The organism is Pseudomonas sp. WS 5078 (assembly GCF_012985745.1).
GTDB classification, from domain to species: domain Bacteria; phylum Pseudomonadota; class Gammaproteobacteria; order Pseudomonadales; family Pseudomonadaceae; genus Aquipseudomonas; species Aquipseudomonas lundensis_A.
The window spans coordinates 57672-115342 of the sequence record NZ_JAAQWX010000010.1; the positions used below are offsets into that span (position 1 = coordinate 57672).

Below are 57671 nucleotides of genomic sequence, written 5' to 3' on the forward strand. Positions count from 1 at the left end.
GCACGCGGATCATGGCTTGGGAAACTGCCGCTGATGCGGCGGTTGGCCAATTCGCTATTCAACAGCACGATCTGCCCCGGAAAATAACGCCGAAGGTCGGCCACCACGTCCGCTAACGGGGTTTTCGAATAAGTCAGCCAGCCCGACCGCCACCCCAGCCGAGCGTTGCTGTCGACGCCCTGGACAGCGCCTGACACCCCGGCGCCATAGGCCACCTGCTGATCGGCGCCGAGTATCTGCTGTGGCGCGTCTGGACTCGCCTTCACGCCCACGCGCCCGGACAACACGGTTACCTGCGCGCCTTCAGGTCGCAACCGCACCTCAAAGGCTGTGCCCAACACCCGCGCTTCGCCTTTATCGGCGTCCACGATAAAAGGCTCGCCCGTGTGGGTGACATGGAAAAACGCCACGCCTCGGCGCAATTGCACGTGGCGCTCACCCGCGCTGAAATTCACGGCAATGGCGCTGTCAGCATCCAGCGTGACCTGCGATTGGTCCGCCAGTGTGAGGGTACGAACCTGACCCGGCGCGCTGACATAATCAGCGCCCAGATCGTCCATCCAGCGCACAGGTTGCCATCCGGCGAATACCCCCACCATCAGCAGCAGGCAAGCGGCCACGGCCAGGCCACTGGACCATTGCCAGGCGCGACTGCGTTTGGATACGTTCATGGCCAACAAATAGCGCTGCATGGCCAGCGCCTCTTCCTCGGCCAACTGGCTGGCTGCCACTTCGCTCAACTCCCACACCACTTGCGCCTGCGCGTACGCCTCGGCATGGGCCGGGTCGGCGTGCAGCCAGCGGCTGAAGGTGGCCTGATCGCCACTGTCGGGCTGGTCGTGCAACACGCTCAACCATGCCAGCGCGGTGCGCTCTTGTTCGGGCGTCACCTCAATAGTGGAACGGTTCATCACGGCGCTGTCCCTGTCGGCGGCTCACGCAGGCTGGCCTTGCAGGCCTCAAGGGCGCGCATCATATGTTTTTCCACGGCGCTTTGGGACACACCCATGACCTTGGCGATCTCGGCATAGGTACGGCCATGGATGCGGTTGAGTAAAAAAATATGCCGCGTGCGCTCCGGCAAACTGCGCAAGGCGGCTTCTACCTGGCGCAAGTCATTGCCCGCCTCAAGCGCAGCCTGCGGTTCGCAGCCCGAGCTGTCCGGGTCTTGCTGCCATTGCTGGTTGATCCGCCCGCGTGAGCCTTCGCTGCGCAAATGGTCGATGGCGATATTGCTCGCGCAACGCAGCAAGTAAGTGCCCAATTCCTCGACCTGCACCAGCGGGCGACGCCAAAAACGCACAAACAAATCCTGCACCAAGTCCGCCGCCGTGGCCCGACATCCCACGCGGCGACTGACCAAAGCTTCCATTTGCGGGCGCTGGGTGAGAAACACCTGAAGGAAATGCACACGTCCATGGCGCGATTCGCTCTCGGGGCCTTCCTGATGTTGAGGAGGATTCATGGGCGTCGAAGGTGGGTTAAAAAGGAAAGCGATACTAATGATAAATATTCTCATATGCAAAAGCAGATGACTGATTTCATTCGGTTGCGCCACCGCCAGCGCCATTCAAAGGTGCGGTCTTGCAGGCAACTTCAGCACCGAACAAGCACGCGATGAGGGTAACGAGGCATTTAGCCTGCAACCGGCAAGCACGGCCGCTGCACCTGCAAGCATCGAGCTGGACGCCTCCACGGTCGTCGGCGGCGGGTTGGCCGAGGCAGCGCAAAGCGATGTGTTCGAACACCCCGGCAGCCACGACATGGCCATGAACGTCGCCATTCGTTGCGAAATGATTGAACAGCAGCAGACCAACCTGCTGACCAACGTCAAACACAAGGGCAAGTACGTGGGCGAACCGCGCACCCTGTACCTGCAGACATCTGTCGCATTTTGATATAAACCCGCAAAGGCCCGGCCAGCCGGGCCTTTGTTGCCGCCAAAGGCTGACGCCGATCACAAGGTGAGGTATTTGCTGAAAATAGTGCTTGAAATATTTGCTCATCGGCTCAAACACTGTAACTGAGCGATGACGATGAACCTTTGACCACTCGAGGCCGTCACAACTCACTCGAGCAAGCTGAAATAAGGGAAGCATTATGCAAATTAACGTCTTTTCCGATAAACACATCGACAGCGACAAACGCACTCAGGAATGGGTACAAGCAACTGTTGAGGCCACGCTCGAACGCCACGCGGAGGACCTGACTCGGGTCGAAGTGCACCTCAGTGACGAGAATGGCGGTAAGTCCGGTCCCAAAGACAAACGCTGCAAAATGGAAGCACGCCCAAAAGGTCATCAACCGATTTCCGTCTCCCAGGACGCTGATTCGCTGACGCAAGCAGTCGAAGGCGCTGCTGCAAAACTGGAGAACGCACTGGAACACCTGTTCGGCAAACTGCGTGGCAAGCATTCCCCAAAACTGGCCGTTGAAGGGTTTGAAGAAAAAGAACCCAAAGAAAGCGCTGACGATTTGCTTGAAGAAGAGTTTTTGGAGAAAGAAAAAGAACTCGACAAAATCAGCTGATCTAGCCAAAAGAACGCACTAAAAAAGGGCGGGCCTACTTCGGTAGGCCCGCCCTTTTTCGTGTGCCGCGTAGGGCGTTATAGCTCGCCTTTTTCGACTTCCGGGTGTTCACCGGAACCCGCACCGGTCTTGCGGTGCGGATTTTCGATCTTCACGGACGGGAACTGCGAAGAGGCGTACCTCACCACCAGAATCGCAAACGCCAGCAACAAGATCGCGCCCGTCAAATACACAACGCCCATGTCTGGCGGGTTGTGATGCGACACGTTGGAAATCAGCAATCGGGTCAACGCCGTGATCGCCACATAAATCAGAAACCGCACCGGCATGTGATTGGTCTTGAAGTAAATCCCGACCATTGCGCCCAGTTCGAGGTAGATAAACAGCAGCAGGATGTCATCAATGCTGATATTGCCCTTCTCCACCATCTGTAAAAATTCCATCACGGCTGCCCAGGCCGTCACCGCGCCAATAGCGAACAACGCCAGGTAATGGAAGGTTTCGACAAACAGGTTGCCCATCGACTCGGCCAGTTCATGGACCTGACGCCGTAGCTTTTCGGCTTTATTCACTCTCACGATGCAGCTCCTTGAAACGACTCGAACGGATAATCCGCGGTGCTTATGACATTTTCTGCATGCAGAAAAAAGGCCAGCACCGCGAATGAGAAGGTGGCCGGGCGCCATTAGGCACGTCCGGCCGGCGTATCACTCGCCAATTGCAGCTAGAGTAAAAAAGCCGCTATTCAAATGCTGGCGATTGGCTTATCCTTTTAGCTGTATATAAATACAGTAATCGCAAGACAACTTATCGTGAAGGCATATGAGGTGGTAAATGGCCGTCGAAGTGGTATACCGCAGCAGCCGAGATCTGGAGCGTTTGTTTATTGTTTTGCGGACTGACCTACTGCCCAGATAAGCCTCACCTCACGGCCGCTCCGATGTATTTTTCATTAATATCAGTGACATAATCATCAGAAAGGCTCTCGATCAGGCTTTAACAACCCAAAGTATCTGTCTAGATAATTTTTTCGAACCCTGCCTAGTTAGCTATGCACAGTCTCTAGGGCAAGCTTTTTGAATCACCTGCTGGCCTGCATGAGGCGTTGAGCGCATGCTCCTTTTTACACACTGGATAAGACGACGAGGCCAAAATGGCTGTTGAAACCCTTTACCGCAGTACCCGCGATTTGGAGACTACGTTTGTGGACCGCAAACTCGCTGATGCCCATGATCAAATGCTTGAGCTGGCAGAGCTCCTGACAGACGTTTTGATGAAAAACGTGCCTGGCCTTTCTGAGAAGCATGCTGAGGATGCGAGCATTTACATGGCGAAGAACCGAGCCGTTTTTGCGGCCGCTTTCAAAAACAACGCGAGCGCGTTGAGTGAACTATCTGCTACGCCTGAGAGCGAAGGTTAGCCTAGACCAGTATTGTAACGCCTCTAGGGATGGTCTGAAATAGCCGGATATTTCCGGCTATCGAGCCGTCAGCACTTTTCAAAAAACGACCCGCGTCGAAATTTGATCCATTTTCTTCATTTTTCAGCCCTTCCGGGCGCAGCAAGGCGCTTTTCAGCCGCCATTTGCTGTATTACATGCGCACCTCTCCTGTCCCCGCCAATAAATGTCGACGCGCCATCCACAAGTTTGACAGGGCGAACAACGTCACCATCTGAGCCGTGTTCTTGGCCAACCCTCGAAAGCGCACCTTTTCATAACCAAACTGGCGCTTGATCACCCGAAACGGATGCTCGACCTTGGCGCGAACCTGAGCCTTGGCCTTCTCTATCTTGCGCATCGCTTTGTACAAGGCACTCTGTTTCCCGTGTTTTTTGTAAGTGCTGCGTCGAGCTGCAATCTGCCAAATAACCTCACGTCCCGCGTGCTCTTCGCGCTTCTCGACCCCGGTATAACCGGCATCGGCGCAGACCACGTTTTCCTCGCCGTGCAGCAGTTTGTCGACCTGCGTGACGTCGGCAACATTGGCCGCCGTGACCACCACGCTGTGCACCAGGCCCGATTCGTCGTCGACGCCGATATGGGCTTTGGCACCGAAGTAGTATTGGTTGCCTTTCTTGGTCTGATGCATCTCAGGATCGCGCTTTCCATCTTTGTTCTTGGTAGAACTGGGCGCATGAATCAGCGTGGCATCGACGCTGGTCCCTTGACGCAACGACAGACCACGATCGCCCAGATAACCATTGATCACAGCGAGAATTCCAGCGGCCAGCTCGTGTTTTTCCAGCAGGCGACGGAAGTTGAGGATGGTGGTTTCATCCGGGATCCGCTCAAGGCTCAGACCCGAAAACTGGCGCAGGATGGTCGTTTCATACAGGGCTTCTTCCATCGCCGGATCGCTGTAGCCGAACCAGTTCTGCATCAGATGCACGCGCAGCATTGACATCAGTGGATAGGCCGGACGACCGCCTTCGCCCTTTGGATAGTGCGGCTCGATCAGGGCGATCAAGCCTTTCCAGGGCACTACCTGATCCATCTCGATCAGGAACAACTCCTTGCGGGTCTGCTTGCGCTTGCCGGCGTACTCGGCGTCGGCGAAGGTCATCTGTTTCATCATTGAAAAGCTCGGCGACTGGTGTCCGGTGATTTTGCCAAATCAGGAAGTCTTTTTCAGAGTTTCCCTAGCCACCGCACTGCCTGAGCCGGCCTCGGTGGCTACATGCTAGTTCAGTAGACCCAACGGTAAATCCGCTTTTATTTGATGAGTCGCTATAACGAGCAACGTGTCAGAGTAATGCATCAGTTTATTCATGGGGAGCGAGGATTGGATGTCGAATTCGCCAAGCGCCCACAGTTTCAGTTAATGCCTGAGGTGTATGAACTACTAGCGAAGTTTTCAAAAAAACAATCGCGAGTCACAACCTAGAGTCTGGAGGTCGAGTTGTATTCGCTCTGCTGCGCCAGAACCTATGCCACCTGCCGACCTATCCTCTCAAATACACTTAATCTGAAACGACTAAAGCTATCACCAGTTGTCACGGGATACCGATGGCTTCATTGGTTGGGGATGTGACGGATTTTGGATTTCAGCACTGCGACTTCACTTCAGCGGCCATTTTAACAGTGCCAACCAGAGCTTCATGTGCGGCCAACAGCCTCACGCTCGGTGTACTGGTCCCACAAGGGAAATATTTCTTTCCTTTAATGCTGTTCCGCACAAGCGTGCCAACTGGCGCATGGGCGTTATTTCGTAGAGCGCTTTTTCCATGACCGGGTCGCTCAGGGAGAACCAGTTCTGCAACAGATGGATGCGCAGCATGGTTTCCAGAGGATAGGGTTTCTACCACCGCCTACCTTGGGGTAAAACGGTTCGGTCAGCCCCAGCAGGTCTGCCCAAGGTACAACTTGACCCATCTCGGCGAGGAAGCGTTCTCGGCGGGTTTGCTTGCGCTTGCCAGCGTACTCAAAGTAGGAAAAGCTCATCTGGCTCATCTGGCTCATGTGCAGCTCGGATCAGGTGGTGTGGGGATTTTCGCATAACTGAGAGCTTGTTCGGAGTTTCCCTAAGCGCACAGCAAAGTGGCCAAGTGCCAGCTAGGTAGTGTTATCTTTAGATCAGGGTATTGGAGGCGCACGCGGATTACGTGGACGCGTCGGTCCCCGGTTTTTTAGGCGAAAATCACATACATATTCAAGGGGAGAGTGGCTTTGCTAGCTTCTAGAAATGGATTCGAAATACCTGAATCCGGCATAAATAATGCTCTATCAAAACTATCATGGAAATTACTAAAAAAAGAGCTTGATAAAGTAGCGTGGAAAAAGAACCCGCGTGGGCTGCTTGACATAATAATGCGAGCAGATAGCCTAATTAATAAACGTACGAACGCTGAGAAAGCAAAAAAACGTCAAGATTTGATCGCTGAACTGACTCTGTATATTTCGCCGAGCATCGACGAAGAATTATTAAAGCTTTTCAAACATAAGCTAGGTTTCTTTGAAATAGCCGACACCTGCTTCAGCGAAGTATTAAGTTTCGAAGGAGAGCTCGATGCGTTAAAAGACCTGAGTCCAGCCAAAAGGATGTGGTCTACGATGACCTGGTTCGTTGAAGATCAGAATCATCTGTATGAGAAAATTGCTGAACAGTTCACAACCGACAAGCCCGTTCTTATCAATAGCCTAACGGTGACTGGAGAATCTGGAGTTCCCGTAGACCCCTCGGCCTACCACACACAACAAGTAGATGCTTTAGGCTCTGCCATCCTGATGGAGGCCTATCGTAACAACTGGTTCTGTCCTAAGGGAAATGTAATCATTCCTGATCGTCTAGATATCAGCGACACCGAAGTATTTAAAGCCGGTTCAGTACTATACAACGCGAATATCTGGGCACTTGTAGACACCGTGCAAGAACAAGTGCGTTACCTCGGTAGAGCTCACACCCGTAGAGAACCAAACGAGTTTGAAAGCCCACCTGAAGGCTTTAAATTTGGATTAGAACTCGGAGGGCCTACCAGCGCTCAGATTTTTGACTTCATCGCCAGCCAAAGAAACACATCGCGTGAATCTTCGAATTTCTTCTCTTTCAAAAAAGATTCCAAACTTAACAAATTGCTGGATGCGGTATCTAAGGTAAGCGGATCCACGAGGGTCAAAGATCACTATCAAGCTGCATCGTCACTGTCCACTTTACTTAATTACGAAGTTCTGGAAGACGAGGCCCTCTACGAAGGCTTGACTATTGGCGACTGGATTGATGGTTTTTGTGCTGCGAGAGAGTACTGTGCATCCTTAATCTCGGCTAATTCTAGAAGTAAGCCTATGGTTTCGGAACTTCTAACTTTCACCCAGGCAGACATAGAGGCGCACGTACAATCCTGCGGACTTTCAAAAGAAAAATCCTCGATCTTCATCAACAACATAACATTCCATCGCAAGGCGAGAGACTTGTTCGATGCACCTCTGATAAGGACCTCCAGCGGATTTGCAGTAATTTCAGACATCCTCAGAGGCAGTGTAATAAGTAGAGCCGTTGCATCAAATATTCTGGGCAGGAAAGGTGAGTTCAAGCCTAAAGGTGATGGACTAGAGGCCGAGGTAAAAGAGATATTTCTTTCTCATGGGATTGAAGCGGCTACCTACGAGAAGAAGTATCCCGAACCAGAGGGGAAATACCAATATGATGTGCTAGTGCTATGGGAAGGAAGTTTATTTGTCCTGGAATGCAAAAACCGATGGCTTTGCGAGGGCAGGCCTGTCGCTATCTACAACTATCTGAAACAATGTCGAGAAGATCTCGATCAAGTTTCCCGACTTGTTAATGGATTAACACTTCATCCAGAGATGGTGCGAGAAGCTTTTGGTCGAGAGGTTTCATATAATGAGATTATCCCTTGCATCGTAGCAGGACTACCACACGCTATATCCGAGCAGATTTCAGGTGTATATTTCACGGACATATCTGTCATAACAAGATTTTTCTCTGACCGATTTTTTGGTGCGGAATATGCCGACCGCCCTAAAGAGAAAAAACATATTTTATACGATCAATGGGAGACAGATACTCCATCAGTTTCAGATTTTATCAAAGCACTTCGCAACCCTAGGCAAGTGGCGATTACTCGCGCTACATTAGACTCCAGAACAGTAGAGCATTCGGTTGGAAGAGCCGTTTATCTGAAATCAAGTTACTTGTACGCAAAGCCGCTTGACCTCGATGACTACCGAACAATTATGCAGAGCTTGTAATACTCATTGGTGGGAGTTGTGATTTATGGAAGATCCATGAAACGCATTCCCTGCCCTTACAACTCGCCACTTCGGCACATTCCGGGGTGACATTGACCTCATCCCGAAACCAGCTGCACGTAGACTTCCCATCATTGCCCTTAGCCGCGCTGGGCAATCAATGGAATGGCTCGCCGAAAATGCTGACGCTTGGATTTGGCACGGTGACCCGCTGCGCATGCCTGATGTGGTTGGTCACTGACGTGAGCTGACGGCCTCCCGCAGCTTCGTGCCATACGCTTAAGGGGATGCGGAGCCGCGGGCAATCCCGTCGTTTCACCGCTAACCATGCTCCTTCTGCGCTGCACTGGCGCGAAAAATAGTCTAGCTCACCCTGCCTCTCCGGCAAGTCTCCAACGCAAGCTCAGGATTTACATAGCGGCGTAATTAGCGCTGTAAGAGGACACCGCGCGTTCCGCTAAATTGTGGATAAAATACTCGCCAATGCGCATGACAAAATGCTTAAGCTCAGCGAGGTTTTGACCCAGTTCCTTATGAAAAATGTCCCTGGAATTTCGGAAAACATTGCCGAGGAAGCCAGTATTTTAATGGCTAAGAATCGCAGTCTTTTTGCTACTGCTTTTAAAAAGCAATATTGCAGCACTAGACGACTTGGTTAATGCGAATTAAGGTCTAAAGCAAGAAACATATTATAACCGGCTCTAGATATTTCGCAGAATTAAGAAACTAGATACCCTCATTACTGAAGCTATCTTGGTATTTTCTTCGGCATGATATAGACCACGGCTGTACGATGGACAGCGGAAGAAACCACTCTAATATGTGTAGCTGCTCTCATCAAGCGCTACAGTTCCAGGCTAATCCAGCTAGTCATCGCAGCTGCAGGGAACGAAAGCCGCTGGTCTATGAATCGTGACTACAAAATTGCAGCTTCGTTGCCAGCTGCGGCCGATAGAGTGACCTCCGTAGGAGCAGCGGGAATGTATGGCTCGCTGTACGACATTGCGGATTTCTCAAACAGCTTCCCACATGTCGCAGCTCCAGACGTCGATGTGCTCTCTGCCTGGCCCGGGGGGAAATCTTCATTCGATTGGCTGTACAAGTGGCTTGCTCTCACATAGCCGGAGTTGCGGCTTTTGCTGGGAGCGGCTTCGAGAGGCACGAGCCCCCAGCTTGCTCAAGCTGTCTTTGCTCATCTAACTACACAAGCGCGTCGAGAGTGCTTCACTATAGGTTTCGACCCGAGCGATTTCGGTCACAGAACGTCGACAGTGCTCGCACCTGCGTGCTTTTCAATGATGGCTGCGCTCTAATCGAGGTATATTGCCCTATCGAAGAACAAGAGTGAGGAAGGACCCGTGCTGTTGCTCCATATCGCCGATATCCATTTTAGGTCACCGGATTGTCTCAATCCCGACCTAGACCCAGACCGCCCGTACCGAACTCGGCTTATACAAGATGTCAGATCCCGTGTTTCTGAACTCGGACCAGTAGGCGCGATTCTCATAGGTGGAGATATCGCGTTTAAGGGAGCTCCTGAGGAATATCAAGCCGCAATGGCTTGGATTACCGAGCTGGCAGCCGTTGCCGGTTGCCCGTTGGAGCGTGTTTTTGTGGTGCCAGGAAACCATGATGTGGATCGTGGCCTAATTCTTAGAACGCTTTCCACTCGAAATGCTCAGGCTGCAATCAAGCGTGCACCGGATGACCGTCGAGAGCGCGAGTTGCGGAATCAGATCAGTGATAGTGACACTAGTCGGGCTTTGCTTGCCCCCCTTGCAGCCTATAACGACTTCGCAAAGCGCTTAAACTGCCAAGTTTATTTACCAGAACGACTCTATTGGAAGCAGGACCTGGAGCTTGAGAATAGCGTTGTGTTACGCGTTCATGGCCTGACATCTGTAATACTCTCAGGTGCTGAGGGCCGAGATGATACGCGTGATAGCCTATATCTCAGCCCGCTTCAGACCGTGCTCGACCCTGTGGACGATGTGGTGAACCTTGTGTTGTGCCACCATCCACCGGATTGGTTCATGGATCAAGACGATGCCAGCGATGCATTTTGCGGTCGAGCAACAATCCACATGTTTGGGCACAAACACCGACAACGACTTCAGCTTGATCGCCAGTACGTTCGTTTCAGCGCAGGGGCGGTTAATCCAGATAGACAAGAGCTCGGATGGCAACCAGGTTACAACTTGGTTGAAGTGCATATAACTGGCTCGGGCCGAGACCGTAAACTGACGGTGGAAGCACACCTACGCCAATGGCAGACCAATCCAGACAAGTTCCGTGCGGTACTCACACCTGAAGATGAGTCCATCTTTTGCCATACTATTAGGTTTCCTGGAGAGGAACGTAGGGTCTTACCTACCGTTGCTTCGGAGACACCTTTCCTCAATGCCGTCTCCTCCACCGCAGAACAGATTCCAGAGAAAAAAGACGCTCTGGATCGTGAGCACGAAACCAACGGAGAAGCTGCCATGGGGGACGCCAGCACACGCAACTTGGTATTCCGCTTCTGGAATCTGACCGCTAGCGACCGTCGTGAGATCACATTGCAACTTGAGCTGATCGTGGAAGCTGAACTACAGCTTCCTGAACCTGAACGCTATGGACGCGCGCTGATTCGTGCCAGCGAACGTGGCAAGTTGGAAGACCTAGCCCGTGCAGTCATGCAAAGGGAGACGCAATAATGGCTACTTCGGTGGAACCTATGCATCAAAATTTCGCTCACTGGTATGACTCTGTCAGCATGGGTGATAACACCGCTCGACGTCACTGCCGTTGGGAAGGCCTTTTGAACGTCGTTGCCAACGCAGACAACGAAATTGTAGAAGCATTGCTTCGGCTGGCCTACGGAACTCGCCAGACACCACCACAATCATCCATCCAAACAATCCGTCAGCATTTTAAGACTGCTGATGAAACGTTCGAAATGGATGGTAATAACCGGGAACTTCAGATACTTGCAGGTGCTTGTCTGGCCGTATTGATGGAAGACACAAGCTCAGATCAAGCCGAGCGTGCCGCACTTGCTGTTACTACTACGGCGCTGGGCAGGGGGCGAACGACCAATCTACCAATGGATCTTGCATCTCTAGGAGATAAGGCAATTGACCTGCTTAGCGAGGCGAACCGCAAACGTCCTTCATTGGCTACATCCAAGGAACTCCCCACGTTTAATTTTGCTAAGTCAGTTGCAAAGGTAAATGAGCAACCAGACTGGGCCGGTATAGCAGAAGCTTTCGAATTAGCAGCTGAAGCAACGCGAACAGCGTTCAGCAGCCTGGCTGAACAGCAAGAGCAAGCAATCAGCGCTACAGCACACTTTATTCAGGTTCAAGACGAAGAATTGCAAATGCTGTGGTGGCTTACAGGTCAGCGCAGCAAAGACTATGACTGTGCTTTCGACATTTTACCGGTTGATGCGCAGCCATTCGTGTTTGCGAGCGAATTGGCCAATGCGACAGAACTCCTTCCTGGCCCGCCTTCAGTGAACGCCATCCTGTCACGAGCAGGACTAAAGGAACGAAAGAAAATCACGCTCACGGCGGCAGTTAATGCTCCAACCCCTCAGTGGCTGCAAAGGATGGTTGAAGAAATTGATCCATCGCCAGTATCGACTCCAATCCACTATGCAATTAAACGACAGATAGAGATTGGTGCAGGTGATGCTTGGGTTGCGGCTTGGGCTTCAGCCACAGGAATTAATGCGGAACATGCACTTTCACGGCTGATGCTAGGTGAACTTTTTTATCGTGAGCGCTTGCTCATATTGTTCGGGTGAATCATGGCGGCTGAGGACATCGAAACCATCGTTTGCGCGAACCCTGAATGTCGAGTCGCAGAGACGGGGCGCTGTGTAGAAGGCCTTGAATTAGATTCCTGCCCTCACTACGGAGAGGAGCCAGAGCATAGCGAGGCAGAAGGTGAAGAGTTTGAGGAGGAAAATCTTGATCAGAGCATCACACTTCCTTCGGCAGAAACCCTGTCACCCGAGGATGCATCGGAAATCCTCCGTCGGGGTGAGAGCCGTGTAATTGCAGTTTTAGGGCCCAGCGACTCAGGTAAAACTAGCCTCATTGCTAGCCTCTACGATCTTTTTCAAGAGGGGCCTGTTGCTGGAGTCGAGTTTGCAAGATCGCTGAGTCTGCATGCGTTCGAGCATGCCTGTCACGACGCTCGTGCGGCTTCTCGGCGAAGTGTTCCACATATGAACCGCACGCCCATTGGTGAGGTGAATTTCTATCACCTTGAGATTGCAGGAGTGGCGGATCGTAAAAATCTAGTTCTCCTTCTCGGCGATAGGGCTGGAGAAGAGTATCGAGCAGCTGCAGACGATGTTAGCGTCGTAGCCGGCTTTATGGAGATCTCTCGTGCCGATATCCTTACCGTTCTCGTCGACGGAGAGCGCTTACTTGATGGCGGACGACATAATCTTAAAAGCGACATTATCATGATGCTTCAGGGACTTCACGAAGGCGGTGCATTACGGCCTCACTCGCGTCTGGCCCTTATTTTAACGAAGTATGATGCAGTCATCGCCTCAGACCACGCCGGGCGAGCGCTCAACGATTTCAACTTGTTGCTCGGTGATATCAAGCTTTTTTTCGGTAGCACGTTAGCTGAAATCGAATCTTTCCAACTAGCCGCATCACCAAAATCCAACGCTGTTTCGCGGGGAACAGGGGTGTCCGAATTATTGACATTCTGGCTTAAACCAATCGCTGCGCCACGAGCATTGACTTTCGGCCGCCCTGAATTTGGACGAGCCTTCGCAAGATTGATGCCGCTCGATGAGCCGGTGGAGGAGCCAAATGGCTGATCAGTCGGTTGTTATAATTGGACTTCCATCGTCTGGAAAAACTACGTTCTTAGCCGCGCTTTGGCATCTTGTGACCGCACGTGATATACCAACAGCGTTGCGATTTGGCGGTCTGGGTGCCGGTGAAGCTTCGCACTTAAACGCTATAGCGCGACGCTGGCGGGACGCCAAAGTCCAGGACCGCACGGCGGTTGCGGGCAATCGGCTCGTAAGCATAAACCTCCTAGATCAAACCAATAACGTCGTGCGCGCAACATTTCCAGATGTTCCCGGCGAAGCTTACAGGCGTATGTGGGAAGACCGGGATTGTGACCCAGAGATCGCTGATATCTTGCAGGCCGGGGGCGTTTTGTTGTTTATCCATTCGGATACAATTCGTGCGCCGAAGTGGGTGGTTGACGAGGTTGAACTCTCCAAAGAGCTCGGTCTAGACGTTTCTGATAATGATAATGCGCCTTGGCATCCGAGACTTGCACCAACTCAGGTTCAGTTGATTGATTTACTTCAAATGCTGCGGATGCCCCCTTTGGACACCGGTCCCCGCCGATTGGCGATCCTATTATCGGCATGGGATAAGGCTCGTGGCGAAGGTTTAACGCCTGAAGTGTATTTAAAGAGCAAACTCCCAATGCTCTCGCAGTATTTAGAACGGGGAGCTGATGGCTGGGTTTTTCAGACTTACGGATTGAGCGCACAGGGTGGTGATTACGACCCAGTCGAAGTGACCACAAGGCCAGCAGCACAAGCTGAAGAATTGCGTGCACTCGATAGTGCTTCAATGCGAATTCAGTTAGTTGGCCCAATTCCAGAAACACACGATCTTACGGAACCACTTAGATGGCTGATGGAGTGAAGGAATCGTCTAAGCCAATAGTCCATCAAGCTCTCCATGGTTATGCCGACGGGCACCAACAGCTCGCAATTTCGGTGACATTGAAGCCACGGGATCAGAAGACACTTCTCGCTTTGAGCGACATTTCTGGTCCAGGTGCTAGATTGGACGAGAATGGGTATCTGACAGGATATCCTTTGCCTGATTCGGGCTTTTTTGCGATAGGTCGTACTTGGCCTGCACCAGAGATGCCACGACCCGGATGTGTCTGGACTCACACACTACTCATTGACTTCAACGACCTAGCCGGTTTTGAGAGTCTTACTAGCTTATTGAAGTTTTTCAAGCGTCCCACCGGCTTTAGCTGCTTTCAGGAGTATGCAAAACCTACTCGAATAGACACTGCATCCTCACCTACTTTATCAGGTGTCGCCGAAGCATGGGCGAAACCTGTATTGGCAGCGCTGTATGGAAAACCAAAGAACAAAATCGTGGTCACTCGGTCGGGTCCTGAGGTCGATACGGCGATGCTAGCGATATGGTCACAGCAGTGGCCACGACTTCGTAGAAGCTTCAGATTCTGTACTTTCGCCGCTAGCGACAGGTCAGTGGAAGGGGCGAATTTTGATCTCCAAATTTTGCCTAACTCCGATCGAAGCGTGCGAAATCGATTTTCAGAAATCGTGGACGCGGGCAACGTAAAGCTGAACGTATCTCCTTGGGTGGAAGACGCGCTACTAGATTTAGCGCATCCCGATCAAAGCGGTCTTCGCTCTTTTTTCCGCCGATTAGGATCCGACGTCGCTGGGGGTCGTGAAGTTTTTCGACCGCTTTGCCGACTGCACCGAGCGGTTGAGATATCCCCAAAAAATCCAGTAGCAGTTCATGAAGCTATTAGCCTTCTACAAGGCGAACTAGGAACGAAACAGGCGAGATCGGCGCGAGCTGTCGTTGCCAAGTCGGCACTTGAGACGGTCGATATGCTAGATGAGATGTCCTTCGACTTCCTTTGGGCTAACCTTAACCTTATAGAGCCTGATGTTCTGAAAGCTCTAGCTACTCGACTCGGGTTAACAACTTGGCATCGCGATCCTCGAAGATTAGTTAAACTCCTGAATAGCGAAAGCACCGAAAAAGTTGTTCTTCATCGAGTGATTTCCAAGTTGGAAATCTCCAAACTAATTGAAGGTATAAAGATTGCACCCGAGCTATTATCTCTCGCACTAACCCTTCGCCCAGAACTTATTAAATATCCGAGTTTTTGGTTGACCATCAAGACGACAGATGAATCTTTTGGCGTGGTAGAGAACAAAGACCAGCAACTAGCTGCTATCGCAGCTATGCTTACGGCGGGAAGAAGCGACCTGGCGCCAGTAACAGTTAAAGCTTTCGGCCCGGCAATCGTTTTTGAAGGATTAAGTAAAGAAAAAAATATCGCGGATGAGGATCTCAGTCTCTGGGTTAAAGCAGCTTCAGTTGACATTGAGTCTGTCGCTGAGTTTCTCGGAAGCCGCATTAATATCCCTCGAAAAATCATATATGCACTTGCAAAAATACTACCGCCAGATTTAGTACCGAATGACTATGGCGAGGACCCATGGTTTGTAGCTTGGCGAAATTCTGTGGACTCCATAGATGACTCCCAAGTCACATACCTACTAGTCTACTTCCTAAATCGAGCTCTGGGTTGGATATCTAAGTCTCAGGCTGAACTTCTACAACTGAGCTTCGAGCCAATACATAATGCACTCGCCCGTAACAGCCTCCCAGATGATTACTGGCGCACATTTGAGTCACGGTTGCCTTGGTCGAAATTTTGGTTCACTTGGGATCGCTGCCAGAGGTTACGCGCGGGTGTCATAGACAAGTTCGTAGACCACAATTTATCACCTCAGTGCTTTGTCCGGCTTACGCACAGTGATGTTCTATTTCATGCACTAATCGGTGTAACAGCTCAAAGTAACCGTGGGAGACACTATCTCAAGCATATCTATTGGATTATGAAGAGCGAACAAGATACTACTCTTGCTGGTCGGATATTCGCTATTGAGGAATTGATAGGGGGGAAAGAGCTCTAGAAACTTCATATAGGTTCAATTAGCTTGGGGGACTTTTAACCGTTTTGGCAATAACCTTCCTGAAAACTTCTGAATCGCCTCGGGTTTTGTAGGCACCTCCAACCCCCATGATGGGACTTGGAGGTGCCATGAGTCGTGAATGTTACCCCGGAGAATTCCAGGTCGAAGCGTAACCGTCCGGGCAACACATCTTCCTGACACCTTCGCTTGAGGCAATGATGTCCACTTAAATTTAAGTGGAGACCATTTTTAGCCTTTTTAAAGCGGACGCCTATGCCACAAAAACGCCGTTCTTACTCCAAGTCTTTCAAGGCCCAACTCATCTCCGAGTGCGCGCAGGCTGACACCTCAATTGCCAACGTCGCCTTGACTCACAACCTCAACGCTAACCTCGTCCATAAATGGATTCGGGTACAGATGCTGACGCCTGGCGGGAAGAAAACTCACCGCGCTTACGTCTGGGCCTATGCCACAAGCGAGTTCTCCGATCTGGCGGCGGTCGTTTACGACTTCAGCCCGAGCCGCACTGGCGAACATGCCCGAAACCTCCTTGAAAACTGGAAGGGCAAGCAGGTCTGCGATGACTTCGCTGGCTACAAGGCAGGCTTTGAACTGGGCGTCACCGAGATCGACTGCATGGCGCATGCGCGTCGGAAATTCTTTGATTTGCACGCGACCAACAAAAGCCAGATTGCCGAAAAGCGCTGCACTACATCGCTGCCGTGTATGAAGTTGAACGAGACGTACGCGAACTGGAACCGGGTGTCCGGAAGCGAATACGGCAGGAAAAAGCAGCGCCGATCATCGACGCATTTCATGCCTGGATGCTCGCCCAGCGAGATCTGGTGCCCGAAGGCTCGGCCATCAGCAGAGCACTCAATTACAGCCTGAAACGCTGGGCAGCGCTGTCGCGCTACCTCAATGACGGGGCCGTAGCCATAGACAACAATTCGGCGGAAAACCAAATTAGGCCATGGGCGCTTGGACGCAAAAACTGGCTCTTCGCAGGGTCGCTGCGCAGCGGAAAACGGGCTGCGGCAATCATGAGCCTGAATCAGTCGGCACGCATGAACGGGCATGACCCGTATGGCTATCTCAAGGATGTGCTTACGCGGTAGCTGCCGCACCAGTGGGTAGCTCCATCGCATTGATCTAATGGGCGTAACCCCATTAGATTTCCCATTTTCCCCCTGTCGTTGGCTAGATTTTCTTAACCGCGCCAAGATTTTCTTAAAATGTGCGCCGAACACTCAGAAAATATTAACCGAAAATGGCCGCGCAACCACACCTTGCCGCATTGCGCTTTCTGGACGACCTGGGCTTTGAACGACTTGGGGTAAGAACTACGTTGGCGCATGGAAATCCTAGCGATAAGGGTGATCGCGTTCGCTTAAAAATACGCGGACACCATCGCCCTTAATGCTGGAGTTCGGTAGGTGACTTGGCCAGACGGTTACGTCGAAGCGGCCAAGCATGAGACCGTATTTCTGAAATGGCCGCACGTCTGAGCATGTAGATGCATAGCCTGTACGCCAGAATCAGCGTAAGCGAGCGATGAACACACCTTCCGAACGCCCAAATTAAGGGCGATGGTGTCCGCGTATTTTTAAGCGAACGCGATAGCCATTAAATGCGCCAACGAAGCTCTTACCCCAAGCCGTTCAAAGCCCAGGTTGTCCAAGAATGCCTGCACCCGACGTATCCATCTCCAGCGTTGCCATCAGCCACGGCATCAATGCCAACGTGATCCGTAAGTGGCTGCCGATTTATCGAGATCAACCGCCCGCAACGCTGCCGGAGTTTTTACCGATAAAGGTCGAAAAGCACCGTTCTACTTAAATATGTCTACGTCCTAGCCAAAGATCTCATGCTTCTTTATTTCAGCATTGACAATCACTTCATATTTTTTGATTTTGGCAATCAGGTGTTGTTCTATTGATGCAAGCTTTTCCCACGTCAAACGTTGGTTTATATGTTTTATTAGTGACTTTGAGTTTATTCCGATTGCGCCTCTAATTTTTGGAGTCTCACGTATCGCCTTTTGAATGCTAATGTTAGGAGCCTTCATGAGCTCCGATCGAGCGTTGTCAATTACTGCGAATAGGATATCTTGGGTGAAACTATGCTGTCGCTCAATGTCGTCTGTAGTGAACACTTTGATTTTTGAATTTTCAAGATGAACCATAAAGCCAGGCAGCTCAACATCAAGGTAATGAACTAAAGATTCAGGAGTTCTCTGTTTTAGAGCTGTTGACAGTCGAGTTAGTGCTGGTTGATATTCTTCTAGGATGTATAGCTTGCCATATCTAAACTCATCTATATAGCCTAGAAATGTCAATGTTTCAGCCCAAGTATTATAAATTACAGGCGCTTGCTTGTAGAATTTTATTGCGAAGTCATCACTCGAGTTTTGTATAAATGAAGCCGCATGATATTCCATAATGCTTTTGTGCAAAAAGCTGGTCTGCTCAAACCCATCTGTTAACATAAGGCAGGCAACAGTTATGATATCCTTTTTAAAGCCCTCTATCTCGCAGTTTGACGCCGGGGTATACTTAATAGCTTTATCAAACGACTCCAGAAACTCTCTGTTCGTTAAGGTTCGTCCAGCACCGCCTTGCAAAACCATGAAGCAAAACGCATCAAACAGATTTTGTAGTTTCGATGCTGAGAGTCCGCTATAACGCTCCCTGTCAAATCCGGGCTTAATACCGTCATGCTTGATAAAAACTGCGTGAAAAAGCTTGTCGTAAAAATCGGGAAGAGTTGCTGGTATTTCAGTTTCTACATGATAGACCTGAACAAGGAGTGTTAGCATCAATGGCGTCGTGATTACACCCTTAATATTTGGCGGCGCGCTTGATATAGCTGACTGAATATTGAAGCGTACAATATTGTCGGGGATCAACTTTCTTAAAAATAATTCATAGTCTTCTTCTTCAAGCGGTGCTAGCGTCTGAATTTCGAAACCCGCTAGATTTTGCACTGCTTGAGAAGGGCGAGATGAAACTATTATCTTCAGCTCATCATGTACTTTATGAAGTTGCGAGATCTGATAAATGGTATTACCAACCATCTTGCTCGGTATTTCATCAAACCCGTCAAGTACTAATACAATCTTGTTCTTGTCTGCCAGGTAATTAAATATATGGTTCCCGCCATATATACCAGCTGCTTCCATATAGTCTATAACTAGACTCATGAGGGAGCGCTCTTGCGATATCATTCTCAACTCAATAAAGATGGGAATCATTGAACTTTCTACGGCAAAATTGCAGAGTTGGCGCATTAGGATTGATTTTCCTTGACCAACAATTCCTTCGATTACAGTGTTCGTGAAAATTAAATCTTTGGGTTGCGTACTCGGGGTTCTGGAGTTTTTTGTGGTTAGGCGAGACGGGTAATAAAATTCTTCAATTAGAATCCCTCTCTCCCTCGACCACATTGTTTTTACGGTATTTATGCTTAGCAGAATTTTAGAAAGTTTCTTCCCGGAGTTACCAGCCTCCCATTTCAAACGCTGGTCTTTTATAATTTCGGCACATTCTTTGACAAGTGGGGTAATTATTGGTGCTAGGGCTTTGGTGAGAGTTGGTATAGTCATTTCTAGCATCGGGGCAGTTCCTTCCTGCGATGTTTTAATTAGACCTTATAAGCCCATGCGCTGCAATTGATCGAGCGAAGGAGACTATTCTCCTAAAGCACTTTAATCTAACAAACTTGTAATGCTCGCATATTCATGGCGCTGAAACCACAGCTTCGAGCTCGGTGCCGTGGGCCTCTGTAGGTAAAACATGAGCAGGGTTCATCTTAAGGGCAATGATTGCAGGCTCTCACCAATCGGCGCGACCTGGCGAGATTAAGGCGGACCGAAGCAACCTCCTGTCCTTTATGCCTCATCAAATGGCTTACTGTGAATGAGACGTTACCTAGATCACGCCCCTTTACACTCCGCGATCTTCGCCGGACCTGTAAAATGTTAATGGGAGGGGGGCGGATCGGGAAAAGGAACTACGTAATCAATGCCAGCACCCTTTTCTTATTTTGACAGAGTAAATTCTACGGCGCTCGTACGCGACTTTCTTTGACCGTGTCTGCCTCTGGACGATTTCTGCCTGCCGCAACCATCAGCTATGGGGCTTGAGACTGACGATCAGCTAAGCCAAGCGCGAAAATTTCATAATATGTGACTACGCTTAGGTTCGTTTTGGGCTTACGGAATGCTACGGCTGTTGTGGAAGTCATTCGGAATTCTCTGGGTAGCGCCTGGGCATTCGTCCAGGCTGATTACCGAACCCTGACTAATACCAGGGTGCGGTAATCAGTCCAAAGCTGCGCGAATCAAAGACCATGGGCTGCTGTTTCATTCAGACTAGGGGTCCCAATATGAAGGTCGTCTGTTTCGCCAGCGTCTCTGGCGGTACCGCATACGCCAGAGGATGAGTCGACGGGATAACTTTTACGACAACTAGCCGATGGATCGCGTCTCCGGAGTTTAAAAACCGAGTGGATACCCTGGATGGTCTTGATGATCGGGTCGGCCTAATCGGTGCAATGGGAACAGGGTGACAAATCAAAGTCACTAGACTCACTGAGGTTGATTTACTGAAAGCTTCCAGTAACGGTTGACGGTTGATCTGGATAGGCCTAGCTCTCTTGAGATCTCTGCTTGGTTGAGGCCACGAGCACGAAGTTTTATTACAGATGCCAAATTGACCCCATTAGAGGGCTTACCAGGCTTTCTCGGAACAATCTTTCCACCGATCAACTGAGATCGCAGCTGTGACATTCCTTCTTGGGTCGTAAACTCAACCAGCGTCGCAGAAGCGCGCTGAAGTATTTGTTCAGGCTCTACGTCCTCTCGCAGTGCCACACACAGGGCAATCAAGGCTACTAAATCGAAGTTCAGCGCACTGGCAAGGTCATCGAGCTTACCGATGGATATATTGACTTGAGCTTGCTCTAGGGAACTGATAGTGCGTCGTACAGTAACGTCGGCAAGGTCTTCATATGCGAGACCCTTCATCCTTCGTATAGTCCTGATAGCTGCCGCGATCTCGTGATTTAGCACACAACCATCCTCAAATATGAGGATAGAGCCACATTGCGACCATTCCGATAAACGCACTATAATGCTCGTATTGGAACATCCATGCATTTGGGCTCCGATAAACTACCCGGATGTCGACCCGCAGGCTCGTTTTTCCGGGCCGAGCTGTAGGTGCCACTCAGGAAAAATTATGTTTAGAACGATGCGTGAAGCTGAATTGATGCCTAATTTGTTTAGAGCAGCAAACGGGTTTCAGTTTTGGTCTCTTGTGGAGTTAGAAACTATGTGGCCATGGTTCCACGTAGAGACCATCGATTGTAGTGGTAATGGTATTAATAGAGGGGTTGTTTTCGCTCCCAGCGTTCCGCTTCTGGCGGATTTGATCGGAGGAGAAAGCAAGACAGCTTGGATCAACCAAGTCCAAGTTGTCACCCCCGGTGAAATCAATGGTACAGGTAGTTGGAGAATGGAAGTGCTTATAAGCCTTCATGAGTTAGTTGATAGCGCAGGACAGGTTGTAGGACATGCATATCGAGTCGCGGCAGGAGCTGAGTATTCAACTGTCGCAAATTACGATCAGCACAGGCGTAATTTAATATATGCGCCCAAAGCATCAGATCGCTGACAGCGGAAGGCGGTTCTGCAGATAAAAATTTAGCTAGGTCAACTTAAGTGAAGAATTGCCTGGCTGAACACTATTGCCATAAAATATATTTCCATAGAACTCTTGAGAGCGGTTCACCCAAGCCACTTGAAAAAATCGGCGTAGAGCTCCTCCTATGACCACAATCTACAATACTGGGCAAGTCTTCTGTCCAATGCAGCAGGGTATATGAGGCCTACCTCAACTGCTTCGTATCAACTGAGTATCATAAGGTATGGAAATGCGATGAAAGGCCGACAGAAAGTAAAAAACCGCAAGTGGCATACAAAATCAACAATTGAAGCGGAAGCCCGAGAACAACTGCAAAAACGTTCTGAAAAGCAGGGAAGACTTCTCGACATTGCGGCGCAAAATGACAGGATACTGGAACCTGCTGGGCGACTTTCCGGTTGAACAATATAGTTTCATCTTTGTGGTATTTCGACTACTGAATAGTCGTTCACATAGTATAGGACATGTCACCTGTTCATAAAAGGCGTTAGGATGGCTACCTAAGCGGCTGACCTGATTGAGCGCTGCAGGTCCATCAGACATGCGCACTAGCACGTCTCAACGCCATGTGCGCGACGTTACCGTCCTTGGGTCTCGTGGGTAATCGGCACGGTATTCGGGAATACGGATGCCTGCCAATCCCGCCCACGTATTTCGTTTTCCTTCTGTAGGGGAAAATCATCATTTTTACTGAATCGCAAACCATCCATTCGCAGGTGCTTAATTATCTGCCAAATGAAATGCGATAACTTTTGCTCTGAGCCCGATTGGGTGCGACTCCCTTACTCTCGCCATTTCTCAGTGCTAAGGTCTGAAACCGAAGCCAGTACTCTGGAGATTATATACCTGCCACGAATGTCCGGACATGGCCGGAAACTGCTCTTCGTGACCGACCGCTCTCGGCAAAAAGTTGCCAGTCGCACTCGCTTCAGCATTAAATGAGGGAGATTACGCGAGGCCCTGACTCTATTTTTACCCATATCGTCCTTAATGCGAGTCTCATCATTCAAAAAATGATGCAGGCTGTAAGGAAACAAATCTTTTCTTTACTGGCTTAAAACGGTGCTAAGGACAAGAAATGTTCACCTTACGGATGCGAGTTCCTAACCCACCCGCAGAAATTAGGAGTGTCCAAACGACTCTAATTAACTAGCGGCGGGGAGGTAGTATCAGTAGCGGATGCAGGAGGGGCTGACAAGCGCCTCTCAACTCTTGCCTGATTGTGGATGGTTACTTGCTGCCCGGTTTCAGTAGAGTTCATACAGCTGACACTAACAAAGCATGCCGTGAGATATGAGCATTTCCATGCTCTGTTCACAGTTATGCGCGACTCTTGGTATTTAATATAAAGCTTTTATTCTAGGGAGCTATACTTTGCCGACTGTAGATCGACCTTGCTAACACCGCGACTGCTGACAATGCCAAACCTGATTGCCGCGAAGAGAGCGGTAATCGGTGAAGGCCTTCATATTGTGCACCGAGTAGGCATTGTTGTTACGGACAGGTCTAAAATCGGTACTAACTTCCTTATTCGTTAGAATAGGACCATAGGCCTCTGAAGCGGCTGGAAGATGCCCTTCATGACCGGCAGTTCTCGGCTAAGAGCTGCCCGTTAACACCGTCTGCTCATCACCGACAACAGAATTACAGAGAATGCATTCGCGATATACCTGTTCCGCCTTCAGCGTATAAGGAGTACGAACGACTAGAGTATGGATATCAATCGAGTGACTTAATAGCGCCTTTATGATACCAATATACTGATCACGCATTGCGACATACATAGCTTCAGCCTTAACTAAATCCCCCTGAAGCTTCAAATTTTTTTCCTGTAAGTTCCTACACTTTGCATCCTTATCAAATGTCCGTTTAGGGACAGCCGAAGACTTCAATACAATATCAATCTCGAATTGATATTTCCTCACCGTCTCTCTTGACACTCCCGCATAGATGGAAAATTCTTTTTGACTGTAGGTATATTCCTCGGCACGGCCGCAATAATTTCCAATCAACTCCAACAGCTTGAGCTTTAAATATTCTTTCAGTCTTTCACCTCTATAGTTCATCCCAAACAACCTCAATTATCAATTTTTATAAAAATCTCTGACAACAAATAATTAGCAGACTCCTCTACGCTTTCAAAATGCCTAAACTGTGGGCTTGACTCACCACCAGCATTGACGATGTGTAATTTTATCAAACTCGCATCGTGAGCTATCCTCTCAATTTCAGACCTCTGCTTAACACTTTGCGAATCTACGATCAGAACCTCGCATGGCTTGCCATCTGTTCCCTTCGCCAAACACGAAAGATGATTATGGCAAGGTTTAAGCGCAAGATTATGTGCGCATCCACCATGGGGCATAGGATTGATAACACGAATAGCAGCTGTGAGATACTCTTCGGCCGATTTGCGATCTTCTAGTTGAAGCTTATTGAACGTGGTCTGTATCACCCCCACAGCTTTGTCATCTCTAACCCGTTGCATCATCTCTTGAAGTATCAACGATCTACTTAAGGCCGAGGTATGGTCGTATACTTGAGCTTGGGCATAATCCGTTCTCCCTAAGATTACATTCACCTGAGCGTCAGAAAGGCCGCCCTGCTTATATGCAGTATTCAACCAATGACGAATATCATGCCAAGTAAATTCCGCGACGTCTCCTGTTCGTGGATCGAGGATCTTAAACCTTTTAAACAGAGAATCTTTTCCTCCTGACGCACCGCCTAACCACTGAATAAATACGCCATCACTTACCTTTCTAAACTGATTGGATCTTACAGATTTAGAATGCGAGAGAAGATTACGCGGAATAACAAATAATGAGTCCTCTGGCTCCAACATAACTTCCGAACCAGCGCGGACTGTTGGCAAAATTGAGTAGTAGAAGTCCTCCTCGTATTTGAGGTTAGGCTCAAACGGATAAACCTTATCTTGAAGCTGATATGATAAAGCATCTTCTAATATCTCAGCCACTATCTTCCGCATCCAACCATTCGAAGAGACAGTGATCCCGTACACCCTCTCCATACGCTTAGCGTTGACCGACTGAGGATGCTTCCACACCTTCTTTTTCCAGTTTTCAACCTCACACGTTAGTGGAGCAAACTTACCCCGTGTCTCTTCATAAAGATAGATTTTTTGCGACATCGCTACTTGCATGTTATACAACCGATTAAACATACGAACTGTAGTGCCTAGGTACGCCGCTGCCTTGGATGGCTCCTTGAACCGTTCTAGCAACCCTATCGCATCTACAAATTGTCCAGTACGAAAAAAATAGCTTCCTTTGGGGGTAAACAAACTGTGCTCTTGTATCCACTCCGAGCAAAACTTCTGGCAAAAATATCTTAGAGATCGCTCAGAATTCAGTATTTTTTTCCAATTAAAACCAGGGGCAGACCGTAATCTTTTTACTATATTCCGTCCTTCAACTGTATGCTCGGCGATAAAGTCTACTGCTGCGTTTACTGCGGGGTACATTTCCTGAGGAAACGGCCTATACAAAAGCGCCCCCCCTTTTTCAGGAAAGACTTTAAGCACCCATTTTCCATGAAGCTTTATTAAACAGTCCAAAGGGAGGCAAGCAAGCTCATTAACTCTGCATCCCAATACAATATTTATCACTAACGCATTGATGAAAAACTTGTCTCGGAGCAATAGTTCCGGGTGGTTTGACAACGCCACTAAATCTCGAAGAACTTCCGTCGGAAGTAATTTTTTCTGCCTTCCGTCTTCTGAGCCATGCCTTCCATACTTAGGTCTGCTCTTTGGCGCTGTATACAATATCCTCAGCCCAAGCCTCATTTGCAACCATTTGGCGAACGCTTGGAGATTCGACAAGCTGGATACCCTACCTTCAACTCCACGCTCGAGATAAGTATTTTCAACAGTCATAAAATCTAGAAGATTTAGTTTGTCGATTTTTTTATCGCCGATGACGGAATCAAGCCTTACCAACGCTTCGATGATTGCGAAAGCTCCACCATCTGCGATCCCAGCTTGAACTCGTTTAGCAGCAATGTATATTTTTGCTACCACCCTAAGGTCAAAATTCTTTAAACGATCAAATCGCAAAGTTAATACAGTTAAGTTCCCTGGCCTCGTAACCCAATTCAAGATATCCCATTCATCGCTGAGTATATCTATCTCGGGGCTCAAAGCTTGCCCAAGTAAAACTGCAAGCTCTCGTAGTTCCATAGGCACTTTCAGCATCATGAAGTCAGTGCGCATAGTCACTCTCCATTTTTTATTCTAGCTATAACATCCTTAACTGCCTGATATATCCTTTCTAAATCTTTCAGAATCTTACTTCGCTCTTTGCCACCGTCAGCTCTATCCCACCTGGCAAGCTCGACTTCCAAATACTCCAATGATTTTTGATGGTCTGCGTCCCGCCACGCAATAAAATACCTACATCCATTGTAACAACTAAAAAAAGGATGCTGCCCACAAACTCCACCACTACCGCATTCTCCTACAAGAGCTGGCTGTTGCACGAGTGGAATCATAATCGGCGAACCAGAACTTCGGGCTCCCACTCTTCCGTTAAAAAAAATGCCGTTCAGCTCTGAAAACACTCCACCAAGCTGCTTGTTAGCTCGTTCTAGCAGTGGGCAGAACTCTGATGCTAAACAATCAATGTACCAATCTGCCGAAGTAACAGAATCATGCTCTAGCACATATTGAATTTCGTCTCTAGATGCACCTTGAGCAGCCATTTGAGTAGCTCCGCTATGGCGTATCCGATATGGCGTTAAAACTAATAGCTTCTTTGTCCTCGGGCTGACAAGCCCTAGTCTTCGGCTCCACGTTGTTACCCGACGACCAAAATCCGGTCTTTTGCGCTCTCTAACATTAACCAATAACGTTTTATGTTTATCCTGCAAGTCCCTTACACGAGGTGTATGCGAGTAACTTTGTATAGCCAAGGCTAACTGTTCGGTTATAGGCCATAGCTCTGACACCTGTCCTCTTTGCTTTTTAGCCTTTGGAATTCTCAAGAAAAACTGTTGATCAACCGCCGTGGGATCTGGTACCCATAAAGCATCGCTAAGCATTTCAATGAGTTGAATAGGCCGCTTTAGTGTTTCAAATGCAATCCACGTAAATAGCCGGCTCGTTGCATCCAATATTGACTCGCCTAAAGGCTTAGTCACCATAGCCCGCCTAACAACTTCGACCTCTGAACTTGTTAGAGCACCTCGAGTTTCATGCCATTCAAGTATTATCTTCTTTGACATATTTCTACCAAACTTAATTGCTTCCAACTCTAAAGCATGAATTTCATCCGCACCGGCCAAACCGTTCTGCGCTGAGTATCTGTAAAACGACCTAAGCTCTCTCCCATTACGCGATGATCCCACTATGATGCTGAACAAGTCCCCCAAGGACAAACATGAAAAATCTCCCCAAGATTTATTCCATTGTTTTTCGAGGCACGAAAGTCCATAACTAACGCTCGGGAGAAGGTGAGGACTAACCGACTTAAGCTTGAACTTCAAGTAGTCTTTCGCTGCATCGATAATTATAGCAGGGAGCTTGTATTTACCCAGGTCTATTGAGTACCGCTGCCCACGCCACAAAGCTTCAATTTTAAAAGCGCTAACATCGATAAAAAATGGATCCAATGAGTCAGCTCGACATTCAATGTATAGCCTGCCAGATTCATCACGAAACTCACCGAGATTATTCTGCTCAATCATCATTTGCAATCCTACTATTGTTGTTTTTGATCAACCTAGTTCTAGTCATATCTCTGATAGCCCGCTTAGCGTAACTTTTCAGTGAACCAGGGCTACCCCAACCCCCCATGTAAATTATATGATCAATTTCAGTAGAGTTATTCTCTAACAAACTCGCCGCCTCGTATAGACGATTAAAGACAGCATGCCTGACAATATGCCAATGAAAGCTATCGACACATTCCAAACGTATAACCTTTGATATCTTGCTCGCTGAAGAGTAAGAAAGTGGGCTGCCCGCGTTAACCGATCCATGAGATACAAACAAAAAATCATGTTCCAAAAACACTGTAAAGAGGTTTTCTTTGTAACCCTTGACTCTATACCCAGACACATACTCTTCAATGTATCTAATAAGATCTTCATCCTCTGGAGCAAAGTAAAGTAATCGTCCATATGTTTTGACAAGAGGATTATTTGGTGTTCTTGGGTCTACATAATCTGCGCCTCGCTCTTCAATACGAATAATCTCTAATGATGGGTAATCCCCTGTAAGATCCAAATCTACCAGTCGGAGAGCGAGCGCTTCACCAATCCTTAGCCCAAACCTTAGAACCAAACGCCATAGAATATAATTCCTCAAATGCTGGCCACGCTTATCAGTAGCGTTGTCCAACCTGAATTTCAGTAGTTCATCAATCAAAAGCAATTCATTATCAGTCAGATCTTGAGCGATAGGATCAAAATTACCTCCGACCATTACATCAGACCAAGCTTTCTTATGACTCTCGATAAGCCTCATATAGTTGACATTACTATTCAATTGATTACTTACTAGCGGAGTGAAGTTTTCAACAAACCACAACGAAAATGTGCTACAGCTATGAAGCACCTTAGTTACATATCGATTTATCTGAGTCCCGTTTCGGGGTGGACATATAACTTTTTCCAGCCATCGAGAAAAACTCCTGATGGTTTTGAAATCTACACCATGCCCTTCTAGCAGCATTGTTTCAATATCAACGCAATTTACCCTTGCCCAAGTAAACAGGAAAGAAACATGATAAAATATTGTCCTAATACTGGATTTAAACCTTCGACTACCCATTGAGTACGACACTTCATAAACACTTGCACTCAAACTAGGCACATATATCTTATCAGCTACCAATATATATCTGGCCAACCTGCCATCTGAAAATTTTACGACCTTGTACTCTAGCTCTACAAACTTCTTAGAGACAGTAGCCACTTTAAGCATAAATAACTCCATCGGACATACCAGCCCACGCCGCACACTTAACAAAACTATAAGCACCTAGATCCTGCAAACAAACTTTATTAAAAAAAGTATGCATTGCGGCCTTGAGCCTTGTTCGAGAATGAAGAAGTTTTATTGATCTGATAACAAGCGGTAAGACGCTAAACGCTAGCGCCCAATAAAAAAAAGAAATCGATTCGGATCGATATTGACGCATAGTCCTGCACCCCGACGATAGCTCAGTCATGGGGGCACAGATGCGGGGCCGCGGGCAATTCCGTCGTCTACCTGCTATCCAAAAGCCCTAGGTGCTTCATTGGCACTGCTGCTCAAGGTAGACCGGTGAATTGTGATAATCAACCCCCCAATCACTGTTCACAACGACCTCCAGGGACATTCCACTGCCTCGGGTATCTAGGCACCCAGCATTCAGGTAAATCATGGATAAAGCCGAAGCTGACCGTCATGACAAAATGCTGGAGCTGGCAGAGTTACTGGCTGAAGTACTGCAAAAAGCTGTGCCGTCCTTGAACGAACAGCAAGTCGAAGAAGCAGGCATCTACATGGCGAAAAATCGCGATATTTTTGCCAAAGCCTTCAAGAGCCAGCCAGACGCGTTGTCTGAGCTGCTGACCGACAGCGAGTAAACACCCGCAGCCGTCACCGGGCTCTCGCCATTGGGCAGAGCCCGACCTTGTGACGCGCCAGCAAGACGGTCATTCGCCGAACAACATTTTTTTCGCCAGTTGATCCGACACCCTTGCCGGTGAGCGTTTTTCGGCCTGAGCGTGGGCATAGATGCCGGTCAGTCGCTCGCTGATGCGCAGCAGTTGCTGGTTGATGGCTTCAGGTTGCGCCCCTTGATGGGTCAACGCCATGAAGATCAACCCACCCGAATTGATCACGTAATCCGGTGCATACAGAATGCCTCGGCGCTCCAGTTGGTCACCCACTTGCAAATTGGTCAGCTGGTTGTTGGCGCACCCCGCCACGGCCGAACAGCGCAGTTGCGCCACGCTGTGCCAGTTGAGCACACCGCCCAGCCCACACGGCGCAAGAATGTCGCACGGGGTACTGAGCAATGCTTCCGGGGCAACCGGATGCGCGCCCAGTTGATCCATGGCCAGTCGCACTTTGCCCGGGTCTGTGTCGCTGACCAAGAGCTCGGCGCCTGCTGCGTGCAGTTGTTCTGCAAGAGCAAAGCCGACCTTGCCCAAGCCCTGAATCGCCACCCGCAGCCCTTCAAGGTTGTCGCTGCCCAGTCGCCATGACGCCGTGCTGCGAATCCCCGCGAACACCCCCATCGCTGCATGAGGCGAAGGGTCGCCTGCCGCGGTGGTGCTGGTGACGTGCTGTGTGTATTGAGCGATGCAATCCATGTCCGCCGTTGATGTACCGCTGTCGATGGCCGTGATATAGCGCCCGTCCAGTTGTTCGACACAACGACCGAACGCCTCAAACAGGGCTGCGCGGCTTTCAACATGAGGGGCTCGCATAATGACGGCTTGGCCGCCGCCCGCAGCCAGCCCGGCCAGTACCGCCTTGTAACTCATGTCTTGAGCCAGGCGGACCGCATCGTTGATCGCACTTTCGTCATCGGGGTAAGCCAGATAACGGCAACCGCCCAGTGCAGGCCCCAATTGGCTGTTGTGAATGGCAATCACCGCTTTTAGCCCGGTGACAGGGTCGACACTAAGGTACAGCGACTCCAGACGAGCGCTTTGCATGAGAGCAAACATGTTCCAGCCCTCGAGAGGTGACAGGTAATGGCCAGTATAGGCGTCGCCTGAAATATCGTTGAAGTACGCAGGCATAAGCCCGAACAACCTGTGAGGTTTCGGGCATATGTTGCCGTGCTCAGACCGGGGTATCGGGCTGCCGTGACGGGTGCGCCTGGATGAACGCAGGGTGTTGGGCAGCCAGTCGTGCCACGCGCGCGATGCGGGGCAAATCTGCCAGCGACACACTAAAACGCTCGGCTGCATACACCTGTGGAATCAGGTACACATCCGCCAGACCCGGCTGCGGGCCAAAGCAAAAATCGCTGTCGCCAATCAATTGCTCGACGGCCGCCAACCCTGACGAGATCCAGTGAGTGATCCACTGCGTGACGTGCGCTTCATCTTGCTCCAAAGCCCGCAATTGATTGAGCACGCTGACGTTGTGCAACGGATGAATATCGCAGCCGATCACACTCGCCACGCCGCGTTCATGGGCGCGGGTGATCAGGTTGGCAGAGAGCAGCGGCGGCTGCGGATAACGCTCTTCGAGGTACTCGATGATTGCCGGGGATTGCGTCAGCACATCGCCCTCATCGGTGCGCAAGGCCGGTACGCGGCCTTGTGGATTGAGCTTCAGGTATTGAGGCTGCCGATGCTCACCGCCCCCGGCCGCGATCAGGTTGACCGCAACCGACTGATAATCCAGCCCCTTGAGCGCCAGCGCGATACGCACCCGATACGAGGACGTCGAGCGATAGTAGGTAAAGAGTTCCATGACTCGCTCCTTAACGCGCTGCGATCACCTTGCCACGGCATTCGCCAAAGCCGATCGGGGCAACACCTTCGCGCGTGCAACGGGCACGCAGAATAATTTCGTCGCCGTCTTCAAGGAATTTACGTACCTCACCCGAGGCTAATTCAACCGGGGTTTTTCCGCCCTCGGTGAGTTCCAGCAGGCTGCCCAATTGCGAGCGTTCAGGCCCCGACAGCGTGCCCGAACCAAACAAATCACCGGCTTGCAGTTGGCAACCGTTGACGCTGTGATGCGTCACCAACTGCGCGGCCGTCCAGTACATGTTCAGGGTATTGCTCAGTCCCAGGCGATGAGGTGCCAGGTTTTGCTCGCGCATGGCCTGTGTCAGCAGCAGCACTTCAAGTTCAATGTCGAGCGCGCCATGGGCCTGATCCTGCTCATCCAGCAGGTACGCCAGCGGCTGCGGATCTCCTGCAGGGCGTTTGGGCTGGGCACGGCGGAACGGCTCCAGCGCTTCAGCCGTCACTACCCACGGTGAAATGGAGGTAATGAAACTTTTCGACAGGAAGGGCCCCAACGGCTGATATTCCCACGCCTGAATGTCCCGGGCCGACCAGTCGTTGAGCAGACAGAAGCCAGCGATGTGTTCCCCCGCTTCACTCACCGGTATGGCATCGCCCATCTCATTGCCCTGGCCGATCCAGATGCCCAGCTCCAGTTCGTAATCCAGGCGGGCACACGGGCCAAAGCTCGGCTCGCTCTGGCCGGCTGGCAAGGTCTGCCCTTTGGGACGACGCACCTCTGCGCCCGACGCGCGGATAGTGGAAGCCCGACCGTGATAACCAATCGGTACATATTTATAGTTGGGCAACAGCGGGTTATCGGGACGGAACAGCTTGCCGACGTTTTTCGCATGTTCGATGCCCACGTAAAAGTCGGTGTAGTCACCGATTCGGGCAGGCAGGTGCAGTTGGCAATCGGCAGCCAGAGGCAACAGTGTGGCGCTCTGCGCTTCGATTTTTCCACGCAAGGTGCTGCCTTCAACGAACAGTTCGAGCAAGCGCTCGCGCAGCGCGACCCGAGCATTGCGCCCCAATGCGAAGAAAGCATTCAACGTGCCGCCCAGGGTCGCCTCTACCGCCACCTTGGCGTGGCCTTCAAACAGACCGGCCGCCAGCCCCGCTTCCAGGTCCAGGATGTGATCGCCTATGGCAACGCCGCTGCGGGGCGTCGAACCGGCAAGGCTGAACACGCCCAACGGCAAGTTCTGCAACGGGAAATCGCTGTGCCCGTTGGCAGAGGCGATCCAGCTACGGGCAAGAGTGGACTGGGTCATGCTTATCTCCGATTCGGGGTGAAGGTGGCAGGCAAGGAGGCCCAGCACGCGTCGTATTGGGTTTGCAGTTGCGGGCATTCAAGGGCGTATCGGGTCGGACGCAACACTTGGCTGGTCTCGAACATGAAGGCCATGGTGTTATCAATTTTGCTCGGTTGCAGATCTGCCGCAATGGCTTTACTGCAGGTGTCGCCATCCGGGCCATGGGCGCTCATGCAACTGTGCAACGAGGCGCCGCCGGGCAGAAAGCCTTCAGCCTTGGCGTCATAGCTGCCTTGGATCAGGCCCATGAATTCATTCATCAGGTTGCGATGGAACCACGGTGGCCGGAAGGTGTTTTCAGCCACCATCCAGCGAGGCGGGAAGATCACAAAGTCGAGGTTGGCCAGGCCAGGAACGCTGGTGGGCGAGGTCAAAACCGTAAAAATAGACGGGTCGGGATGGTCGAAACTGACCGTGCCGATGGTATTGAAACGGCGCAGGTCGTATTTGTACGGCACGTTGTTGCCGTGCCACGCCACCACGTTAAGTGGCGAATGATCCAGCTCACAGCCCCAAAGTTCGCCGAGAAACTTTTGCACCAGCAAAGTGGGTTGCTGACGTTCTTCGTAGTGGGCCACCGGACTCAGGAAGTCCCGCGGGTTGGCCAGACCATTGCTGCCAATCGGGCCCAGATCCGGGAGGCGCAACGGCGCCCCGTGGTTTTCAGCCACATACCCGCGTGCCTGTGCATCCAGCAACTCCACACGGAACTTCAGGCCGCGCGGAATAACAGCAATTTCCAACGGAGCCAGATCCAGCCGCCCTAATTCAGTGGCAATCCGCAGACGCCCTTGCTCAGGAACAATCAACCATTCGCCGTCAGCGTTGAAAAACACACGCTGCATCGAAACAGTGGCGCAATAGTTATAAATGCTGATGCCTGAAGGGTGTTCTGCCGCACTGTTGGCAACCATACCCACCAGACCGTCGATGAAATCCGTGGGTTCGTTGGGGATTGGCAGTGGGTTCCAGCGCAAGCGGTTGGGGGTCACCGGGCCGAGCGTGCGGCCCGTCAGTTGCCGCTCAAGCTTGCTGAATGCAGGGTGATTGGCGGACGGCTGGATGCGATACATCCACGTGCGTCGCGCTTCGCTGCGGGTCATGGTGAAGGCAGTGCCCGACAGTAATTCGGCGTACAGGCCGTAAGGGGCTTTTTGCGGGGAATTCTGGCCAACCGGCAAGGCGCCGGGCAATGCCTCACTGCAGAATTCGTTGCCGAACCCGGATTGATACTCAAGGGTCGACGAAGACGGTTCGAGGTTCATGGAGCCTCCAGAGTGGAGAAAGCAGTTAACTGCGCTCAGCTCTGAATCAGTGTGCGCACCGCTGCGTTATTTTTATCGTAATTCAATTACGCATAACGTAATTTGATTGCCGATAAGCGTCAAGCTATAAAGACGCCCATTCATCCCGAGATGTAAGCCATTCCATGGACAAGCCCCGTTCCAGCGCCGAGACCACAGGCAAGCAAAAAGTACGTTCCGCCGAAGTCGGGACCGACATTCTTAAAGCACTGGCCGAGTTGTCGCCCTCCACTTCGCTGTCGCGTCTGGCCGAGCATGTGCAGATGCCGGCGAGCAAAGTACATCGTTATTTGCAGGCGCTGATTGCCAGTGGATTTGCCGAGCAAAACGCCGCCACCAACCATTACGGTCTGGGGCGTGAAGCCTTGCGTGTGGGTCTGGCCGCGTTGAACAGCATGGATGTGGTGAAGGTCGCCACTGTTCCCCTGTCCGAACTGCGCGATGACTTGAACGAAACGTGCTTCCTGGCGGTGTGGGGGAATCAGGGAGCGACAGTGGTGCACATTGAGCCAGCGGTGCGTGCCGTCACTGTGGTCACTCAATTGGGGTCGGTACTGCCGCTTTTAAGCTCATCGACCGGTTTGGTGTTCAATGCGTTCCTGCCTGACCGCGAAACCCGAGAGTTGCGCGCACTGGAGCTCAGCAGTGAGCACCTGCACCCGCTGCAAGTACCTGAAACCTGCGAGCAGATGTGCGAGACGATTCGTGAGCGCGGCCTGCATGTGGTTCACGGTTTGTTGATGCCGGGGGTCGATGCATTATCGGCGCCGGTTTTTAATGCAATGGGCAAGGTTGCCGCCGTGTTGACGGTGGTGGGCCCGGCGTCGCTGTTCCATCCAGACCAACAAGGCCCGGCGGCCAGCCGTGTATTGGCTGCCAGCCAGGCCATCAGTTGGCGTATGGGTTATCAGCAGCGCTGATACCCGCAGGGTTTACCTGCTCCACTGATATTTGGCTTCATCCAGCAGTTTGCGCATGATTTTTTCGATGTCATACAGCGAAGGCTTGCGGATGCGATCGGCTTCATCAAACGTCCAGGGCTTGGAGAAAGCCTGGGTCAGCCCCTGGACATAGGTGGGCTCACGGTCTTGTATCAAACACGCGATACCGACCTCGTAAAGGGATTCGCTGGAGACCAGTTCAAGTGTGACCGGATCGTCCACGATGTTGATAAACACCTCCCTGCAATCCAGACCATACCCTTCGAGTTGCTTGTTCAAAAAGGTTCGGATGCGATCATTTAACGCACTCAGCAATTGCAGTTTTTTAAAGTCATCAATAACGTAGTTCACAGTGTCACTCCTGTAACGGCCTCCCCCAGTGCTTTCGTCCTGACAACATCATTGTGTCAACACCTGTATTTTTTCAGCGAACTGCGGGGGGGATGAAAGGGAAAATTAGCTGTTCCAGTGTTCTTTGGCATGCGCCAGCAGCTCTTGCATAAGCGCTTCCACTTCACGAACAGACGGGCTGCTCACGCGAACAGCTTCGTCATAGACCCAATGCTTCGAGAAGCACCCGGTCACTGCGGTGTCGTGGATCTGAACGTTGCCCCATTCCAGTGTGTCATTGCCCAGGGCATTCAAGTCCTGACTGAACGTCACGACAGGCTCGGCGGCATTGCTGACGGTGGTGATGTAAACCTGCTGACTGTCTGTTCCGTGCGCTTCAAGCCTGGCATTCAGGAACTCACGTACGCGCGCATCGATTTCCTGGTTTGGCTTGAGGGTGAAGTCGACTTCAGCAGTATTTTTATCAATCGTGTTCAAGGTAAAACTCCTTTTATGACTACCTGCCCTTCAGCCTCATGCTGAAATTCGAAAGCAGGCAGAAACCTTTCGATGACTTATTAAATGCGATGTGCCACTGAGCCAAGCACTACATAGTTATTGGCGGGATGCTCGCAAAAAGTCCTAAGAGATCCGTGCTAGACAGCCGCATCAGGCATTTCACTATTGCTGAAGTTGTAACAGAGATTGTCTGAAAGCAGTCTTACTCCCGCTTCGCCGACACCTTATTCTTGCCCCCGGTTTCAGGCGCACTGCCGAAGCCCCACGGGCATTGAGTCGTGAAGATTCTGCCGACCGAATTCAGTCCCAGGCCTTACAGGTTTTGGGCACCCCAGGTTCACCCTGACGTTGATTTGTAGCTCCTTGATCGAACGTCTTCCTTGGCCGCTGTCTTTACAGCGGCCTTTTTTATGCGCGTTAAAAACAGTGCCACTGCGCTTGGGCAAGGTATTTACAACACCATCGTCAACAACGGTGCTGCGAAGAGATTGAGGATACCGGTGAGCACCATTACCAGTCCGGCGACAGAGCCTTCTTCGCTGCCCACCTCGCGAGCACGACTGACGCCCGCACCGTGGGCGCCAATGCCAAATAACGCACCCCGCGCCAAACTGCTGCGCAGCGGCAACCACTTAAGCAGAATTCCGCCCAGCAACGCACCAAACACGCCCGTGAACATCACGAAGACAGCGGTCAATTCAGGCACGCCACCCAAGTCTTGAGCCAGCGGCATGGCAAACGGGGTGGTAATCGAGCGCGGCACCAACGACAGGGTCAGCGACGTGTCCAGCGCCAGCGCTTTGGCCAGCCAGAACGAGCTGCCAATAGACACCGCGCTGCCCGCCAGCATCCCCAGCAACAGCGCCACCCAGTGCTTGGCCAGCAACAAGCGCTGCTGCCAGATAGGAACGGCAAAGGCTACCGTGACCGGCCCCAGAACGAGCATCAGCCAATGGGTATTGCTGGAATATTCGGCGTAAGCCGTGTGCAGCGGCACCGCCACAGCGAGCAGCAAGGCAGGTACGAGGATCAGCGGCGACAATATGTAACGACCGGTGCGGCCATACAGCCAACGACTCAAGCCGTAGGTCGCCAGGGTTAGGAGCAGCCAGAACATCGGCATCCATTCAAATTTCATGGCGCAGCCTCCAGCGACACACAGCCTCGACCGTAAACGCGGTGGCAATCATCACCAGCAACGTGCTGACACCGATCACCAGCAAAATACGCCAGCCTTCATCACGCACCAGTACCCCGTAATCGAGCAGGCTCATCAAGGCGGGAATAAAAAACAGCAGCATCTCGGCCATCAATACGCCTGCGCCCAGTTGCAGCGCGGCTGGCTTGACCCAGCCCAGCGCAAAGGCCAACAGCAACAACGCCATGCCCACAACACCACCGGGGATGGGGAGGTGCAACCACGCCGAAATCTGACAACCGAGAAAGTAGATAGCCAGCAATACGGCGATTTCGCTCACTAACCGACCCAAACGTTTTACATCGAAGCGTTTCATTTCGTTTCCATCCTGAACAGGCTTTCAGTGTAAGGACCCCTCTTCCATCTCGAAAACGAATTGTTAGACTGGCAGCCATTCCAAAAGGGAATTTCACGCATGGAACTCAAACAACTGCGCACTTTTATTGAAGTCGCCCGTGCGGGCGGGTTTACGCAGGCCGCTCACACGCTGCATATCAGTCAATCGGCCGTAAGCAAGCAAGTGGCGCAACTGGAGCACAACCTTGGCACGCCGCTGTTCGACCGCCTCGGTTCGCACGTTCGACTTACTGCAGCGGGCAATGTGGTGTTGCAACGGGCTAATGACATGCTGCGCCTGCAACAAGAGTTATTGAGCGAGCTGGACGACTTGAGCCACTTAGCCCGCGGCGAATTACGCCTGGGTCTGCCGTTATTGGGCAGCGATGCGTTGTTTGCCAACTTGTTTGCCGAATACCGACGCCGCTATCCCAACGTTCAGGTGCAATTGCTGGAGGGCGGCAGCCTGGTGGTTGAGCAGGCAGTGTTGAGCGGAGAGCTGGAGCTGGGCGGCAGTTTGACGCCGAAGAACCCGAGCTTCGCCTACCAACCCTTTTGCGACGAGCCGCTGGACGCGTTATTGCCTGCCGATCACCCGTTGGCCGAAGGCGCAAGCGTGCGCCTGGAGCAATTGGCTGAGACGCCTTTTCTGCTCTATCAGCGCAGTTTTGTGTTGAACGACCGGTTACTGCAGGCCTGCCAGCAATTGGGATTTACCCCCAAAGAAGGCGGACGCAGCGGGCAGTCGGACTTTTTGGTGGCGCTGGTGGCGGCCGGCCAGGGGGTTGTGTTGCTACCCAGCGTGGTAGCACGCGGGCTGGTGCGCCCCGGCGTTGTGAGGCTAAAACTCATCGCGCCGCAGGACTTGCGATGGGACATCGCGTTCATCTGGCGCGACGGTGCGTATTTGTCTCGCGCAGCCCAAGCCTGGCTTGAGCTGCTGCGCGAACGACCGGTTACTGGGTCAGCGCGTTGATAAAAGCCTCAACCCAAGGCTCGCAGTCACTTTCCGGGGTCACGGTTTCGCTGGCGTCCAGACGCAACATTGGCTGAACTTCACGCACGCCCAACTCCATGAACAACTCGTTCATCAACTGACCGCCGCCACAGTAGGTATCGCCATAACTCTCATCACCGAGCGCGATCACGCCGCCCGGCAAACCTCGCCAGGCAGCCGGCAGTTGGTCACGAATGGCGTTGTATAACGGCGCCAGATTGTCCGGCAGCTCTCCCATGCCGGTGGTCGAGGTCACCGCCAACAAGGCGTCGGGCGCAAACGCCTGGACATCGGCCAGGGTTGCGCGGGTATTGAAGTACACCTCGCACCGGGCATCGGTCAGTAATTGTTTGGCATGACGGGCAACTTCTTCTGCGGTGCCATACACCGAGCCACAAAGGATGGCGACTTTCATCAATCTGATCCTGTCACTGACTAAAAGCCCGGGATATTAGCAGGTGATGCCGCGTTTCGGTGATGGCACGTGGACAGCCCGTACCTTTGTCTTAGAATGCATGAGGCCTACTGGCGCATTTGTCCGGGAACAATTCACTCACTTTCAGAAGAGCTGCTTGATGATCAACGCACGTTTGCTGCAACGCATGGTTGATGCGTCCCAAGATGGCATTGTGGTAGCCGAGCTTGAAGGGGACGACACTATCCTGATTTACGCGAACAAAGCCTTTGAAACGCTCACGGGCTACAGCAGTGACGAGGTCTTGTATCAGGATTGCCGATTTTTGCAGGCGGGTGATCGGGACCAGGTCGCCCTGCAAGTGATCCGCGATGCAATGGCCCGTGGCGAGCCGGTCCGTCAGCGGCTGCGCAATTACCGCAAAGATGGCACGCATTTCTGGAACGAGCTGTCGATCACCCCGGTTTTCAACGAAAGCGATCAACTGACGTACTTCATTGGGGTACAGAAGGATGTCTCTCAACAAGTGAAAGCTGAACAGCGTGTGGCGCAACTGGAAGCCGAGTTAACGGCCGTGCGCACGGAACTCGAAGCCCTGAAGGCGACGAGCGGCCTCAACAAAATGTAGAATCGATGGTCTGTTATAAACAGTTACGACTTTTATTCTCACGCTTTAGAGTTTCACCATGCCACACGATGCCCTTCTGACTCAGGACGAGTTGGATTTCATTCAGAACATGCATCAGAACCCGCTGCTCAATCAGCGGGACTCATCGTCGAGCCTGATGGTCAACGGTGTGGCACAAATACGCGATTTGCTCACGCGCCTGGCGGCTCACGAACACGTGACAATCCAGGCTCAAATCGCCAATCAGCACATGAGTTTTCCGCTGCGTCTGGTCGAGGATGAATTCCACGCTCAGCACCTGCAATTGGGTGCGCCCAGCATTTTCGAAGAGGGGCCGATGATTCGCCCCTGGCGTCTGACACTGGCTGAACCTGTTCCCTTAGAAAATGTACGCGGGCGCAGTGGTCAACTGTGGGTCAGTGAAGTGTCGTTCAAGGGAATGCTGATTGAGGTGCGCAATGGCAGTCGTCCACCGCGCCAGTTTTGCCAATGGTTCAGCCCCACCGGGTACGAACGCATTGCCGTGCGGGGCACGCTGGAACGCAAAACCGAGCTGGGCCAATACGCTTACCGTTTAAGCCAGCGTGATGAAGGTGAAACAGAACGCTTGCGTCAGTTCATCCTGCAACAACATCGTCTCGCCCACCCGGCCTTGCATGCTTAAGCTCACGCGCCTTTGAGATATGCATCCAGCCGCTGACTCATCACACCAGGGTCGCAGCCCAGACAACCGATCGACGAGTCCAGCAATTGGTCGTGTGCCAGCTCGGACGCTTCGCCCGCCAACCAGACCGCGCAATTGACGCCCTGCACCAGACGCAACAAACGCTCGACCCGCGAATAGCTCAGCGCCCGTGTGCCCAACAAGACCACGGCGTGGGGATTAACCTTTTCGCAAATCAACGACAACTCATTCAGGGGCTGGCCAATGGCTAATACCCGGATCGCCCGATCACCGCGGGCCAGCAACAGGGCGGTCACCAATAATTGCAGTTCGTGACACAGCTCCGGCACTGCCACCAGCACGACACACTGCGAGAGCGTGGCTGAGCCCTGCATGTTCAGGCGTTGCAAGACACGTCCGCGCAGAAAGCTGTCGAGCATCAGCCATTCACTGGTGCCGCCAAACTCGTCCTGCTGATTCAATAAACGCTGCCATAGCGGCATAAAAACATGGTTGAAAACAGCCTGCGGCGGATAGCTGGAAAAAATCTGGCCGTACAGACGCTCCAGCTCACGCTCATCAAATGCACTGAGCGCGTCACTGATGCGGGTTTGCCACTGTGCGTATTCATGCGCCTGCGGGGTGGCGTCAGGCGCATCAATCTCGGCCCGGCGGGCCAGCAATTCGCCCACTTTGCTGACGGAGACACCCCGTTCAATCCAGCCTTGAACCTGACGCACTGTCTCAATATCGGTCATTGAGTACAGTCGATGCCCACTTTCGGTGCGTTTTGGCTCGATCAAGCCATAACGTCGTTCCCAGGCACGCAGCGTGACCGGGTTGATACCGGTCAGTCGGGCAACCTCGCGGATCGGATATAGACCTTCGATGTTTGCATCAGCCTCAGTCATGACGGCAGGCTCACGCTCAATAATCACGGGCATGGGATGGGCCACGTTCATGGGAAAGAGGCGAGTCTAACGCGCATTCGCTGGCGTGCAAAATCGCTTGTATAGACGAATTCGGGAATGATCCTTGCTTAGTTGACATGCGGCCCACCACCCCGGCGCTGCGTTTTATGCCTGCCCTACCCGGACAGCATCAGTCCCATGGAGATACACAATGTCTACCTCCCCTGTCACCTTGATGGTTGCGCGCCGTGTCGCCAAAGGGCGCTATCAGGAATTGATTGCCTGGTTACACGAAGGCGAACAGTTGGCCACGGACTTCCCCGGCTATTTGGGATCGGGCGTGTTAGCCCCGCCGCCTGGCGACGACGAATTCCAAATCATTTTCCGTTTTGCCGACGAAGCCACACTGCACGCGTGGGAACATTCTGTTTCGCGCAAATCCTGGCTGCTACGCGGCAGCGATCTGTTTGCCCATCCCCACGAGCACCGCGTCAGCGGCATCGATGGCTGGTTTGGCGCCGCCGGGCAACGTCCACCGCGCTGGAAGCAAGCGGTCGCCATCTGGCTCGCATTTTTCCCGGTCTCGCTGTTGTTCAACGCGGTGCTGAGCCCGTTATTGGGTGAGTTGAACCTGGTGCCCCGCGTGTTACTCAGCACATTGGCCCTGACGCCACTGATGGTTTATTGGTTCATTCCGCTGTCGACCCATCTGCTGGCTGGCTGGCTGCACCGCGCACCGGACAAGACTGTGCGCACCGTCGCCCCCGCCAATAGCCGCTGAGCCCGCGCCGCCAGAACAGGAGAGCCCCGGGCATGGCCGTTGCGCAGTGGACGCTGGTATAGTTTTGCCATTACGCCACTGCACACTCCTGTTCTCCTGACCCGAGCCTGCCATGCCTTCTCACTCAGCCCCCCTTTTAATCACGGGCGCCGGCCAGCGCATCGGCCTGCACTGTGCGCAGCAATTGTTGGCAGACGGTTATTCCGTGATCTTCAGCTATCGCACTGAAAAACCCGGCGTGCAGACCTTGCGCGATCTTGGGGCCACGGCGATACAGGCTGATTTTTCAACCGAGCACGGCATTCTCGCGTTCATCGAACAATTGAAAAGCCATACCGACACCCTGCGCGCCATTGTGCACAACGCATCGGCTTGGCTTCCAGAAAGCGATGACACTCAAATCAGCGATTTCACGCAGATGTTCAGCGTCCATATGCTCGCGCCCTACCTGATCAACCTGCACTGCAGTGAGCTGCTGGAACGCTCCACTCCCGCGGACATTGTGCACATCAGTGACGATGTCACGCGCAAGGGCAGCAGCAATCACATTGCTTATTGCGCCACGAAAGCCGGTCTCGACAGCCTGACCCTGTCATTCGCAGCTAAACTGGCGCCACGGATCAAAGTCAACGGCATCGCACCGGCGCTGTTGATGTTCAACCCGGACGATGACGCGACATACCGCACCAAAGCCCTGGCCAAGTCTGCGCTGGGGATCGAGCCTGGCGCAGAGGTTATTTATCAAAGCCTGCGTTATCTGCTGGACAACCCCTATGTCACCGGCACCACCCTGACCGTTAATGGCGGTCGGCATCTCAAATAAGCCGTCCTCGAGGAAGTATTTTAATGAGCACATCATTGCCTGAGCATTACCGCGAGATCCTGGTGGGTCTCGGTGAGGACCCTGACCGCGAAGGCTTGCTCGACACCCCGAAACGCGCCGCCAAGGCGATGCAATACCTGTGTCACGGCTACGGCCAGAGCCTTGAAGAGATCGTCAACGGCGCGCTCTTCGCCTCGGACAGCGATGAAATGGTGATCGTTGCCGACATCGAGCTGTACTCCTTATGCGAACACCACCTGTTGCCCTTTATCGGCAAGGCCCACGTCGCCTATATCCCGACTGGCAAAGTACTCGGTTTGTCGAAAGTCGCGCGCATTGTCGACATGTTCGCCAGGCGCCTGCAGATTCAGGAAAACCTGACACGGGAAATCGCCGATGCCATTCAAGGCATCACCCACGCTGCCGGGGTGGCGGTGGTCATTGAAGCCAAGCACATGTGCATGATGATGCGCGGCGTCGAAAAACAGAATTCAACCATGAACACGTCGGTCATGCTCGGCGCGTTTCGCGAGCCCAGTACCCGTACGGAGTTCTTGCAACTGATTGGACGGAGCAAGCCGTAATGCCACAACTACAGCCAGGAATGGCCCGTATTCGCGTCAAGGACCTGTGCCTGCGCACCTTCATTGGCATCAATGAAGACGAAATCCGCAACAAACAGGATGTGCTGATCAATCTCACCATCCTGTACGCGGCACAAGAAGCCGTGCGCGATAACGACATCGACCACGCGCTCAACTACCGCACCATCACCAAAGCGGTGATTGCCCACGTTGAAGAAAATCGCTTTGCCCTGCTGGAACGGCTGACCCAGGAATTACTGGATCTGGTGATGGCTAACACGGCGGTGTTGTATGCCGAAGTAGAAGTCGACAAACCGCATGCCCTGCGCTTTGCCGAATCGGTCTCAATTACCCTGGCGGCCAGCCGCTAAGCTGCCCCCCTTTTACACCCGGAGCTCCCAATGACTGACCAGGAACGCCTTGAACTCGAAGCAGCCGCCTTTCGCCGCCTCGTTGCCCACCTCGACAGCCGCAAAGATGTACAGAACATTGACCTGATGAACCTTTCGGGCTTTTGTCGCAACTGCCTGTCCAAGTGGTACAAGGCCGCAGCCGATGAGCGCCAGATCGAGCTGAGCCTGGATGACGCCCGCGAAGTGGTCTACGGCATGCCGTATGCCGAATGGAAAGCCCAGTACCAGAAAGAAGCTTCTGCCGAACAGGCGGCGGCGTTTGCCCAAGGAAAACAGCATGACTGATCTGAATACCCTGCGCGCCAGCCTGAACAGCGGCGAACATGTTTTTGCCGATACGTTGGCCTTCATCGCCGAGCATTACGATTACCAGCCACACGCATTCACCAACGGCGACGTGGAAAACGCCGCCGGGCAAAACGAAGGCTCGTGCAAAACATTGGGTCTGGCTTTACTCGAAGGGTTGAGCGATCAGGAAGCGCTGCTGGCATTTGGCGAACATTACCGCTGCGTACTGGCGACACCGGAAGGCAGCGATCACGGCAACATTCGCGCGTTGATCGCTCACGGTCTGGCCGGGGTGACATTCACTGCCCGGCCGCTGACGCACAAGGTTTAAACCGGGCGGCCTGACCCGAAGTACTGCGCCAGGCCGCTGTAACAAGTGGCCAGGTGATAGGGGGTGGTTGAGGGCATGTCTGCGCGGCTGACCCGACCTTGCGGGTCCAGGCACTCGTACCAGCCAGCGTCGTGCAAAAAATGCTGCTGCAACGCCTGCAACTGGCGTTGCAGACGCTCAATGCAACCGTGCCGCAGGGTGAGCGCTCGCACATACTCGGCCTGCGCCCAGATCCGTTGAGTGCCATCGCGCACTTGCCCGTCACTGCCCAGCATGCCGCACACCGCGCCGGTTTGTGCATCCACCCCAACCTGTTCGGCATAACCGAATGCGCGATCCAGCGAATCGTGCAGTGCTGTCGTGCGCAACAAAGGCGAAGACTGCAACAGGAAATACCATTCGAATTGATGCCCGGGCTCAAACCAGTTGTCCGTCGCACCGCAGGGTTTTTCCAGCATCACGCCGTGCCCGGGGGCAATAAAACGCTTTTGCATGCCCTCGGCCAGCGCCAGCAACGCGGTGCGGGTGGGCACATCTTCACGCACCGAGAGCGTTGCCAAAAACCCTTCCGCCAAATGCATCAACGGGTTCTGCAGCGGTCCGCTGCCCAGCGTCGACCAGTCCCGGTTCAAGCTGGCTTCATACAAACCGCTGCCATCGCTGAAACGCTCGGCCACGACCTTTAACGCTGCATTGAGCACCGATTCAACCAACGGCTCACGGACCTTGGCCCAGTAATGGGCACAGGCAAAAATGATGAAAGCGTGGGTATAAAGGTCTTTGCGCTGATCCAGCGGCGCGCCTTGCGGATCAATGCTGTAGAACCAGCCGCCGTGCTCGGCGTCATGAAAATGTTGCTGCAACGAGCGGAACAGCGCCGCTGCACGCTCGGCCGCGTCTGCAAATGCCGAGTCACCGATCAGGCTGGCAAACACGTACAGCTGACGGGCACAGGCCATGGCGCGATAACGCTGGGGCGCCAGGGGTTGATGTGCAGCGCTCAACGCTTCATAGGGCAGCGCCAGCTCGGCATTCCAGCCGGGGCCTTGCCACAACGGCACGATGACCTGACGAAAGTGCTGCTGCACGGCCGCAAACCGGGCAATCAGTTCGGGAGGAAAAACAGGGCTGGTTACATCGGGCATCGGCAAGATTCGTCACGGCTGGGGCGTTTGCGCGACATGATACACCCAAAGCTGGCCGGCACCGATGAGGGCGTTCCTTGCCACCCCGCGCTGCGCATAACGCCTCGCCCGTGCGGTTTTTAGTGCAACCGCGATTTTGCGCAGAAAGCTGCACAACCATTTTCGAATAAAGCCCCAATCCCACACGCCAACCCGCGCAGTAGAAGGCCTCGGGAGTCCCTGGCAAAAACGTGCTGGGCATTGCGCAACAACCTGCGCAATTTACCCGGCATTGAGCACCAGCCTGCACCCGGCCAGCAGGGGAATGTGCCGTTTTACAAGGGCCACAGGAGGGTTGGCATAAGTCTTGAGAGAGGCTGTCTTTTAACCGACGCGGGCGTCACACCTGCGGGAGCCTCAGACATGGCCAACAGCATCCCTCGCCGAAACCCCAACAACATCAACCGAAGCAGACTGGACGCCAAAGTAGCGCTTGGCGTATGCCCGCTTAGCAAGCCCACCTTGCAACTGGTGCCACTGCGTTACGGATTAGTGGACAACCTGGCGCTGGACCCCGCCGACGCCCTGCCCATGCCCTACCGCCTGAGCAGCCGCCCGCTTGGGGTACGGTTGCCCCGTGACGGCTGGTTGTATGTGATCGACAGTGACACAGGTGTGTTGTCTGAATACCGGCTACTTGACGGCCTGCTCACCCAATTGCTGCTACAGGGGACAACCGTCACGGACGATGAGCGCCAGACGTCAATCGGCCCGCCTCATTTGATTGTGTCCAGGCACAGCACTTTGTATGTCACGTATGCAGAGACGCAGTGGACGGCTAAACAATGCCGGCAAGTGCTCAACTCAGCCGAAGAACGCGCTCACTTTATGCAACCGGTGCATCTCGGCATGATGGACTGCCAAACGGGCGGTACACACGTGCTCACACCGCAAATGGCCGAGCAATGGCTGGCCGAAGTGGCCACAGAGTCAGTGGCCTATCATCAGCAGCACCTTGGCCCGAACGCAACGCTGGCTGAACACGCGGCGTACACCGAACGACAGCGCCTGCTTGCCGAAGTCCCTGAACACGAGCGCCAGCCCTACCTGTGGGAGCAGCCCCGACGCTTCACACCGATGTCCATGGGCACCCTGGCCAGCAGCGTGGCGCTGGGCTATCACTTTGACACCCTGTATTTGGTGCTGGATGACACGCTGGGCGTTTTACGTGACTTGGCCAACTATCAGGACGAAGTCGTAGGCTGGGTAACTGAATGGGCCAACGGTGGGGCGCAAAACGGGAACAACGAGCGTGATTACCTGTTGGGGTGTTACATCGAGTCCCTGACGTGGTTAGCCGAGTCGGACTGGCAAACATTCGCGGCCACCCTCGATGACCCGGCCATCCAGGCAATGCTGGAGGATTTCAAAAAACTGCCTGAGCCCGAGCGCGCGGTGACGGGCAAAGCGCTGCACGAGTACCTCAATCGCGGCGGACTGATGACGCCGCCCCCCAACACATCGACTCCAGCAGCCCTTGAAGCCCTGCGGCGCGACGCTGAGATAGATGCCCTTACGCTGCAAACGCCTACGCCGGGGCAACAATTGCTCGCGCTAAGAGCCATTGAACAGACCGATCGCCGTTATTACACACGTGAGCATTTTCGCGTAGCACCCACTGCTTTCGTCGAGAACCATTTCGAGGCGTTGATTACCCTGGGTAAAAAACGCAGTAGCGATACCCAGGATATTCTGTTTGGCGCACGGTTCGGCCAGCGAGGCGTGAACGAGCTCATCGACCGCCCAGCCATGGACCGCGAGCTACAGGCGCATCGTAACGGGCTTGAACGCTGGAACCGCTTGCTGGACAGCATCACCGCTGACCGCGTTGCCCTGATAACCCGCGGCGCCTTTCACAACGCCGCCTGGTACTTCGATGCCCAACAGGCGGCGCAAGTGGGTCACGCGTTCTCGCTTGAATACGCCTGCCTGAAAGATATTTGCCGCAGCGATGAAGCGTGCGGCCAATTGCTGGCCTACATCGAGCGCAACCCGCAATTCTGTCGCCCGTTGTATTACACCTTGCCCTTTAGTGAACAAACGGCGTTGTGGGTTCAGTACGCCTTTTTATTTGCCAGCGGCATGGCCGTGTACAACAACTTGCCTGAGCAACTGGCGCGTCTGGACAGCCTGGAACGCGGTCGCCTGCCAGCGCTGGACGAGTTACCGGAAAGCACGCGCAACGTGGCCCATGCTGCACAACACGCCTGGAGCCCGGCCTTGAAACGCGGGTTGGAAACCCTCGCAGCCAGTTTTGACGGCATTGTCAAAGGCAACGCCATGCCAGACCTGGATCAATTGTTTCGCGACCTGCCACAAGCCTTGACCTTGCGCCTCTTGCAGGCCGCCAAAACTGAAGGAGCGACCTTTCACTTTGCCTCCAGGGCCGAGCGGGACAGCTTGCGTAAAACCCTGAGGGATGTCCTGGCGCTGCGCGACAGCCTATTGAAACTCAAGCATGCGCGCCAGCAGGTCAACCGCGTTGACGGCCATCGCTCACTCAAATCCCAACAGCTACTTCACGAAATCAAAACCGTTCGAAGTCAACTGACCCAAGAAGAGGCCCGACTGGCCGCCAGCATCAGCCCCATCCCGGAACTGCCGGACGAGCATGCACGGCTCTTCGGATCGACACCTGCGCGTGCAGGCATGACCGTTATCTTCCCCCCCGAAGGCCGCCATCAGGTGGCCCGCTTAATGAGCAACTTTAAAGAAGGGGTTCGCCGTGCGCCGGTGATGAACGTACTCGGGGACGGAGCGGCGCTGTTGTTGTTTGTGGCGCAGATGGTGAATTTGAATCAGATGCTTAAAGAGACATTTGGTGTTTCTCGGGAAGATCGTAAGTTTATGCCACTTGCCAGCTCTCTGGCAGCAACCAGTGCAAGTGGCTTTGCTGCTGCTCAAGGGATTTTTGATACGGCACTGAATGCTCAGATTAAAAATTTGAAAACCAGTTTAAGAGTGACCTCTGCAAGTCATTTACAAGTCACTCTGGGGAAGTTGCATGCTGGTTTGGGAACTGGGACGTATATTTTCGGCCTTATCTCAGCGGCAATTAGTTATAAGAGCTACCTCGGCAATTGGGTTGAATCCGTACGAAGCGGTAACCGAAGCGCTCAAAACGGTGCCGTAATACAGTTAATCAGTGCCAGCGGATTAGGCGCCAGCAATGCATATGGTCTCTTGAATAGTCTTGGCTCGTTACTCGACGTATCCAGGACAGCTCAAGGCCCAGCCCGAGCTGCCGCTTGGATAACATCCGGAGCTCGCCTTTCCCTTGTGTTTTACCGCTTCAGTCTTGTAGGAGGGCTGTTCACCCTGCTCGAACTGGCCGGGACCTGGCTGTTCAACCACTACAACACCAGCGCCCACGACCAGTGGCTTCAAAGTACACCGTGGGGGCTGGAAACAGACAAACAAAAGAACCTCAGCCTCGCCGGCTTTCAAAGTCACCTTCAAGCGCTACTGCAAGCCCCCTTCGTTCAAGTCGAGCGCCGTCCGGAACGCTCGTATTTGGCAGGCTGGTTCCCGGCCAATCAAGTCGGGGAGATCACCATCAATCTGCCCGGTTTAAGCCTGCAAGACTTTGAAGCGCCATTGGGCAGGCAGCCCCATCACGGGTTAAAGGTCGGGGCCCGGCGTTTTATCACGGTATTGGACGGGGGCAGACGCCCCAGAAAGTACGCGGAAGAACTCAGTGAACCGGTACAGGCCAGGCTGTTTCGTGTGGAAACGGGCGCACCTGTTACACCGGGGCTCAGGCTAAACCTGAGCTATCCGAATCACCCCGAACACATTAACGACAAGTTGCATGAAGAGCTGTTGCTTGAACTTCAGCTGAAATCTTTGGATGAACAGGGCCAACCGGTCGTGCGTTCGCACTTTATCCACTTGAACCCCTTTGAGGAGGGTCGCTATCCCTCAGCCGATCAATCGTTGCCCTCTCCTGCGTTGACATTGTTGACTGTCGACATTTGGGCATTAAAGGAAATCCCTAATGCCTGAATACCCAAACAAATCGCATTTGACCTCTGCGCCTGAATCGTTACGTCGGGCAGGTGATGTAGAACCTTTCCTGACGGGTCGCAAGACTTACCTGGCACCGTTACCTCTTCCTACGGACGCCCATCCGTACTGCCCGTATATCAGTGACATCAACGATGTGTATTTAGACTTTGGGGGCGGTAAACCCAATGTGCCCTCGTACCAGTTGTGGTTGGGAGCGCCATTTACGTTTGCCTGTTTCGTCGCTTTTGGTTTCCCGATGATCAGCGGATTTCTGGCAGTCCTGAACGACTTTTCTCCCGATCTGGTCAGGGAAGTAATAGAGGACGTTTTCTTCTTTAGCTGGCCCATAGCCATAATGATGTGGCTTTTCATAACCGCCATGTGCCTTTTCGTCTGGCTCAAAGCCCATAAACACTTCACCGAAGTCATCCCCACCCGCTTCAACCGGCAACGGCGCGAAGTCTGTTTTACCCCCGCCGGGGCTACCGAGCCTTTGTTTGTGCCCTGGGAATCCCTCTGCGCGTGGGTGATTCAATCCCACAGCGCTACGCAATACGGCGTCACCCGCCAGTACGGCATGGGCATGGGCTTTGAACATGAGGGTGAATGGGTCACTCTGGAACTCCAGTGCGCCGGGTCGCAACTGGCCATCGCCCATTGGGAAGCGGTACGCGCTTATATGGAATACGAGCTGGATGACTTCAATGCCATTCAGGACCCGTTGGAGCTGCAAGAGCCAAACGATCCGCCCCATGAAGGGCTGCACACGTTCCGCAATGCCCGGGCCGGCCTGCACCGGCGTTTGCGTGAGAAAGAGGTGGGCTGGGTGTATGCATTTTTCTGGTACCTGTACCACGTCATGACCTTCTGGACGTTGCCCAATCGGCTGGTCGAGTGGGAAATCAAACGCATCGAAAAAACCGGCCGCCGCGCCCTGCCTCAGGCCATGATCGACTGGTCGCAACCCGTGCCAATGGAACAACGGGGCAAGCCCAGCAACACGTTGGTGCGGCTCAGCGACAAGGTTCGCACCCTCATAAAGCAATACCCACGGCATGACATCACCGAGATTTTCGCTGAGGTATATCGCATAGAGCGGCAAGCGCCAGACAGGAGGTGAACGACTGGCCTTAACCTTCGCCTACAAAAATGCCCGCATCGTGAGAGGCGGGCATTGATGTAAACCGGGCTACAGGGGACTAAAGCCGCACTGCGCCCTGCTGTTCAGGCGGCAATCAGAAGTCGGCGTTCTGCAAGCCGTCCAGGTAACGCTCGGTGTCCAGTGCGGCCATGCAGCCTGCGCCAGCCGACGTAATGGCCTGACGGTACACGTGGTCTGCTACGTCACCAGCAGCAAACACGCCTTCGATGCTGGTCGCGGTGGCGTTACCTTCGCGGCCGCCCTGCACAACCAGGTAGCCATCTTTGAGTTCCAGCTGACCTTCGAACAACGAGGTGTTCGGGGTATGGCCAATGGCGATGAACACGCCGTCTACCTTGATTTCGTTAAAGCTGCCATCGTTGTTTTTCAGACGCGCGCCCGTCACGCCCATGTTGTCGCCCAGTACTTCGTCCAGGGTCGCGTTGAGCTTGAGCTCAATTTTGCCTTCGGCCACGCGGGCGTTGAGCTTATCGATCAGGATCTTCTCGGCGCGGAAGGTTTCACGACGGTGAATCAGCGTCACCTTGCTGGCGATATTGGCCAGGTACAGCGCTTCTTCAACAGCCGTGTTACCACCGCCTACAACGGCGACCGGCTTGTTGCGATAGAAGAAACCGTCGCACGTCGCGCACGCCGACACGCCTTTGCCCATGAAGGTTTCTTCGGACGGCAGGCCCAGGTAGCGAGCGCTGGCGCCGGTGGCGATGATCAGGGCGTCACAGGTGAACGTACCGCTGTCGCCTTTGAGGGTGAACGGCTTGTTCTTGAGGTCGACTTCGTTGATATGGTCGAACACGATCTCGGTTTCGAAGCGCTCGGCGTGCTCGCGCATACGCTCCATCAGCGCAGGACCGGTCAGGCCATGAACATCACCCGGCCAGTTGTCGACCTCAGTGGTGGTGGTCAATTGACCGCCCGCCTGCATGCCCGTAATCAGCAGTGGTTTGAGGTTGGCACGGGCCGCATAGACAGCAGCGCTGTAACCGGCAGGGCCGGAACCCAGAATAATCACTCGCGAATGACGTACTTCAGACATGACTCACTCCTATGACCGCCCGCATCAAACCGGGTCGGAACGCCGCTAGAACGGCTGGAATAAAAAGGGATCGCGAAGGTATACAGGCTAGACCTGAAACGCGTCGATCCTGAAAAATTGTGGGTGCAGCGTATCGAGGTGGCAGAGATTAAGGAAATACGGTTTAACAATCCAGCTCATAGCAGGTCTCAATGAGATCACTGGCGTCCTTGAGGCGCCTTTGTAACAGTTATTGTCGATCCCGAACCAAGGCTTTCGCGGCGTCTATAAAGCCGCTAAGGTCGCCCGGTTTTCCCACTGCCCGGAGCCCACTATGCCCGCCCCTGTTCTTTCTGGCCCGCACTACTTGCGCGAAGGCCTCAAGCTGGTACTTAGCCCTGGCCTGCGCGTGTTTGTGCTGTTGCCGCTGCTGATCAACCTGGTGCTGTTCGTCGGCCTGATCTACTTTGCCGGCCATCAGTTCAGCCTCTGGGTCGATACATTAATGCCCTCGCTGCCCGCCTGGCTGAGTTTTCTTAATTACGTGCTCTGGCCACTGTTCGTGGTGCTGGTGGCGTTAATGGTTTTTTTTACGTTCACCCTGCTGGCCAACATTATTGCCGCCCCGTTCAATGGCTTTTTGTCTGAGAAAGTTGAGGTCGTGGTGCGTGGCAGCGATGACTTTCCCGCGTTCAGTTGGGGCGAATTGATCGCCATGGTGCCACGCACGCTGGCTCGGGAAATGCGCAAATTGGGGTATTTCCTGCCTCGCGCCATTGCCTTGCTCATCCTGTCGTTTATCCCTGTATTGAACTTGATCGCCGCGCCCCTGTGGTTGGTATTCGGAATCTGGATGATGGCCATCCAATACATCGACTACCCGGCCGACAACCACAAGCTGGGCTGGAACGAGATGCTCGCCTGGCTGCGTGAAAAACGCTGGCAGAGCATGAGTTTTGGCGGGATTGTTTACTTGGTGTTGCTGATCCCGGTGGTCAACCTGCTGATGATGCCCGCCGCAGTGGCTGGCGCCACGCTGTTCTGGGTGCGCGAGCGCGGGGAAGAGGCTCTTGAGCGCCGCTGACAGATTCATCAATCCATCATCACCGTGAAACATTGACGTCATGGCTCCACCCGACACTGGAGTCATGACCACTGCCCTTCGTATCGCCCTTGTCACTGAAACCTTCCCACCCGAAATCAACGGCGTGGCCCATACCCTTGGCCATCTGTATGAAGGGCTGCGCGCGCTCAATCACCACGTGGAGCTGATTCGCCCGCGGCAAAGCGTGGACGGCAATCAGCGCAGTCATGAGCACTTGATGCTGTGCCGCGGCTGGCCTATCCCTCGCTACCCCGGCTTGCAATGGGGCATGACTTCAGCCCGGCGCTTGAACAAACGCTGGCAGCTACAGCGTCCGGACGTGGTGTACATCGCCACCGAAGGGCCGTTGGGGCTGAGTGCTTTGCGGGTGGCCAGACGCATGGGAATTGCCGTGGTCAGCGGTTTTCATACCAATTTCCAGCAGTACGCTCACCCGTACGGCTGGGGCTTCATCACGCGTGCCCTGACCCACTATTTACGCTGGTTTCATAACCGTTGCGCTCTGACGCTGGTGCCCAGTAGCAGCCAGCGTCTTGAGCTGGAACGCAGGCACTTTGAGCGCCTGCACCTGCTCAGTCGGGGGGTCGACAGCCGGCTCTTCAACCCGGCCAGACGCCAACATGCCTTGCGTCAAAGCTGGGGCCTGCGTGAAGGCGACATCGCGCTGCTGCATGTAGGACGGCTGGCCCCGGAAAAGAACCTCGGCGCGCTCAAGCGTTGTTTGCAGGTATTGGAAGCGCGTTACCCCTCGCGACGCTTCAAATTGATCATCGTCGGGGACGGCCCAAAACGGACCTCCCTCGAAGCATCGCTGCCCGAAGCCATTTTTTGCGGCATACAGTGCGGGGAGGCGCTGGCCGATCATTACGCCAGTGGTGATGTGTTTCTGTTTCCGAGCATGACCGAAACCTTTGGCAACGTGGTACTCGAAGCTCTGGCGTCAGGGCTGGGCGTGGTGGCGTATGACGAAGCCGCTGCGGGCTTGCACATCCGCCAGGGGTATAACGGCGTGCTGGCCATGACGGGGGATGAACATGCTTGGACGCAAGCCGCGTGCTGGCTGCTGGAAAACCCGGAAACCCTGCGAACAGTGCGCCTTAATGCGCGCCTGCATGCCAGTCGTCAGGGCTGGTCCACCATCATCAGACAGTTTGAAGGGTTGCTGTACAGCGCGTGTAACCGTCAAACCGGCCCGCAAGCGATGCCGGTTCCCGTAACGGTGAAAAAACGTTAAGCCAGGGCTTTTTCAATCGCCTGAATAACGCTGGGGTCGTCCGGTGGCGTTCGCGGGGAAAAGCGCGCCAATACGCGACCGTCCTTGCCCATCAGGAATTTTTCAAAGTTCCAGGTGATGTCGCCCGGAAATTCGGCCCCTTCGCCTGCCAGCAAGCGATAGAGCTGATGACGTTCAGGGCCATTGACATCAAGTTTGCTGCACATCGGGAAACTCACGCCGTAGTTCTGGCTACAGAACGCCTGAATCTCCTCCCCGGTGCCTGGCTCCTGACCGGCAAACTGGTTGCAGGGCACGCCCAGCACGCTGAATTTTTGGTTCCTGTAGTTCTGATACAGGTTTTCCAACGCCGCGTACTGGGGCGTCAAGCCGCACTTGGAAGCCACGTTCACCACCAGCACGACGTTGCCCTTAAAGCTGGCCAGTGGCAGTTCCTTGCCGTCGAGGGCGTCCAGGGTAAGGCCGTGAAAAGCACTCATGACGGACTCCAAAATCTCGGGATCGGGTTCAGGCAATCGCTCCGGATGCCGATCGCCATATGCTTTACAGATGAAAAAAGGCGCCCGCAGGCGCCCTTCTTTGGCTCGCTCGACAGAGCGTAGCAGCCATTATCAGTGCTGATGACCGCCTTCGCCGTGTACGTGGCCGTGAGCAACTTCTTCTTCGCTCGCATCACGAACAGCAACAACTTTCACTTTGAAGTTCAAACGCTGACCAGCCAACGGGTGGTTGCCGTCAACAGTCACGTCGTCGCCGTCCAGGTCACGGATGGTCACGATTTGCATCTGGCCGTCCGGCGCCGAAGCGTGGAACTGCATGCCCACTTCCAGTTGGTCAACGCCTTCGAACATGCTGCTGCTCAATGTGCTGACCAGCTCGGCGGAGTACTCGCCGTATGCGTCTTCAGGCTCTACGGAAACGTCCAGCTCGTCACCGACTGCTTTGCCTTCCAGGGCCTTTTCCAGGCCTGGAATGATGTTACCTGCGCCTTGCAGGTAAACCAGCGGCGCGCCACCGGCGGAGCTGTCGATGACCTCACCAGCGTCGTTGGTCAGGGTATAGTCGATGGAGACAGCCTTATTGGCGGCGATCGTCATGGGGCGAGACCTTTTGCAAAAAAATTGAGTGCGCCAGTTTAACCAAGCAAACGCTCGAAAGCGAACACAACAAAACACAACCAAGACCAACGGATAACTTTGAAAAGTTCAACAATCATTGGATGGCGACAGGATGAAGAGGCGCATTGGGTGGCCATACTGTCCTGTGGCCACACTCAACACCAGCGTCATCAACCGCCCTGGCAATCACGGGCCTGGGTGCTCGACCCCGAGCAGCGCCGCGCAAAAATAGGTCAGCCCTTTGCGTGTGGCTGGTGTGCTCAAGAGGCGGATAGCGCTAATCTTGGCAATTGATTCTGGCACATGACCCGTTCGACGGGCGTGCCCTTGCACTGCTCACGTCAGGAAGCTCGCATGCAAACTTTCTTTATTGCCCCCACTGATTTTGGTGTGGGCCTGACTTCTATCAGCCTCGGCCTGGTGCGCACCCTGGAGCGTGCCGGTCTGAAAGTCGGCTTTTTCAAGCCAATTGCCCAGCCGCACCCCGGCGATGTCGGCCCGGAGCGCTCGACCGAACTGGTAGCGCGCACCCATGGCCTGAAACCGCCGCAGCCGTTAGGGTTGGCGCACGTTGAGCGGATGCTGGGCGATGGCCAACTGGATGAACTGCTCGAAGAAATCATCACCCTCTATCAACAAGCGGCGGTCGGCAAAGACGTCCTGATCGTCGAAGGCATGGTCCCGACCCGCAGCGCCAGCTATGCCGCTCGGGTCAACTTGCATCTGGCCAAGAGCCTCGATGCAGAGGTGATTCTGGTCTCGGCCCCCGAAAATGAAGTGCTGACCGAACTCTCGGGCCGTGTCGAATTGCAGGCTCAACTGTTTGGCGGCCCCAAAGACCCGAAAGTCCTCGGTGTGATCCTGAACAAGGTACGCACTGACGAAAGCATGGAAGACTTCGCCGCGCGCCTTAAAGAACACTCGCCACTGCTGCGTACAGGCGACTTCAAGCTGTTGGGCTGCATCCCGTACCAGCCCGAGCTTAACGCGCCGCGTACCCGCGACGTGGCCGACTTGCTGGGCGCCCAGGTGCTCAATGCCGGGGACTACGAGACCCGGCGCATGTCAAAAATCATTTTGTGCGCCCGCACCGTGCTCAACACGCTGCAACTGCTCAAGCCCGGTGTGTTGGTGGTAACGCCCGGTGATCGCGACGACATCATTCTGGCTGTCAGCCTGGCAGCGATGAATGGCGTGCCACTGGCCGGATTGCTGCTGACCAGCGACACCCAACCCGACCCGCGCCTGATGGAGCTGTGCCGCGGTGCCCTGCAGGCGGGTCTACCCGTGCTGTCAGTCAGTACCGGTTCGTATGACACAGCCAATCGCCTGAACAACTTGAACAAGGAAATCCCGATTGATGACCGCGAGCGTGCGGAAATCATCACCGATTTCGTGGCCAGCCACCTGGATGCCAAGTGGCTGCACCAGCGTTGCGGCACACCGCGCGAAATGCGCCTGACCCCTGCCGTATTCCGCTATCAATTGATCCAGCGGGCCCAGCAAGTCAACAAACGTATCGTCTTGCCTGAGGGCAGCGAGCCATTAACCGTGCAGGCAGCGGCGATCTGTCAGGCGCGCGGCATTGCGCGCTGTGTTTTGCTGGCCAAGCCTGATGAAGTGCGGGCGGTGGCCAAGGCCCACGGGTTTGAACTGCCGGACGGGCTGGAAATACTCGACCCCGACGTAATTCGTGACCGGTATGTCGAGCCCATGGTCGCGCTGCGCAAAACCAAAAGCCTCAATGCCCCGATGGCTGAACAGCAGCTTGAAGACCCAGTCGTGATCGGCACCATGATGCTGGCGCTGGACGAAGTGGACGGTTTGGTCTCCGGGGTTATTCATTCCACCGCCAACACCATCCGCCCGGCCCTGCAACTGATCAAGACCGCGCCTGGCTGCACGCTGGTGTCGTCGGTGTTCTTCATGCTTTTCCCCGAGCAGGTACTGGTCTATGGCGACTGCGTAATGAACCCGCACCCGTCGGCGGCTGAACTGGCCGAAATCGCCCTGCAAAGCGCCGACTCTGCGGCTGCGTTCGGCATCACACCGCGGGTGGCGATGATCAGTTATTCCAGCGGCGACTCGGCCAGTGGTGAAGAGGTCGAAAAAGTCCGTGAAGCGACCCTGCTGGCGCACGAATCACAACACGCCCTGCTGATTGACGGGCCGTTGCAATACGACGCAGCAGCCAATGTGGAGGTGGCACGACAACTCGCCCCCAACAGCCAGGTGGCCGGACGTGCCACCGTGTTTGTGTTCCCGGACCTCAATACCGGCAACACCACCCACAAAGCCGTGCAACGCAGCGCTGATTGCGTCAGCCTCGGCCCCATGCTGCAAGGCCTGCGCAAACCGGTGAACGACCTTCCCCGCGGCGCCCAGGTCGACGACATTGTGTACACCATCGCCCTCACGGCGATTCAAGCCGCCAACCGACCTATGGATGTGTAAATGCTGGACTTCCTGCCTGCGCCGTTACGCGGCGTGATTGCTTCACTGCTGCTGGCGATCAACACCATCGTGTGCTGCACGCCGCTGTTCGTGGTGGCCATTTTCAAACTGTGCCTGCCCTTTGCAGCCGCCCAGCGCTGCACCGACTGGCTGATGCGCCATATCCACGAAGCGTGGGTCAGCAATAACAAACGCTGGATGGACCTGCTGGGCCATGCCCGCTGGCAGATCAAGGGGCTGGAGGGGCTCGATTATGAGCATTCGTACCTGGTGACCAGCAACCACCAGAGCTGGGTCGACATCATGGTCTTGCAATACGTGCTCAATAAACGCATCCGCCCGCTAAAGTTCTTCCTCAAGCAGGAACTGATCTGGGTGCCAGTGATTGGTCTGGCGTGGTGGGCGTTGGGTTTCCCGTTCATGAAACGCTACTCCAAGGCGTACCTGGCC

Annotated in this window: 54 protein-coding genes and 5 pseudogenes (2 of these 59 cut by a window edge); 34 read left to right on the plus strand and 25 right to left on the minus strand. The window is 53.4% G+C overall.

Annotated features, from left to right (window positions below; all coding sequences use genetic code 11):
* Together HBN68_RS14600 and HBN68_RS14605 are read right to left on the minus strand one after the other, a co-directional pair.
* Nucleotides 1-911 carry the 5' portion of a FecR family protein gene (locus HBN68_RS14600; RefSeq protein WP_169965061.1) on the minus strand. It extends 76 nt beyond the left edge of the window, so 911 of the gene's 987 nt are visible here — the first part of the coding sequence; the start codon lies at nt 909-911; its stop codon lies beyond the left edge, outside the window.
* Entirely contained in the window at nt 911-1465 is a 555-nt protein-coding gene (locus tag HBN68_RS14605) for an RNA polymerase sigma factor (RefSeq protein ID WP_169965059.1), read from the minus strand. Before HBN68_RS14605 ends, HBN68_RS14600 begins: the two co-directional genes overlap by 1 nt.
* 247 nt (nt 1466-1712) lie before the next feature.
* On the opposite strand from HBN68_RS14605, the gene HBN68_RS14610 reads away from it, so the two are divergent.
* Both HBN68_RS14610 and HBN68_RS14615 read left to right on the plus strand, forming a co-directional pair.
* Nucleotides 1713-1898, plus strand: a complete 186-nt coding sequence (locus tag HBN68_RS14610; RefSeq protein ID WP_094992671.1) for a hypothetical protein — start codon at nt 1713-1715, stop codon at nt 1896-1898.
* A gap of 202 nt (nt 1899-2100) precedes the next feature.
* Nucleotides 2101-2529: an HPF/RaiA family ribosome-associated protein gene (locus HBN68_RS14615; RefSeq protein WP_094992672.1), complete on the plus strand. Its 429-nt coding sequence runs from the start codon at nt 2101-2103 to the stop codon at nt 2527-2529.
* A 77-nt stretch (nt 2530-2606) separates the two neighbouring features.
* Here HBN68_RS14615 and HBN68_RS14620 read toward each other — a convergent pair whose 3' ends face one another.
* The gene (locus HBN68_RS14620) at nt 2607-3107 is read right to left on the minus strand and encodes a phosphate-starvation-inducible PsiE family protein (protein ID WP_047273414.1); all 501 of its coding nucleotides are present in this window, start codon (nt 3105-3107) and stop codon (nt 2607-2609) included.
* 575 nt (nt 3108-3682) lie between these two features.
* On the opposite strand from HBN68_RS14620, the gene HBN68_RS14625 reads away from it, so the two are divergent.
* Nucleotides 3683-3949 (plus strand): YebG family protein, encoded by a 267-nt coding sequence (locus HBN68_RS14625; RefSeq protein ID WP_169965057.1) that lies wholly within the window; start codon nt 3683-3685, stop codon nt 3947-3949.
* 172 nt (nt 3950-4121) lie between these two features.
* Here the strand turns inward: HBN68_RS14625 and HBN68_RS14630 are convergent, their stop codons facing one another.
* Nucleotides 4122-5102 (minus strand): IS5 family transposase, encoded by a 981-nt coding sequence (locus tag HBN68_RS14630; RefSeq protein ID WP_169965116.1) that lies wholly within the window; start codon nt 5100-5102, stop codon nt 4122-4124.
* Nucleotides 5103-5705: 603 nt separating this feature from the next.
* Nucleotides 5706-5980, minus strand: a pseudogene (locus HBN68_RS14635) (transposase); the annotation flags it as partial.
* Nucleotides 5981-6190: 210 nt separating this feature from the next.
* Between HBN68_RS14635 and HBN68_RS14640 the strand changes: the two are divergent.
* The 10 genes and pseudogenes from HBN68_RS14640 to HBN68_RS14685 all read left to right on the plus strand — a co-directional run bounded on the left by HBN68_RS14640 (nt 6191) and on the right by HBN68_RS14685 (nt 17813).
* A complete protein-coding gene (locus HBN68_RS14640) occupies nt 6191-8236 on the plus strand; it encodes a hypothetical protein (protein WP_169965055.1) in 2046 nt (681 codons plus the stop codon).
* 461 nt (nt 8237-8697) lie between these two features.
* A complete protein-coding gene (locus HBN68_RS14645) occupies nt 8698-8895 on the plus strand; it encodes a YebG family protein (protein ID WP_346010212.1) in 198 nt (65 codons plus the stop codon).
* Between the two features lie 699 nt (nt 8896-9594).
* Nucleotides 9595-10932, plus strand: coding sequence for a metallophosphoesterase (locus HBN68_RS14650; RefSeq protein WP_169965051.1), 1338 nt, complete (start codon nt 9595-9597; stop codon nt 10930-10932).
* A complete protein-coding gene (locus tag HBN68_RS14655) occupies nt 10932-12026 on the plus strand; it encodes a GTPase-associated system all-helical protein GASH (protein WP_169965049.1) in 1095 nt (364 codons plus the stop codon). The genes HBN68_RS14650 and HBN68_RS14655 overlap by 1 nt, the downstream gene beginning before the upstream one ends.
* Before the next feature lie 3 nt (nt 12027-12029).
* Entirely contained in the window at nt 12030-13064 is a 1035-nt protein-coding gene (locus HBN68_RS14660) for a hypothetical protein (RefSeq protein ID WP_169965047.1), read from the plus strand.
* Nucleotides 13057-13917, plus strand: coding sequence for a hypothetical protein (locus HBN68_RS14665; protein ID WP_178088566.1), 861 nt, complete (start codon nt 13057-13059; stop codon nt 13915-13917). Before HBN68_RS14660 ends, HBN68_RS14665 begins: the two co-directional genes overlap by 8 nt.
* Nucleotides 13902-15974, plus strand: a complete 2073-nt coding sequence (locus tag HBN68_RS14670; RefSeq protein WP_169965045.1) for a hypothetical protein — start codon at nt 13902-13904, stop codon at nt 15972-15974. Before HBN68_RS14665 ends, HBN68_RS14670 begins: the two co-directional genes overlap by 16 nt.
* Before the next feature lie 273 nt (nt 15975-16247).
* Nucleotides 16248-16373 (plus strand): annotated as a pseudogene (locus HBN68_RS22420) (transposase); the annotation flags it as partial.
* A 12-nt stretch (nt 16374-16385) separates the two neighbouring features.
* Nucleotides 16386-17092 (plus strand): annotated as a pseudogene (locus HBN68_RS14680) (IS66 family transposase); the annotation flags it as partial.
* 565 nt (nt 17093-17657) lie between these two features.
* Nucleotides 17658-17813, plus strand: a complete 156-nt coding sequence (locus HBN68_RS14685) for a hypothetical protein (protein WP_169965042.1) — start codon at nt 17658-17660, stop codon at nt 17811-17813.
* A gap of 13 nt (nt 17814-17826) precedes the next feature.
* Here HBN68_RS14685 and HBN68_RS14690 read toward each other — a convergent pair whose 3' ends face one another.
* Nucleotides 17827-19587, minus strand: coding sequence for an NACHT domain-containing protein (locus tag HBN68_RS14690; RefSeq protein WP_169965041.1), 1761 nt, complete (start codon nt 19585-19587; stop codon nt 17827-17829).
* A gap of 739 nt (nt 19588-20326) precedes the next feature.
* Between HBN68_RS14690 and HBN68_RS14695 the strand changes: the two are divergent.
* A pseudogene (locus tag HBN68_RS14695) lies at nt 20327-20443 on the plus strand (IS3 family transposase); the annotation flags it as partial.
* Between the two features lie 119 nt (nt 20444-20562).
* Here HBN68_RS14695 and HBN68_RS14700 read toward each other — a convergent pair.
* Nucleotides 20563-21045: a helix-turn-helix domain-containing protein gene (locus HBN68_RS14700; protein ID WP_346010211.1), complete on the minus strand. Its 483-nt coding sequence runs from the start codon at nt 21043-21045 to the stop codon at nt 20563-20565.
* Nucleotides 21046-21214: 169 nt separating this feature from the next.
* On the opposite strand from HBN68_RS14700, the gene HBN68_RS14705 reads away from it, so the two are divergent.
* Entirely contained in the window at nt 21215-21649 is a 435-nt protein-coding gene (locus tag HBN68_RS14705; RefSeq protein WP_169965036.1) for a hypothetical protein, read from the plus strand.
* Between the two features lie 264 nt (nt 21650-21913).
* Nucleotides 21914-22081 (plus strand): hypothetical protein, encoded by a 168-nt coding sequence (locus HBN68_RS14710; RefSeq protein ID WP_169965034.1) that lies wholly within the window; start codon nt 21914-21916, stop codon nt 22079-22081.
* Nucleotides 22082-23277: 1196 nt separating this feature from the next.
* On the opposite strand, the gene HBN68_RS14715 is transcribed toward HBN68_RS14710, so the two are convergent.
* The 4 genes from HBN68_RS14715 to HBN68_RS14730 are packed head-to-tail and all read right to left on the minus strand — an operon-like array spanning nt 23278 to nt 28625.
* Nucleotides 23278-23745, minus strand: a complete 468-nt coding sequence (locus HBN68_RS14715; protein ID WP_169965032.1) for a hypothetical protein — start codon at nt 23743-23745, stop codon at nt 23278-23280.
* A gap of 11 nt (nt 23746-23756) precedes the next feature.
* Nucleotides 23757-25913 (minus strand): hypothetical protein, encoded by a 2157-nt coding sequence (locus HBN68_RS14720; RefSeq protein ID WP_169965030.1) that lies wholly within the window; start codon nt 25911-25913, stop codon nt 23757-23759.
* A gap of 2 nt (nt 25914-25915) precedes the next feature.
* Nucleotides 25916-27388: a tyrosine-type recombinase/integrase gene (locus tag HBN68_RS14725; RefSeq protein ID WP_169965028.1), complete on the minus strand. Its 1473-nt coding sequence runs from the start codon at nt 27386-27388 to the stop codon at nt 25916-25918.
* A complete protein-coding gene (locus HBN68_RS14730; protein WP_169965026.1) occupies nt 27378-28625 on the minus strand; it encodes a site-specific integrase in 1248 nt (415 codons plus the stop codon). Before HBN68_RS14730 ends, HBN68_RS14725 begins: the two co-directional genes overlap by 11 nt.
* A 440-nt stretch (nt 28626-29065) precedes the next feature.
* Between HBN68_RS14730 and HBN68_RS14735 the strand changes: the two genes are divergently transcribed.
* Entirely contained in the window at nt 29066-29272 is a 207-nt protein-coding gene (locus HBN68_RS14735) for a YebG family protein (RefSeq protein ID WP_169965024.1), read from the plus strand.
* A 69-nt stretch (nt 29273-29341) separates the two neighbouring features.
* Here HBN68_RS14735 and HBN68_RS14740 read toward each other — a convergent pair whose 3' ends face one another.
* The 4 genes from HBN68_RS14740 to hmgA form a co-directional block, all read right to left on the minus strand.
* A complete protein-coding gene (locus HBN68_RS14740) occupies nt 29342-30364 on the minus strand; it encodes a Glu/Leu/Phe/Val dehydrogenase family protein (protein ID WP_094992748.1) in 1023 nt (340 codons plus the stop codon).
* Between the two features lie 118 nt (nt 30365-30482).
* Nucleotides 30483-31121 carry a maleylacetoacetate isomerase gene (gene maiA / locus HBN68_RS14745; protein ID WP_094992673.1) on the minus strand — a complete coding sequence of 213 codons (639 nt, stop codon included), beginning with the start codon at nt 31119-31121 and terminating at the stop codon, nt 30483-30485.
* A gap of 10 nt (nt 31122-31131) precedes the next feature.
* Entirely contained in the window at nt 31132-32436 is a 1305-nt protein-coding gene (gene fahA, locus HBN68_RS14750) for a fumarylacetoacetase (RefSeq protein ID WP_169965022.1), read from the minus strand.
* 2 nt (nt 32437-32438) lie between these two features.
* The gene (gene hmgA / locus HBN68_RS14755; protein WP_169965020.1) at nt 32439-33743 is read right to left on the minus strand and encodes a homogentisate 1,2-dioxygenase; all 1305 of its coding nucleotides are present in this window, start codon (nt 33741-33743) and stop codon (nt 32439-32441) included.
* A 164-nt stretch (nt 33744-33907) separates the two neighbouring features.
* On the opposite strand from hmgA, the gene HBN68_RS14760 reads away from it, so the two are divergent.
* Nucleotides 33908-34702, plus strand: a complete 795-nt coding sequence (locus HBN68_RS14760) for an IclR family transcriptional regulator (RefSeq protein WP_169965018.1) — start codon at nt 33908-33910, stop codon at nt 34700-34702.
* 12 nt (nt 34703-34714) lie between these two features.
* Here the strand turns inward: HBN68_RS14760 and HBN68_RS14765 are convergent, their stop codons facing one another.
* From HBN68_RS14765 to HBN68_RS14780, 4 genes are all read right to left on the minus strand, one after another.
* Complete coding sequence (locus HBN68_RS14765) at nt 34715-35074, minus strand: hypothetical protein (protein ID WP_094992677.1); 360 nt, start codon at nt 35072-35074, stop codon at nt 34715-34717.
* 105 nt (nt 35075-35179) lie between these two features.
* Nucleotides 35180-35551, minus strand: coding sequence for a hypothetical protein (locus HBN68_RS14770; RefSeq protein ID WP_169965016.1), 372 nt, complete (start codon nt 35549-35551; stop codon nt 35180-35182).
* Nucleotides 35552-36023: 472 nt separating this feature from the next.
* A complete protein-coding gene (locus tag HBN68_RS14775; RefSeq protein ID WP_094992679.1) occupies nt 36024-36710 on the minus strand; it encodes an LrgB family protein in 687 nt (228 codons plus the stop codon).
* Nucleotides 36700-37086 carry a CidA/LrgA family protein gene (locus HBN68_RS14780; protein ID WP_169965014.1) on the minus strand — a complete coding sequence of 129 codons (387 nt, stop codon included), beginning with the start codon at nt 37084-37086 and terminating at the stop codon, nt 36700-36702. Before HBN68_RS14780 ends, HBN68_RS14775 begins: the two co-directional genes overlap by 11 nt.
* A 99-nt stretch (nt 37087-37185) precedes the next feature.
* Here HBN68_RS14780 and HBN68_RS14785 point away from each other — a divergent pair, with 99 nt between their 5' ends.
* On the plus strand, nt 37186-38082 hold the full coding sequence (locus HBN68_RS14785; RefSeq protein ID WP_094992681.1) for a LysR family transcriptional regulator: 897 nt from the start codon (nt 37186-37188) through the stop codon (nt 38080-38082).
* On the opposite strand, the gene HBN68_RS14790 is transcribed toward HBN68_RS14785, so the two are convergent.
* Nucleotides 38063-38518, minus strand: coding sequence for a flavodoxin (locus HBN68_RS14790; protein ID WP_169965012.1), 456 nt, complete (start codon nt 38516-38518; stop codon nt 38063-38065). The genes HBN68_RS14785 and HBN68_RS14790 overlap by 20 nt on opposite strands.
* Nucleotides 38519-38678: 160 nt before the next feature.
* On the opposite strand from HBN68_RS14790, the gene HBN68_RS14795 reads away from it, so the two are divergent.
* Both HBN68_RS14795 and HBN68_RS14800 read left to right on the plus strand, forming a co-directional pair.
* Nucleotides 38679-39146 carry a PAS domain-containing protein gene (locus tag HBN68_RS14795; protein WP_094992683.1) on the plus strand — a complete coding sequence of 156 codons (468 nt, stop codon included), beginning with the start codon at nt 38679-38681 and terminating at the stop codon, nt 39144-39146.
* A 58-nt stretch (nt 39147-39204) separates the two neighbouring features.
* A complete protein-coding gene (locus HBN68_RS14800) occupies nt 39205-39810 on the plus strand; it encodes a hypothetical protein (protein ID WP_094992684.1) in 606 nt (201 codons plus the stop codon).
* Between the two features lie 2 nt (nt 39811-39812).
* Here HBN68_RS14800 and HBN68_RS14805 read toward each other — a convergent pair whose 3' ends face one another.
* Entirely contained in the window at nt 39813-40754 is a 942-nt protein-coding gene (locus tag HBN68_RS14805) for a MerR family transcriptional regulator (RefSeq protein ID WP_249275326.1), read from the minus strand.
* Nucleotides 40755-40932: 178 nt separating this feature from the next.
* Between HBN68_RS14805 and HBN68_RS14810 the strand changes: the two genes are divergently transcribed.
* The 6 genes from HBN68_RS14810 (at nt 40933) to HBN68_RS14835 (ending at nt 43941) form a co-directional block, all read left to right on the plus strand.
* Nucleotides 40933-41502, plus strand: a complete 570-nt coding sequence (locus HBN68_RS14810; RefSeq protein ID WP_094992686.1) for an antibiotic biosynthesis monooxygenase — start codon at nt 40933-40935, stop codon at nt 41500-41502.
* A 112-nt stretch (nt 41503-41614) separates the two neighbouring features.
* Nucleotides 41615-42325 (plus strand): dihydromonapterin reductase, encoded by a 711-nt coding sequence (folM, locus tag HBN68_RS14815; protein ID WP_094992687.1) that lies wholly within the window; start codon nt 41615-41617, stop codon nt 42323-42325.
* Nucleotides 42326-42348: 23 nt separating this feature from the next.
* Nucleotides 42349-42909 carry a GTP cyclohydrolase I FolE gene (folE, locus tag HBN68_RS14820; protein WP_094992688.1) on the plus strand — a complete coding sequence of 187 codons (561 nt, stop codon included), beginning with the start codon at nt 42349-42351 and terminating at the stop codon, nt 42907-42909.
* Nucleotides 42909-43280, plus strand: a complete 372-nt coding sequence (gene folX, locus HBN68_RS14825) for a dihydroneopterin triphosphate 2'-epimerase (protein WP_047273396.1) — start codon at nt 42909-42911, stop codon at nt 43278-43280. The genes folE and folX overlap by 1 nt, the downstream gene beginning before the upstream one ends.
* Before the next feature lie 30 nt (nt 43281-43310).
* Nucleotides 43311-43607, plus strand: a complete 297-nt coding sequence (locus HBN68_RS14830) for a DUF1244 domain-containing protein (protein ID WP_094992689.1) — start codon at nt 43311-43313, stop codon at nt 43605-43607.
* A complete protein-coding gene (locus tag HBN68_RS14835) occupies nt 43600-43941 on the plus strand; it encodes a HopJ type III effector protein (protein ID WP_169965010.1) in 342 nt (113 codons plus the stop codon). The genes HBN68_RS14830 and HBN68_RS14835 overlap by 8 nt, the downstream gene beginning before the upstream one ends.
* On the opposite strand, the gene HBN68_RS14840 is transcribed toward HBN68_RS14835, so the two are convergent.
* A complete protein-coding gene (locus HBN68_RS14840; RefSeq protein ID WP_169965008.1) occupies nt 43938-45086 on the minus strand; it encodes an AGE family epimerase/isomerase in 1149 nt (382 codons plus the stop codon). The two genes, HBN68_RS14835 and HBN68_RS14840, sit on opposite strands and share 4 nt — an antisense overlap.
* Nucleotides 45087-45488: 402 nt before the next feature.
* On the opposite strand from HBN68_RS14840, the gene HBN68_RS14845 reads away from it, so the two are divergent.
* Both HBN68_RS14845 and HBN68_RS14850 read left to right on the plus strand, forming a co-directional pair.
* A complete protein-coding gene (locus tag HBN68_RS14845; RefSeq protein WP_262373551.1) occupies nt 45489-49130 on the plus strand; it encodes a toxin VasX in 3642 nt (1213 codons plus the stop codon).
* Nucleotides 49123-50253 (plus strand): hypothetical protein, encoded by a 1131-nt coding sequence (locus HBN68_RS14850; protein WP_169965006.1) that lies wholly within the window; start codon nt 49123-49125, stop codon nt 50251-50253. Before HBN68_RS14845 ends, HBN68_RS14850 begins: the two co-directional genes overlap by 8 nt.
* Nucleotides 50254-50368: 115 nt before the next feature.
* On the opposite strand, the gene trxB is transcribed toward HBN68_RS14850, so the two are convergent.
* Nucleotides 50369-51331, minus strand: coding sequence for a thioredoxin-disulfide reductase (gene trxB / locus HBN68_RS14855; protein WP_169965004.1), 963 nt, complete (start codon nt 51329-51331; stop codon nt 50369-50371).
* Nucleotides 51332-51644: 313 nt separating this feature from the next.
* On the opposite strand from trxB, the gene cysZ reads away from it, so the two are divergent.
* Both cysZ and HBN68_RS14865 read left to right on the plus strand, forming a co-directional pair.
* On the plus strand, nt 51645-52394 hold the full coding sequence (gene cysZ, locus HBN68_RS14860; protein ID WP_169965002.1) for a sulfate transporter CysZ: 750 nt from the start codon (nt 51645-51647) through the stop codon (nt 52392-52394).
* A gap of 40 nt (nt 52395-52434) precedes the next feature.
* Complete coding sequence (locus tag HBN68_RS14865; protein WP_169965000.1) at nt 52435-53649, plus strand: glycosyltransferase family 1 protein; 1215 nt, start codon at nt 52435-52437, stop codon at nt 53647-53649.
* Here the strand turns inward: HBN68_RS14865 and HBN68_RS14870 are convergent.
* Together HBN68_RS14870 and HBN68_RS14875 are read right to left on the minus strand one after the other, a co-directional pair.
* Nucleotides 53646-54128 (minus strand): glutathione peroxidase, encoded by a 483-nt coding sequence (locus tag HBN68_RS14870; RefSeq protein ID WP_094992750.1) that lies wholly within the window; start codon nt 54126-54128, stop codon nt 53646-53648. The two genes, HBN68_RS14865 and HBN68_RS14870, sit on opposite strands and share 4 nt — an antisense overlap.
* Before the next feature lie 132 nt (nt 54129-54260).
* The gene (locus tag HBN68_RS14875; RefSeq protein WP_094992694.1) at nt 54261-54746 is read right to left on the minus strand and encodes a peptidylprolyl isomerase; all 486 of its coding nucleotides are present in this window, start codon (nt 54744-54746) and stop codon (nt 54261-54263) included.
* On the opposite strand from HBN68_RS14875, the pseudogene HBN68_RS14880 reads away from it, so the two are divergent.
* The 3 genes and pseudogenes from HBN68_RS14880 to HBN68_RS14890 all read left to right on the plus strand — a co-directional run.
* Nucleotides 54745-55061, plus strand: a pseudogene (locus tag HBN68_RS14880) (DUF3565 domain-containing protein). The gene HBN68_RS14875 and the pseudogene HBN68_RS14880 sit on opposite strands and share 2 nt — an antisense overlap.
* Nucleotides 55062-55121: 60 nt before the next feature.
* A complete protein-coding gene (pta, locus tag HBN68_RS14885) occupies nt 55122-57221 on the plus strand; it encodes a phosphate acetyltransferase (protein ID WP_094992695.1) in 2100 nt (699 codons plus the stop codon).
* Nucleotides 57222-57671, plus strand: partial view of an acyltransferase gene (locus HBN68_RS14890; protein WP_094992696.1) — the 5' end (the start) only. 456 nt of this gene lie beyond the right edge of the window; the window shows 450 of its 906 coding nt (coding positions 1-450); the start codon lies at nt 57222-57224; its stop codon lies beyond the right edge, outside the window.

Excerpts from the sequence above, each read along its gene's own strand:
- HBN68_RS14605 (WP_169965059.1), bottom strand. The coding sequence starts at position 1,465 with ATGAATCCTCCTCAACATCAGGAAGGCCCCGAGAGCGAATCGCGCCAT.
- HBN68_RS14615 (WP_094992672.1), top strand. The coding sequence starts at position 2,101 with ATGCAAATTAACGTCTTTTCCGATAAACACATCGACAGCGACAAACGC.
- HBN68_RS14625 (WP_169965057.1), top strand. The coding sequence starts at position 3,683 with ATGGCTGTTGAAACCCTTTACCGCAGTACCCGCGATTTGGAGACTACG.
- HBN68_RS14630 (WP_169965116.1), bottom strand. The coding sequence starts at position 5,102 with ATGAAACAGATGACCTTCGCCGACGCCGAGTACGCCGGCAAGCGCAAG.
- HBN68_RS14655 (WP_169965049.1), top strand. The coding sequence starts at position 10,932 with ATGGCTACTTCGGTGGAACCTATGCATCAAAATTTCGCTCACTGGTAT.
- HBN68_RS14660 (WP_169965047.1), top strand. The coding sequence starts at position 12,030 with ATGGCGGCTGAGGACATCGAAACCATCGTTTGCGCGAACCCTGAATGT.
- HBN68_RS14665 (WP_178088566.1), top strand. The coding sequence starts at position 13,057 with ATGGCTGATCAGTCGGTTGTTATAATTGGACTTCCATCGTCTGGAAAA.
- HBN68_RS14670 (WP_169965045.1), top strand. The coding sequence starts at position 13,902 with ATGGCTGATGGAGTGAAGGAATCGTCTAAGCCAATAGTCCATCAAGCT.
- HBN68_RS14685 (WP_169965042.1), top strand. The coding sequence starts at position 17,658 with ATGCCTGCACCCGACGTATCCATCTCCAGCGTTGCCATCAGCCACGGC.
- HBN68_RS14690 (WP_169965041.1), bottom strand. The coding sequence starts at position 19,587 with ATGCTAGAAATGACTATACCAACTCTCACCAAAGCCCTAGCACCAATA.
- HBN68_RS14705 (WP_169965036.1), top strand. The coding sequence starts at position 21,215 with ATGTTTAGAACGATGCGTGAAGCTGAATTGATGCCTAATTTGTTTAGA.
- HBN68_RS14710 (WP_169965034.1), top strand. The coding sequence starts at position 21,914 with ATGAAAGGCCGACAGAAAGTAAAAAACCGCAAGTGGCATACAAAATCA.
- HBN68_RS14715 (WP_169965032.1), bottom strand. The coding sequence starts at position 23,745 with ATGAACTATAGAGGTGAAAGACTGAAAGAATATTTAAAGCTCAAGCTG.
- HBN68_RS14720 (WP_169965030.1), bottom strand. The coding sequence starts at position 25,913 with ATGCGCACTGACTTCATGATGCTGAAAGTGCCTATGGAACTACGAGAG.
- HBN68_RS14725 (WP_169965028.1), bottom strand. The coding sequence starts at position 27,388 with ATGATGATTGAGCAGAATAATCTCGGTGAGTTTCGTGATGAATCTGGC.
- HBN68_RS14730 (WP_169965026.1), bottom strand. The coding sequence starts at position 28,625 with ATGCTTAAAGTGGCTACTGTCTCTAAGAAGTTTGTAGAGCTAGAGTAC.
- HBN68_RS14735 (WP_169965024.1), top strand. The coding sequence starts at position 29,066 with ATGGATAAAGCCGAAGCTGACCGTCATGACAAAATGCTGGAGCTGGCA.
- HBN68_RS14740 (WP_094992748.1), bottom strand. The coding sequence starts at position 30,364 with ATGTTTGCTCTCATGCAAAGCGCTCGTCTGGAGTCGCTGTACCTTAGT.
- maiA (WP_094992673.1), bottom strand. The coding sequence starts at position 31,121 with ATGGAACTCTTTACCTACTATCGCTCGACGTCCTCGTATCGGGTGCGT.
- fahA (WP_169965022.1), bottom strand. The coding sequence starts at position 32,436 with ATGACCCAGTCCACTCTTGCCCGTAGCTGGATCGCCTCTGCCAACGGG.
- hmgA (WP_169965020.1), bottom strand. The coding sequence starts at position 33,743 with ATGAACCTCGAACCGTCTTCGTCGACCCTTGAGTATCAATCCGGGTTC.
- HBN68_RS14760 (WP_169965018.1), top strand. The coding sequence starts at position 33,908 with ATGGACAAGCCCCGTTCCAGCGCCGAGACCACAGGCAAGCAAAAAGTA.
- HBN68_RS14775 (WP_094992679.1), bottom strand. The coding sequence starts at position 36,710 with ATGAAATTTGAATGGATGCCGATGTTCTGGCTGCTCCTAACCCTGGCG.
- HBN68_RS14780 (WP_169965014.1), bottom strand. The coding sequence starts at position 37,086 with ATGAAACGCTTCGATGTAAAACGTTTGGGTCGGTTAGTGAGCGAAATC.
- HBN68_RS14785 (WP_094992681.1), top strand. The coding sequence starts at position 37,186 with ATGGAACTCAAACAACTGCGCACTTTTATTGAAGTCGCCCGTGCGGGC.
- HBN68_RS14790 (WP_169965012.1), bottom strand. The coding sequence starts at position 38,518 with ATGAAAGTCGCCATCCTTTGTGGCTCGGTGTATGGCACCGCAGAAGAA.
- HBN68_RS14795 (WP_094992683.1), top strand. The coding sequence starts at position 38,679 with ATGATCAACGCACGTTTGCTGCAACGCATGGTTGATGCGTCCCAAGAT.
- HBN68_RS14800 (WP_094992684.1), top strand. The coding sequence starts at position 39,205 with ATGCCACACGATGCCCTTCTGACTCAGGACGAGTTGGATTTCATTCAG.
- HBN68_RS14805 (WP_249275326.1), bottom strand. The coding sequence starts at position 40,754 with ATGCCCGTGATTATTGAGCGTGAGCCTGCCGTCATGACTGAGGCTGAT.
- HBN68_RS14810 (WP_094992686.1), top strand. The coding sequence starts at position 40,933 with ATGTCTACCTCCCCTGTCACCTTGATGGTTGCGCGCCGTGTCGCCAAA.
- folM (WP_094992687.1), top strand. The coding sequence starts at position 41,615 with ATGCCTTCTCACTCAGCCCCCCTTTTAATCACGGGCGCCGGCCAGCGC.
- folE (WP_094992688.1), top strand. The coding sequence starts at position 42,349 with ATGAGCACATCATTGCCTGAGCATTACCGCGAGATCCTGGTGGGTCTC.
- folX (WP_047273396.1), top strand. The coding sequence starts at position 42,909 with ATGCCACAACTACAGCCAGGAATGGCCCGTATTCGCGTCAAGGACCTG.
- HBN68_RS14830 (WP_094992689.1), top strand. The coding sequence starts at position 43,311 with ATGACTGACCAGGAACGCCTTGAACTCGAAGCAGCCGCCTTTCGCCGC.
- HBN68_RS14835 (WP_169965010.1), top strand. The coding sequence starts at position 43,600 with ATGACTGATCTGAATACCCTGCGCGCCAGCCTGAACAGCGGCGAACAT.
- HBN68_RS14840 (WP_169965008.1), bottom strand. The coding sequence starts at position 45,086 with ATGCCCGATGTAACCAGCCCTGTTTTTCCTCCCGAACTGATTGCCCGG.
- HBN68_RS14845 (WP_262373551.1), top strand. The coding sequence starts at position 45,489 with ATGGCCAACAGCATCCCTCGCCGAAACCCCAACAACATCAACCGAAGC.
- HBN68_RS14850 (WP_169965006.1), top strand. The coding sequence starts at position 49,123 with ATGCCTGAATACCCAAACAAATCGCATTTGACCTCTGCGCCTGAATCG.
- trxB (WP_169965004.1), bottom strand. The coding sequence starts at position 51,331 with ATGTCTGAAGTACGTCATTCGCGAGTGATTATTCTGGGTTCCGGCCCT.
- cysZ (WP_169965002.1), top strand. The coding sequence starts at position 51,645 with ATGCCCGCCCCTGTTCTTTCTGGCCCGCACTACTTGCGCGAAGGCCTC.
- HBN68_RS14865 (WP_169965000.1), top strand. The coding sequence starts at position 52,435 with ATGGCTCCACCCGACACTGGAGTCATGACCACTGCCCTTCGTATCGCC.
- HBN68_RS14870 (WP_094992750.1), bottom strand. The coding sequence starts at position 54,128 with ATGAGTGCTTTTCACGGCCTTACCCTGGACGCCCTCGACGGCAAGGAA.
- HBN68_RS14875 (WP_094992694.1), bottom strand. The coding sequence starts at position 54,746 with ATGACGATCGCCGCCAATAAGGCTGTCTCCATCGACTATACCCTGACC.
- pta (WP_094992695.1), top strand. The coding sequence starts at position 55,122 with ATGCAAACTTTCTTTATTGCCCCCACTGATTTTGGTGTGGGCCTGACT.